This is a genomic window from Microcoleus sp. PH2017_24_DOB_U_A, from assembly GCF_020738205.1.
Taxonomy (GTDB): Bacteria; Cyanobacteriota; Cyanobacteriia; order Cyanobacteriales; family Microcoleaceae; genus Microcoleus.
The window spans coordinates 1-40,410 of the sequence record NZ_JAEQCT010000065.1 but is presented as its reverse complement, the minus strand read 5'-3'; the positions used below and the strand labels follow the sequence as shown (position 1 = coordinate 40,410).

Annotated in this window: 38 protein-coding genes; 19 read left to right on the top strand and 19 right to left on the bottom strand. The window is 45.5% G+C overall.

Annotated features, from left to right (window positions below; translation table 11 throughout):
- Positions 1 to 234 (top strand): transposase (locus JGK07_RS19080; RefSeq protein WP_293198113.1); only part of this gene is annotated, 234 nt, incomplete at its 5' end.
- 191 nt (positions 235 to 425) lie between these two features.
- On the opposite strand, the gene JGK07_RS19075 is transcribed toward JGK07_RS19080, so the two are convergent.
- From JGK07_RS19075 to JGK07_RS19065, 3 genes are all read right to left on the bottom strand, one after another.
- Positions 426 to 749 (bottom strand): DUF1825 family protein, encoded by a 324-nt coding sequence (locus JGK07_RS19075; RefSeq protein ID WP_293176096.1) that lies wholly within the window; start codon positions 747 to 749, stop codon positions 426 to 428.
- Between the two features lie 307 nt (positions 750 to 1,056).
- Complete coding sequence (gene lepB, locus JGK07_RS19070; protein ID WP_293176094.1) at positions 1,057 to 1,674, bottom strand: signal peptidase I; 618 nt, start codon at positions 1,672 to 1,674, stop codon at positions 1,057 to 1,059.
- A 151-nt stretch (positions 1,675 to 1,825) separates the two neighbouring features.
- Entirely contained in the window at positions 1,826 to 4,303 is a 2,478-nt protein-coding gene (locus tag JGK07_RS19065; protein ID WP_293176091.1) for an ATP-dependent Clp protease ATP-binding subunit, read from the bottom strand.
- A gap of 1,430 nt (positions 4,304 to 5,733) precedes the next feature.
- Between JGK07_RS19065 and JGK07_RS19060 the strand changes: the two genes are divergently transcribed.
- On the top strand, positions 5,734 to 7,881 hold the full coding sequence (locus tag JGK07_RS19060; protein WP_293176089.1) for an adenylate/guanylate cyclase domain-containing protein: 2,148 nt from the start codon (positions 5,734 to 5,736) through the stop codon (positions 7,879 to 7,881).
- Positions 7,882 to 8,050: 169 nt separating this feature from the next.
- A complete protein-coding gene (locus tag JGK07_RS19055; protein ID WP_293176087.1) occupies positions 8,051 to 9,352 on the top strand; it encodes a mechanosensitive ion channel family protein in 1,302 nt (433 codons plus the stop codon).
- A gap of 485 nt (positions 9,353 to 9,837) precedes the next feature.
- Here the strand turns inward: JGK07_RS19055 and JGK07_RS19050 are convergent, their stop codons facing one another.
- Both JGK07_RS19050 and JGK07_RS19045 read right to left on the bottom strand, forming a co-directional pair.
- Positions 9,838 to 10,671: an inositol monophosphatase family protein gene (locus JGK07_RS19050; RefSeq protein WP_293176085.1), complete on the bottom strand. Its 834-nt coding sequence runs from the start codon at positions 10,669 to 10,671 to the stop codon at positions 9,838 to 9,840.
- A 176-nt stretch (positions 10,672 to 10,847) separates the two neighbouring features.
- Positions 10,848 to 12,281, bottom strand: a complete 1,434-nt coding sequence (locus tag JGK07_RS19045) for a BCD family MFS transporter (protein ID WP_293176083.1) — start codon at positions 12,279 to 12,281, stop codon at positions 10,848 to 10,850.
- 271 nt (positions 12,282 to 12,552) lie between these two features.
- Here JGK07_RS19045 and JGK07_RS19040 point away from each other — a divergent pair, with 271 nt between their 5' ends.
- Complete coding sequence (locus tag JGK07_RS19040; protein WP_293176328.1) at positions 12,553 to 13,497, top strand: aldo/keto reductase; 945 nt, start codon at positions 12,553 to 12,555, stop codon at positions 13,495 to 13,497.
- A 220-nt stretch (positions 13,498 to 13,717) separates the two neighbouring features.
- The gene (locus JGK07_RS19035; RefSeq protein ID WP_293225234.1) at positions 13,718 to 14,236 is read left to right on the top strand and encodes an isoprenylcysteine carboxylmethyltransferase family protein; all 519 of its coding nucleotides are present in this window, start codon (positions 13,718 to 13,720) and stop codon (positions 14,234 to 14,236) included.
- On the opposite strand, the gene JGK07_RS19030 is transcribed toward JGK07_RS19035, so the two are convergent.
- On the bottom strand, positions 14,216 to 15,541 hold the full coding sequence (locus JGK07_RS19030) for an NB-ARC domain-containing protein (protein WP_293225232.1): 1,326 nt from the start codon (positions 15,539 to 15,541) through the stop codon (positions 14,216 to 14,218). The two genes, JGK07_RS19035 and JGK07_RS19030, sit on opposite strands and share 21 nt — an antisense overlap.
- Positions 15,542 to 15,831: 290 nt before the next feature.
- Here JGK07_RS19030 and JGK07_RS19025 point away from each other — a divergent pair, with 290 nt between their 5' ends.
- The 3 genes from JGK07_RS19025 (at position 15,832) to JGK07_RS19015 (ending at position 18,087) form a co-directional block, all read left to right on the top strand.
- Complete coding sequence (locus JGK07_RS19025; RefSeq protein ID WP_293210425.1) at positions 15,832 to 17,127, top strand: glycoside hydrolase family protein; 1,296 nt, start codon at positions 15,832 to 15,834, stop codon at positions 17,125 to 17,127.
- 502 nt (positions 17,128 to 17,629) lie between these two features.
- A complete protein-coding gene (locus JGK07_RS19020) occupies positions 17,630 to 17,830 on the top strand; it encodes a hypothetical protein (RefSeq protein ID WP_293210423.1) in 201 nt (66 codons plus the stop codon).
- On the top strand, positions 17,827 to 18,087 hold the full coding sequence (locus tag JGK07_RS19015; RefSeq protein WP_293210421.1) for a hypothetical protein: 261 nt from the start codon (positions 17,827 to 17,829) through the stop codon (positions 18,085 to 18,087). The genes JGK07_RS19020 and JGK07_RS19015 overlap by 4 nt, the downstream gene beginning before the upstream one ends.
- 272 nt (positions 18,088 to 18,359) lie before the next feature.
- On the opposite strand, the gene JGK07_RS19010 is transcribed toward JGK07_RS19015, so the two are convergent.
- Positions 18,360 to 18,962: a pentapeptide repeat-containing protein gene (locus JGK07_RS19010; RefSeq protein WP_293225230.1), complete on the bottom strand. Its 603-nt coding sequence runs from the start codon at positions 18,960 to 18,962 to the stop codon at positions 18,360 to 18,362.
- 107 nt (positions 18,963 to 19,069) lie between these two features.
- On the opposite strand from JGK07_RS19010, the gene JGK07_RS19005 reads away from it, so the two are divergent.
- From JGK07_RS19005 to JGK07_RS18980, 6 genes are all read left to right on the top strand, one after another.
- Entirely contained in the window at positions 19,070 to 20,506 is a 1,437-nt protein-coding gene (locus tag JGK07_RS19005; RefSeq protein WP_293225228.1) for a hypothetical protein, read from the top strand.
- A 714-nt stretch (positions 20,507 to 21,220) separates the two neighbouring features.
- Positions 21,221 to 22,804 carry a chloride channel protein gene (locus JGK07_RS19000; protein ID WP_293176070.1) on the top strand — a complete coding sequence of 528 codons (1,584 nt, stop codon included), beginning with the start codon at positions 21,221 to 21,223 and terminating at the stop codon, positions 22,802 to 22,804.
- Between the two features lie 62 nt (positions 22,805 to 22,866).
- Complete coding sequence (locus JGK07_RS18995) at positions 22,867 to 23,739, top strand: Rpn family recombination-promoting nuclease/putative transposase (RefSeq protein ID WP_293225226.1); 873 nt, start codon at positions 22,867 to 22,869, stop codon at positions 23,737 to 23,739.
- A gap of 54 nt (positions 23,740 to 23,793) precedes the next feature.
- Entirely contained in the window at positions 23,794 to 24,666 is an 873-nt protein-coding gene (locus JGK07_RS18990; protein WP_293192425.1) for an Rpn family recombination-promoting nuclease/putative transposase, read from the top strand.
- 483 nt (positions 24,667 to 25,149) lie between these two features.
- Positions 25,150 to 25,629 carry a J domain-containing protein gene (locus JGK07_RS18985; protein WP_293176066.1) on the top strand — a complete coding sequence of 160 codons (480 nt, stop codon included), beginning with the start codon at positions 25,150 to 25,152 and terminating at the stop codon, positions 25,627 to 25,629.
- 98 nt (positions 25,630 to 25,727) lie between these two features.
- On the top strand, positions 25,728 to 26,000 hold the full coding sequence (locus JGK07_RS18980; RefSeq protein WP_293176326.1) for a DUF3143 domain-containing protein: 273 nt from the start codon (positions 25,728 to 25,730) through the stop codon (positions 25,998 to 26,000).
- A 217-nt stretch (positions 26,001 to 26,217) separates the two neighbouring features.
- On the opposite strand, the gene JGK07_RS18975 is transcribed toward JGK07_RS18980, so the two are convergent.
- From JGK07_RS18975 to lysA, 3 genes are all read right to left on the bottom strand, one after another.
- Complete coding sequence (locus JGK07_RS18975) at positions 26,218 to 26,964, bottom strand: isoprenyl transferase (RefSeq protein WP_293176064.1); 747 nt, start codon at positions 26,962 to 26,964, stop codon at positions 26,218 to 26,220.
- 20 nt (positions 26,965 to 26,984) lie between these two features.
- Complete coding sequence (gene cdaA, locus JGK07_RS18970) at positions 26,985 to 27,878, bottom strand: diadenylate cyclase CdaA (protein ID WP_293176062.1); 894 nt, start codon at positions 27,876 to 27,878, stop codon at positions 26,985 to 26,987.
- Positions 27,879 to 28,054: 176 nt separating this feature from the next.
- A complete protein-coding gene (gene lysA / locus JGK07_RS18965; protein ID WP_293192422.1) occupies positions 28,055 to 29,479 on the bottom strand; it encodes a diaminopimelate decarboxylase in 1,425 nt (474 codons plus the stop codon).
- 111 nt (positions 29,480 to 29,590) lie between these two features.
- Between lysA and rimI the strand changes: the two genes are divergently transcribed.
- On the top strand, positions 29,591 to 30,244 hold the full coding sequence (gene rimI / locus JGK07_RS18960) for a ribosomal protein S18-alanine N-acetyltransferase (RefSeq protein ID WP_293176058.1): 654 nt from the start codon (positions 29,591 to 29,593) through the stop codon (positions 30,242 to 30,244).
- Positions 30,245 to 30,483: 239 nt separating this feature from the next.
- Here the strand turns inward: rimI and JGK07_RS18955 are convergent, their stop codons facing one another.
- The 4 genes from JGK07_RS18955 to JGK07_RS18940 form a co-directional block, all read right to left on the bottom strand.
- On the bottom strand, positions 30,484 to 30,867 hold the full coding sequence (locus JGK07_RS18955; RefSeq protein WP_293290992.1) for a hypothetical protein: 384 nt from the start codon (positions 30,865 to 30,867) through the stop codon (positions 30,484 to 30,486).
- A 32-nt stretch (positions 30,868 to 30,899) separates the two neighbouring features.
- On the bottom strand, positions 30,900 to 31,838 hold the full coding sequence (locus JGK07_RS18950; protein WP_293198094.1) for a hypothetical protein: 939 nt from the start codon (positions 31,836 to 31,838) through the stop codon (positions 30,900 to 30,902).
- A 1,230-nt stretch (positions 31,839 to 33,068) separates the two neighbouring features.
- Positions 33,069 to 33,638, bottom strand: a complete 570-nt coding sequence (locus tag JGK07_RS18945; protein WP_293176052.1) for a putative toxin-antitoxin system toxin component, PIN family — start codon at positions 33,636 to 33,638, stop codon at positions 33,069 to 33,071.
- A 3-nt stretch (positions 33,639 to 33,641) separates the two neighbouring features.
- Positions 33,642 to 34,112: an excisionase family DNA-binding protein gene (locus JGK07_RS18940; RefSeq protein WP_293176050.1), complete on the bottom strand. Its 471-nt coding sequence runs from the start codon at positions 34,110 to 34,112 to the stop codon at positions 33,642 to 33,644.
- Between the two features lie 90 nt (positions 34,113 to 34,202).
- Here JGK07_RS18940 and JGK07_RS18935 point away from each other — a divergent pair, with 90 nt between their 5' ends.
- Positions 34,203 to 34,826: a hypothetical protein gene (locus tag JGK07_RS18935; RefSeq protein ID WP_293176048.1), complete on the top strand. Its 624-nt coding sequence runs from the start codon at positions 34,203 to 34,205 to the stop codon at positions 34,824 to 34,826.
- A gap of 77 nt (positions 34,827 to 34,903) precedes the next feature.
- Here JGK07_RS18935 and JGK07_RS18930 read toward each other — a convergent pair whose 3' ends face one another.
- From JGK07_RS18930 to JGK07_RS18910, 5 genes are all read right to left on the bottom strand, one after another.
- On the bottom strand, positions 34,904 to 35,485 hold the full coding sequence (locus JGK07_RS18930) for an NAD(P)H-dependent oxidoreductase (protein WP_293176046.1): 582 nt from the start codon (positions 35,483 to 35,485) through the stop codon (positions 34,904 to 34,906).
- A gap of 37 nt (positions 35,486 to 35,522) precedes the next feature.
- Positions 35,523 to 36,404 carry a ChaN family lipoprotein gene (locus JGK07_RS18925; protein WP_293176044.1) on the bottom strand — a complete coding sequence of 294 codons (882 nt, stop codon included), beginning with the start codon at positions 36,402 to 36,404 and terminating at the stop codon, positions 35,523 to 35,525.
- 82 nt (positions 36,405 to 36,486) lie between these two features.
- Positions 36,487 to 36,624, bottom strand: coding sequence for a hypothetical protein (locus tag JGK07_RS18920; RefSeq protein ID WP_293176042.1), 138 nt, complete (start codon positions 36,622 to 36,624; stop codon positions 36,487 to 36,489).
- A 356-nt stretch (positions 36,625 to 36,980) separates the two neighbouring features.
- Positions 36,981 to 37,343: a cupin domain-containing protein gene (locus JGK07_RS18915; protein WP_293176040.1), complete on the bottom strand. Its 363-nt coding sequence runs from the start codon at positions 37,341 to 37,343 to the stop codon at positions 36,981 to 36,983.
- A gap of 95 nt (positions 37,344 to 37,438) precedes the next feature.
- Positions 37,439 to 37,714, bottom strand: a complete 276-nt coding sequence (locus JGK07_RS18910) for a hypothetical protein (protein ID WP_293176038.1) — start codon at positions 37,712 to 37,714, stop codon at positions 37,439 to 37,441.
- A 159-nt stretch (positions 37,715 to 37,873) separates the two neighbouring features.
- Here JGK07_RS18910 and JGK07_RS18905 point away from each other — a divergent pair, with 159 nt between their 5' ends.
- From JGK07_RS18905 to JGK07_RS18895, 3 genes are all read left to right on the top strand, one after another.
- Complete coding sequence (locus JGK07_RS18905) at positions 37,874 to 38,512, top strand: peroxiredoxin (RefSeq protein ID WP_293152832.1); 639 nt, start codon at positions 37,874 to 37,876, stop codon at positions 38,510 to 38,512.
- Positions 38,513 to 38,641: 129 nt separating this feature from the next.
- Positions 38,642 to 39,226: a Uma2 family endonuclease gene (locus tag JGK07_RS18900; RefSeq protein ID WP_293176036.1), complete on the top strand. Its 585-nt coding sequence runs from the start codon at positions 38,642 to 38,644 to the stop codon at positions 39,224 to 39,226.
- 63 nt (positions 39,227 to 39,289) lie between these two features.
- Positions 39,290 to 40,264, top strand: coding sequence for a cysteine synthase A (locus JGK07_RS18895; protein WP_293176034.1), 975 nt, complete (start codon positions 39,290 to 39,292; stop codon positions 40,262 to 40,264).
- Positions 40,265 to 40,410: the final 146 nt, after the last annotated feature.

Sequence of the window (40,410 nt, the reverse complement as noted above, 5' to 3'; positions counted from 1 at the left end):
ATGGCTATTCCTATGGAGTTTAATTCAAGGCGACTGAAGTCGCAGCCGCTTTCCTCCCCATGTCTAAAGCCAGGGGCTTCTCGCTCGTTTTTTGGTGAATTCCCTGAAAGGGTGAATGAGTTTTATCGTAAAGATGTTTTGTGGAGCAGTTCGTATTTTATTGCTTCTTGCCGAGGTGTTACCGTCTCCATACTTAGGAAGTATATTGAGAATCAAGACTCTCCCAAAGATTGATTTGCGGTAACTGAGTCTAATTGTCGGGCTGGTGTTCCTCCGACCGACGAGCCTTTCATCCCTACGGTAATTTAGTCGGGGTACGGAGCGTAGCAATTGAGATTCATCCCCTCTAAATACACCGAGGGACTTCCCGGCTGCTAGTTAATTATCAGTTGACAGTTGACAGTTGATAGTTGTCAATTGTCAACTTATGATTGCTTTTCCAGTTCAGATTTCATCCGCTCCAGCGTTGAGTTCATTTGCTCAAACATCTGCTGGGGCGTGATGCCAAATTGATTTAGCTGTGTTTTTAACTGCTCTACAGTCATCTGAGCCATGAAGTCTTCAGACAGCTCGAAGCGCTTCATAAAAATACGGTAGCGATCCATCATTGATTCCATCTGAGCGATGAACATCTTCTTGCCTTCGCGATCGAATTTGCCGTAATTCCCGCCTAGTGCGACGAGAGATTGATAGTCTTCAAACAACAGCTTGGCTTCTTGCTGAACAATTTCTGAATCAAAAAATCCCATAGCTTTCCTAATTTTTAATATTGAAGTGATTTTGATCTAGGCGGGAAATCCCGCTGCTTTTGGTACTATTTTATCAGTTGCCGGAGGAACTCTCTACCGCTCAAGGCGCAAAAATCAGTAGAAATTTCCGTACAGGATAAGGCATGGGCATCGGGAATTGGGAATTGGGAATTGCGAAGTCGAGGGATGGGGCATGGGGTCTTTATGGCATTGGGCTTGCAATAACAACTGACAACTGACAACTGACAACTGACAACTGACAACTGACAACTGACAACTGTCAACTGTCAACTGTCAACTGACTTCTTCAAACTTGTCCGATACGCTCAAGTGGCCAAAACCTCAATACAGCCCGGCCGATGATATTCTTTTTAGGTAAAAATCCCCACCTGCTAGAGTCGTTACTGTTGTTGCGGTTGTCTCCCATCACGAAGTATTGATTTTCCGGGACGACATAAGGCCCCCACTGGTATTTAGGAGGTTCGGCAATATATTTCTCAACGAGGGGTTTGTCGTTGAGGTAAACTAGACCTTTTTTCACAGCTACTGTTTGACCTGGTAAGCCAATTACCCGCTTGATAAATGCTTGGTCTGCGGTAAAGCCTTGTTCTTGCAACTGTTCCGGCGGCGCAAATACTACGATGTCACCAGTTTTTGGAGGTTCCAGGTAGTAGGATATTTTTTCGACTACGACGCGATCGCCCACGCGCAAAGTTGGTACCATAGAATCTGAGGGTATGAAGCGCGGTTCTGCCACCAACGCTCGAATCACTATTGCTAAAGCCAAAGCAATAATCACAATCTGAAGATTTTCTCGCTGCGATTTCCACGCTTTTTGCCACCACGGGCTTGTGCTGAGCGAAGTCGAAGTATCAGGTAGGTTTTCTGCTACTTCTGTACCAAAATTCTTTTCTTCAGATGTCATTTACTCCTCCTATAATTTTATTGACTCTTATTCATAAAAAAGGCAGAGAATTAAGATTCTCTACCTTTTTTATATGCTGATTTTGAGTTATTTACGATCGCGCAATTTGCGATCTTAAAACTTTACTCGCGATCGCACTTACTCAACGCACTTACTCAGCGCCTTGGGGCAGCAATTCCCGTTTTTGACCTTGCAGCACCTTGACAATTCCATCGTCGCCCACATCTACAACAGCGATATCGCCATCTTTGATGCGGCCAGAAAGGATTTCCTCAGCCAAGCTGTCTTCCAACAACCGCATGATCGCGCGGCGCAGGGGCCTGGCTCCGTAGCTGGGGTTATAGCCTTCTTCTACTAGCCGTTCCTTGAATTTTTCGGTCACTTCCAGAGTGATTCCCTGTTCTGTCAAGCGGCCGAACACTTCTTTGAGCATGATAACGGCAATTTCCTTGACTTCTTCCCTGTTCAACTGACGGAAGACGATAATTTCGTCAAGTCGGTTGAGGAATTCTGGGCGGAAGTAGTTCTTCAGTTCTTCGTTAACCAAGGAGCGAATGCGGTTGTAATTAGCATCAGCTTGGTTGTCGCCGAACTCGAAACCGAGGCCGCCGCCACCTTTTTCAATGACCTTAGAACCGATGTTGGAGGTCATGATCAGCAGCGTGTTTTTGAAGTCCACGGTACGACCTTTGGCATCTGTTAAGCGGCCGTCTTCCAATATTTGCAAGAGCATATTGAAGACATCGGGGTGGGCTTTTTCGATTTCGTCAAACAACACGACGGTGTAAGGACGACGACGAACTGCTTCTGTCAGTTGTCCGCCTTCGTTGTAGCCGACATAACCAGGAGGAGAACCGATAAGTTTGGAGACGGTGTGACGTTCCATGTATTCGGACATATCCAACCGAATCATGGCGTCTTCGGAACCGAAGAAGTAGCCGGCTAAGGCTTTCGTCAGTTCGGTTTTGCCGACGCCTGTGGGCCCGGAGAAGATGAAACTGGCGATCGGGCGATTGGGATTTTTCAAGCCAACGCGAGCGCGGCGGATGGCACGGGAAACGGCTTTCACTGCTTCTTCTTGACCGATCAAGCGCTGGTGCAAGGTATCTTCCATGTGCAGCAGTTTTTCGGATTCAGATTCAGTCAGTTTGTTGACCGGTACGCCCGTCCAGCTTGCGACGATTTGAGCGATATCTTCTTCGGTAACTACTGGCGAAGGGTCGGTTTCGCCGGTGCGGGCCGAGTCAGTTTTTTTGGCTTGGGAAATCGCGCGAATTTCGGCTTTGATCGTCATTTCTCGATCGCGCAATTCACCTGCTTTGTCAAAGTCTTGAGAACGCACCGCTTCGTCTTTATCTTTCAGGACTTGGCGGAGTTCTTTATCAAGTTCCTTAGCTGCGGGCGGCAGTTGGGAGTTGATCAGGCGGACTCTCGAACCAGCTTCGTCTACCAAGTCAATTGCTTTGTCTGGGAGGAAGCGGTCAGAAATATAGCGGTGAGACAGTTTGGCGGCAGCTTCCAGGGCTGTATCCAAAATTTTCAGCTTGTGGTGCTGTTCGTAGCGTTCCCGCAAACCGAACAGAATCTCGATCGTCTCGTCAACGGTGGGCTCGCCGACCATCACGGGCTGGAAGCGGCGTTCTAGGGCGGCATCGCGCTCGATGTGCTTGCGGTACTCGTCGAGGGTTGTAGCGCCGATACACTGGAGTTCGCCTCTTGCCAAAGCTGGCTTGAGAATGTTCGCTGCGTCGATCGCCCCTTCAGCCGCACCAGCACCGATCAAAGTGTGCACTTCGTCAATCACCAAAATCACGTTACCCGCCGTGCGGATTTCGTCCATGATTTTTTTGAGGCGTTCTTCAAATTCCCCCCGGTATTTCGTACCAGCTACGAGCAAGCCGATATCGAGGGTAACGACGCGCTTATCTTCGAGGATATCTGGGATATCGTTGTTAGCGATGCGCTGGGCCAGACCTTCGGCGATCGCAGTTTTGCCGACTCCAGGTTCGCCAATAAGTACCGGGTTATTTTTAGTACGGCGACCGAGGATTTGAATTACCCGTTCGATTTCTTTTTGCCGTCCGACTACGGGGTCAAGCTTACCATCAACCGCCATTTGAGTCAGGTTGGCACCAAATTCGTCCAATGTTGGGGTTTTAGTGCGAGCTCCGCCGCCGGTGGCTGCGACTTCTGCCGTTTCTCCCAGCATCCGAATCACTTGGGTGCGGACTTTCGACAAATCTACTCCCAGATTTTCCAGGACTCTGGCCGCTACTCCTTCACCTTCACGAATCAGGCCGAGCAGCAGGTGTTCTGTACCTATATAATTGTGTCCGAGTTGGCGAGCTTCTTCGAGGGACAGTTCTAGAACCCGCTTGGCGCGAGGGGTGAACGGAATTTCGACTGCTACGAAGCCCGAACCGCGCCCGATGATTTTTTCGACCTCAATCCGAGCATCTTTGAGGTTGACCCCCATTGATTTGAGGACTTTGGCTGCAACTCCGGTTCCTTCTCCAATCAGACCCAGGAGGATCTGTTCTGTCCCTACGAAGTTGTGACCCAGGCGGCGAGCTTCTTCCTGGGCCAACATGATTACTTTTATTGCTTTTTCTGTGAAGCGTTCAAACATGGTTTATTCCCACCTGCTATGTGCCCGTTTTGAGGTCACGCTCGCACAACGAGCGTTTTTGTTCGAGTGTTAACTCGTAATGCTAATTCTAGCGCGACACTCCCACCGCGAAAGCCGCACTCGGCTGCGGTTGCAGATTCCAGGCTCATGTTGCAGGGTGGCTTTCAACTGGGAAGACCCAAATGGTGGCTGACCTACAACCTCCCCTAGACTGCAAGAAGATTGCTCTTCTCGGCCTGTGCCCAACCTACGACTACGTATTGATGGATTCTAGCACAATGTTTTTGATATGAAGTCTATTAATCCAGTCGGATGCGCGATCTTTTGTTAACTTGAGCTTGCTTTAAACTCTGTTCTCATTTTCTCCCGAACAACTTTTAGACCGCTGCGCGATCGATCGCTATTGTCCAAACACAGACACGCTACATATAACGTCCCTGCGTAATTCCTGTTAGTTTTTGTTGCAAAGTAATGCGATCGGTTGATACAATATTTTCTATAATTGTCAACGCAGAGCGACTATTTTCGAGATAAATCTATCCCTAGTCACGAGCCCCAAAATTCACCCACGGCTGATGGGGTTTATCTGAAAAACCGAACTCTGTTAAAACAACAAGTAAAGACCGAGAATAGGTTAACCAAGGTAACTCAATATGCGACATATTGGCGAGCGAAAACTTTTTGATGATATTGCCTTAGTGGTGTTGAAGCAAAAGTAGGAGGGACTTTTTTATGTGCTGGTAGATTCTCCATTACTACTACCACGCTCACCCAGAGTTCCGGTACTAAAAATATTTGGATAAACACCTCACTAATCCTTGCTATCCATTGAGCAATTAATTATCATTAATCTCATATTATCTTGGGACTAATAGCACCGCTAATCGTGTTTTTTTTGCCGTGTATAAGTCTCCATAAACTTACTAATCTTATAGCAATATTGCCCTAAGTTACTCTTAAGATAATTAAAAAATTTTCACTACTATAATGCCAATGTGCATTTTTCAAAAGTTTAATTAGTCTTTGTTTTAGCTCTTGAGACAGATGGTTTATGGCTGGCATATATCTGGCGATCGCTTGCCTATGATATGTTGATATTCTACAATATAGATGCGCAGGGAGCATCTCAGTTTTGCATTTACAGTGCTGTCGGGAGTTCAAAAAAGGTTCGTAGTACGTCAGTAGAGTTCGCTCTTCAAAAAATGCTTATTGCAAAACTGAGATGCTCCCGATGCACAGCAGCTTAGAATCTGCTATCCAGGATTTCTCTTTTTGTGCTGTTGGGCAGTAGAGCGACTGTTGTGAGCCGATCGCCAAAAGATGTCAAATGGGTTCTATAAATGAAAAGCGATCGCTACCAATGGTGAAAGATTACTCTTTAACTTCTTAGAGATGAAAGAAATAATACCCAGACTCTCAGGAAAAATCCTATGCAATTAGTGAATCATTTAAGTATAAAAACAAAACTCATAGTCATGTTGCTGGTAGTCAGCCTTTGCGCTATGCTTGCGAGCACGTTTATATGCTCTAGCAGTGGGAAAGCTATTCTGACCGAAAAAGTCTTTAACCAATTAACCAGCCTTAGGGCTGTGAAAGCTTATCAAATCCAAGATTATTTTGAAAACCTTAAAAACCACACCCAAACCCTCAGCGAAGACTTGACAGTAGTCGCAGCCCTACAGGAATTTAAGACGGCTTACAGCGAACTTGAAAAGTCTAAAATTCCAGCGAATTTTGACGCAAAAATTGATACCTACTACCAGAAAGAATTTTTAACCAAACTAACGCGAACTAACGATGGTTCGCCTGTTCTGGCAGCATACAGGCCAAAAACACCCGCTGCTCGTTACCTACAGTACCACTACATCGCTGCTAATCCGAACCCCGTTGGCAAGAAACTTCTCCTTGATACTCCAGGCGACGCCAGCGCTTACAGCCGCGCTCACGCCCTCTACCACCCTATTTTTCGCAATATAGTTGAAAAATATGGTTACTACGATATGTTTTTGATCGATCGCGAAGGAACTGTTGTCTATACGGTTTTTAAAGAAGCCGACTTTACCACAAGCTTGATCGATGGCCCCTACAAAGAGAGTAACCTAGCAAACGCGATCGCCGCTGCACGACAGGCAAAGGGAAAGGGGTATGTGAAAATAGTAGATTTTAAGCCCTACAGCCCTTCCTACGGTGCGCCTGCGGCTTTTATCGCTGCTCCAATCTTTAACGGCTCGGAATTTATTGGTATTTTGGCGTTCCAGTTTCCCGTTGACAAAATTAACAATGTGATGACTGGTAACAAAAATTGGAAACAAAGTGGTCTGGGCGATTCAGGAGAAACTTATCTGGTTGGGTCGGATTATCTAATGCGCTCTGCATCTCGTTTCCAGATAGAAGACCCAGAAGGTCATGCAAAAATTCTAGCCTCTATCGGTACTGATGAAAAGACCATCAAGAAAATCAAAGAGTTCAATACTACAATCCTCCTACAGCAAGCGCAAACAACAGGAGTGAAGGAAGCGTTATTTGGGAAACAGGGCACCCAGGTGATCGACGATTATCGTCATATTCCTGTTTTGAGTTCTTATTCTCCACTAGATATTGATGGATTGAGGTGGGTGATATTGGCGGAGATGGATGTTTCGGAAGCCTATGCGTCAATTCACTCCTTTCAAAAAACAATTGTGATGGCAGCTACTGCAATCATCGCGATAATCACGGTTGTTGCCATGTGGCTGACCGCAATCTTTGTCAGACCCATCAAGAAGTTAATCGCTAGTGCCCGCCTGGTGGGGGCTGGAGAAGTTGACGCGGTGGTTAAATCTGGTTCAGAAGATGAATTTGGAGAGTTAGCTAAATCATTTAACCAAACGATAGGCCGCCTTCGTGCCGAAACTCAACTAATTCAACAGAAAAATCGCGAAAATGAAGCATTAGTCTTAAATATATTTAGTCCCGCAATAGCCAAACGCCTCAAACAGGGCGATCGAGCAATTGCCGATCAGATTTCTCATGTCTCGGTTTTGTTTTCCGACCTCCATCGATTTACTAAGCTCTCTCAAACCATGTCAGCTCCCGAAGTTATCGCTCTGCTTGATGAACTGGTAACAGCCTTTGATGAAATGACCGAAAAATACGGTTTGGAGAAGATTAAAACTATTGGTGATGGTTATATGGCTGTATGCGGGCTGAGTGTGCCACGTTTGGATCATGACAAACGCACGGTGGATTTTGCTTTGGAAATGCTGGCGTTTGTCCACCGATTTAATTATGAAAAAGGCTTGGATCTAGACGTAGAAATCGGTATCAATTCAGGAGATGTGGTTGCAGGTGTCATTGGCAAAAATAAATTGCTCTATGATGTTTGGGGTGAGAGCGTAAATATTGCCAATAGATTGAAGTCGGCTTGTCCCCCCGGCGCAATCTTTGTGTCTCAAGATATCTACGATCGCCTGCACGATCTCTACGATTTTGAGTTGGTTGGTGAAATTCAAGAATCTGGAAAAGAAAAGTTAGTAGCTTGGCAAATCACAAGTTATAAGCTTCCAGTAAATGTTGGATCGGAGGAAGTCCATGAATAATTTAAGCTCTTCAAACGACTGGGAGATGTGGGCAGTAATTGTCGGATTAGGGTTCCCACTCCTCGTCGTTTTACTAGGAGAGGTTATTTATCACCTACAAAGGCACGCTAGACCACTGGCGACTACCCTGCTGGTTATAAAAAACCTTGTCCTGCCGGTCTTAATGGTGATGATTTTAATCAGGAATGTCCTGAAGCTTGACGTTAATGGGAATTTTCCCAAGCTCGTAGCAACACTGTTCTGGATATCTGCCATCTACGCATCTCTCTCGCTGCTTAATGTGATTTTGTTTGAAGAAGCTGAGGCTAATACATGGCGGGCACGGATGCCCAAATTGCTGATCGATCTTTCTAAGTTTTTTTTGGTGCTTGTAGGAAGTGCGATCGTGCTAGCGGCAGTGTGGGGTGCTGATTTGGCCGGTCTTGCTACTGGATTGGGCGTTAGCTCAATTGTGATCGGTTTGGCGCTTCAGGACACACTAGGTAGCGTCATGTCTGGCATGGCGCTGCTTCTAGAACGTCCCTTTAGTGTTGGTGATTGGTTGCGGATTGGAGATATCGAAGGTGAGGTAGTTGATATCAATTGGCGATCGGTTCGCCTGCTCACTCTCCAGCGCCAGATGATAATCGTTCCTCATCAGTTCATTGGAAAAGGAATCATCCATAATTACAGCCAACCAGAACGCATTTATAACCAACGCCTCAATATTGGTTTTTCCTACGATAGCCCGCCTAATCTCGTGAAGCAGGTACTAACAAGTACAGCCTTGGCTACCCAAGGAGTATTAGCGGAACCGGAACCAAATATTAAAACCAAATCCTATGATGAGACTGCAATTATGTATGAGGTGGAGTTCTTTGTCAAAAACTTTGAGGATGTAGACCAGATAGTCGATCGATTTATGACGCGAATTTGGTACGCAGCGCAGCGAAACAACTTAACGTTATATCGTTACCGATACTCGTATCCTGTGGAACCTGCTGATAAGGCAGATAGCGCTTCAACTAAGTTAGCCCAAAGCCTGCACTCAATTCCCGGATTTATGCCTTTAGCTAGAGAACCCAAAAATTTGGATGACTTAGGTAAGGGAACTATTTTACAGAAGTTTGGTGCGGGAGAGAAAGTCATCCGGCAAGGCGAGCCTGGTAATGCTTTGTACATTATCATTGCGGGTCAGGCTAAGGTCACAGTCAGGAACCAGTTTGGCATGGAGTTGGAGGTAATGACTATCTTGCGTGGTGAGTTTTTTGGGGAAATGGCACTATTTAGTGGGGAACCGAGTCCGGTATCAATCGCCGCCGTTGACGATTTGCAAGTTCTTGTCATCTACTCAGATGCTGTAAATACAATGATTGAACGCCAACCAAGCTTGGGGCGCGAGATAGGTCAAATTATAGAGGCGCGAAGCAAAGCGGTAAGTATGGCCGCCCAGGCAGATGTTTCGTCAAGAGTTCAGGTTGATTCCCTATGAGGATTTTGAAGTAAATTGATATCGAGTAACCAATTAAGGGCTCGGGACTAATTTTCTGTTCGGCTTGTGACAATTTTACCATTCTTGGGGCTGGTGAAAAAGCACGGTCATAGACCGTGCAAAGCATAACGAATCACAACCGCCTATGCAAGACCCATTGGTGACAAGTTAAGGTGACTACTGGTGTGTAGATGCTTTGGTAGTAGGTGATCTTCTCCCAAGCTAGAAGCGAATGGACGGCAGAATCTGGCAGCAGCTTCTGGCAAGGTGAGGCAACACTCTGCAAAAATTGTTGGAGAGAGAATGGACGCACGATTTGGCATTGCCGGGAAAGAGATCTTTTGGTTTGTAAGGCAATTATCTATGTATATCTTGCCTTACAGATTTTTTTTGTCACTTTTTCAGTGCCATTTGACTAAAGTCCGCAAGAAAGAAGGACTGAAGTCCGAACGATCGAACCTATTGGGTTCGAGGCGACTTTAAGATTAGCCCATTTTTTTCTTCTTCCAAGCTTCAACAAACGGCAAAAACACCGACACTAATTCCTGGCGACTCATCACCAAAGTTGGAAAAGAAACCCTCGCATAATTCTTACCCACTTCCAGCGGAAAAATCGCTTGGGATTCCAGCGGTAGCCAAACCGCACCCGCAGCCTTGACAATTACCCAACTCCCAGCAATATCCCAAATTTTAGGAGTCGCTTCAACTCCTCCCATCGCCACACCGGAAGCCACCATTAAAAAATTGTAACTAGCCATCCCCAACATCCGAATTTTACTCGGAAGATGAGGCCCAATTCCCACACTCCGCGAACACAAATTAAAAATATGATTTCCACTCAGTTTATCATCACTCGGGCGAATCGGGCGATCGTTTAAAAATGCACCTTGAGGCATATTTGTCAATACAGGATCGTCCGCCAAATTCTCTGCATAAAAACCGTGGAAAGTTTGATTCAGGGGTGGCAAATGCACGCAGCCAAAAACTGGAGTTCCGCGATATAATAGACCTAAAGAAATCCCCCAAATTGGAATGCCCCGAGCAAAATTAGTGGTAGCATCGAGAGGATCGACAACCCAACACCATTCAGTATCGGGTAAAACGTGCTCTCCTTCTTCGCTCAAAATCCCGTGACTGGGAAACGCAAGTGCGATCGCATTTCTAATCTCTGCATCCGCCCAATTGTCAGACTGCGTAACCAAACTGCCATCAGATTTCTCATCCGCTTGTGCAGAACCGAAATCTTTCAAAAACTGCTGTCCGATTGTTTTGACAGTTGTCTGAGAAAAAGTTAGAATAGAGTTCCAAAAATCTTGCATTAGTTACTGGTTTGTAGGAGAAGACGGCGGTTGAAACCGCGCTGATAAAAACGAAGACGGCGGTTGAAACCGCGTCTACAAAAACGAAGTCCGCCTCCGCGGACTGAAGAGAACTTTCTTCAACCCGCGGAGGCGGGTTTGGTCTGTATAGACGCGGTTTCAACCGCCCGGTATTCTCAGTCTAATTCATTTTCAAGGATAGTTGCGATCGCACTTTTAGCATTATCCTGAAATTCTGCAACATCCACCAGACTCAACAGATACAAAGCGAAAATCATACCCACAGCCGGCACTGCAAAAACCAACCCGTAAGCCAACATCGGCACTCCAAACAAAGTCCTGCCAAAATCCAAAATAGCACCGCCGCTAACCGTAGCAAAACCCCGCGCCATCGCCTGCGACAAACCCCAAGCGCCAATAAAAGTCCCCGCAGTTTCCGCAGCCGTCAAATCCAACATCAAACTCAGTGCCCCCGTCGTTGTAATTCCCGAAGCTAACCCGAAACACATCAAAGCCGACTTAAACACAATGGGATTACCAGTAAATCCCGATAAAATAATCAAGCCAAAACAAGCCGCCACCGATAAACAACCCAATCTAATCGTATTTTGCTTGCCAATCCGCGGCACAATTAAAAAACCAGTTGCGCTCAAACCGATGAGAACACCAGTACCGTAAATAGCATTCAACCGCGTACTTTCCGAAATCGGCATCTTAAAAATTTCCCCGCCGTAGGGTTCCAAAACGGCATCCTGCATAAACAAACAAATTGTCATCACCAGCAGGAAAGTAAAAAACAAACCAGTTTGGCGGCTAGCAGTCAAAATCCGCAGCGCACTTCCTAAAGTAATCTTATCTTCTCGATTAACTGCGATCGATCGCGCCCCGTAACGCGAATACTTCTTCTCAACCCCAAAAGTTGCAATCCCCACCAACAGCAAAACCACCGCCGGCACCTTCACAAACAAACCATTAATCGAAGCCTGCAACACTTCCCGCGGCACATCCCCATCAATCTGCTTCAGCAAACCGCTGCTGACAATCGCCCCGATAATAATACCAACCATCAGCATCGACCACACCACACCCACCAACTTCGATCGATCTTCCTCATCGGAAACATCCACCAACAAAGCAGCAAAAGGAGTCGAGCTCGAACAAATCGCGATACCGTAAACTGCAAAAACCAAACCCAGCAAACCCACCCAGCCGTAAGTCGGAGTCGTCCACCCCACAGCGTCTAAACTAGCGCCCAAGCGCCACATCACCTGCACCGCCAAAAAAGCCGAAATCACAAACAACAGCCCTCCCATCCACACGTAACCCGTGCGGTGATGGCCAAACAAAGGCTTAGCATCCGACATTTGCCCGAACCATACCCTCGCTGGCGCCACAAACTGGTGCATCGCCAGGGTACCAGCCACCACAGTAGCCGGAATCGCCAACTCCTTAATCATCACGCGATTGAGTACCCCCAGGGTCAAAATCGACATCATGCCCAGCCCCATCTGAAACAAGCCCAGGCGGAACATCGTCGCGAGGTCAATTCTCTTTTGGGCAGCAGTCGTGGAATCTGTTAATGTAGAATCTGGCAAACGGTCGATCGGCATAACTTTTCAAATAAAGACAACATTTGAATTTATAGTAACTGAGATATTGCAATCGGCCGCCATTATACCCACAGCTAGAAGCTCAAATGACATTATTCATATAAAAATAAAGAGAATCAATATAGCAACCGCCACCTGAAAGCGCGGACATAAATAACCTCATGAATCGATCCCCGATCCCGCGATCGATAAACCGTTTGATTCCCGTACTATGTAACTGTCAACTGTCAACTGTCAACTGTCAACTGCTATAACTGTGGATTTACCAACCGTGACAACTATCACCCTAGGACAAAATGGCCCAGCCGTCATTCCCCTGTGCGTCGGAACTTGGGCTTGGGGCGACAAACTATTTTGGAACTACGGCAGCAACTACGGCGCCGCCGAAGTAGAAGCAGCATTCAACACATCCCTAGATGCCGGAATCAACTTTTTCGACACAGCCGAAGTCTACGGTAACGGCTTGTCAGAAGAATTGCTGGGACAGTTTATCAAAAAAACTAGCCAACCCGTGCAAATAGCCACCAAATTCGGCCCCGTACCTTGGCGGATTACCGGAAAATCAGTTTCCGAAGCCTTGAGTGCCAGCTTAAAACGGTTGCAAGTAGAACAAATAACCCTCTACCAAGTACACTGGCCTTTTAGTTTTTTACTGAGTCAAGAAACTCTGATGAATGCCTTAGCAGACGAAGTAAAACAAGGCAGAATTCAAGCAGTAGGAGTCAGCAACTATTCCGAAGAACAGATGCGCGAAGCTCACAAAATACTAGCAGCCAGAGGCGTCCCCCTAGCAACAAATCAAGTCCGTTACTCATTGCTATCGCGGCAAGTAGAAAAACAAGGAATTGTACGTGCAGCCTCGGAATTGGGAGTCACAATTTTAGCTTACAGCCCCTTAGCCCAAGGATTGCTCACCGACAAATACACAGCCCAAGAACCACCTACAGGAGCCCGCAAAATGGACTCCCGATTCGGCAAAGTGGGCCTTGAAAAAATCGAATTAGTCATGTCTACCTTGCGAAAAATGGGGAGAAAGCGCGATCGCACGCCCGCGCAAGTTGCCCTAAACTGGTTAATAGCCCAAAACGGAGTTATCCCAATTCCCGGCGCCAAAACCGCAAAACAAGCCGAAGAAAACGCAGGCGCCCTAGGCTGGACTTTAAGCCAAGATGAAGTCAACCAACTAGAACTAATGACACGTCCCTGGCGAGAATAAATCTCTAATAGGTATGTAGTTGCGCTTGAGCGCTCTATCCGAGGTACGTAGTTGCGCTTTAGCGCTCTATCCGAGGTATGTAGTTGCGCTTGAGCGCTTTATCCGAGGTACGTAGTTGCGCTTTAGCGCTCTTTAAACGCGATCGCACAACTACAAACAATCTACCAGATGCGCCCAAAAATGTCAGTTCCACAATCCCTAGCCGAACTTTCCTCTTCCTATGAAAAAACTATTAACTGACTGGGGTTTCACGCGCCAAGGCTGGAGCAACAACAGCCGGGGCGAATATTTAGTTTTTCTGCAATTAGTATTACTTGCAGCATTTACAATCTTACCAGTTTATCAACTGCCGGGATTCAAAAGTCAATCAACTCAATTAATTTATCTTACCTGGTTTTTAGCAAGTATTCTCAGCTCTATCGGATTAACTTTCATCATCAAAGGACTGATAGATTTGGGAAAAAACCTCACACCATTACCCTATCCCAGAGAAGACGGAGAATTAGTCCAAACAGGCATTTACGGAATAGTGCGGCATCCCTTGTACAGCGGCGGCATCTTCGCAGCCCTCGGCTGGACAATCTTTCAATTCAGTTTATCTCATTTAATAGCGACTGCAATTTTACTAATATTTTTTGACATCAAATCCAGACGCGAAGAAACTTGGTTGAGCGATAAATATCCCGACTATTCAGAATACCGCCAGCGAGTAAAAAAACTAATTCCGGGCATTTATTAAAAGTTCGATATTGCTCGAACGACAGTTTCGTTCGAGCAATCGTTCTCTGACATACTCGGCGATCGCAGGTTGTAGCATTAAACTGGTGGATGCGGTATAATTAAGCGATCGCTCATCGAAAATCAGCGATCGCTCGGCCAGCGCCTCCAATGCTTCCATCAGTTGCCGTCCCGAAACTTCGGGCAAAATTTCAGCTTTTAGCTTCGCAGGAGTCGCTGCTTCTTGGTTAATGGCTAACCAGTACATGATTTGTTGTTGCAGGGGAGACAGGCGATCGAATTGGCGATCGAGCAAATCCCACAAATCGCTAAAAACAGTATTTCCTTGCGCTAAAAATGCCTTTGTGTCACCGCCAAAAAGTGTTTGAATAGTCGTTGCAGCAAGTTTCAGGGCGAGGGGATTGCCACCAAAATAATTTACAATATCTCGACATTGCAATAGCGTTACCTTTAATCCTTTATCAGCGAGGATTTGCTGGCATACAGGTGGCGAAAGGCCGAAGAGTTTGAGCGATCGCACGGGCAAATTTTCACCCGATCGCACGGCAAACCCGCCGGGTTGTTCTCGTCCGGTTAAAATCAGACAACTTTGGTGTGGTTCGTCAGCAATGCGGGCAAATAACTGTCGGTAATCTTCATAACCTTGTTGATATTGTCCGCTGCGATTTCCTGCTTGCAAAATCGACTCCAGATTGTCGAAAATTAACAAACAGCGTTTTTGCCGCAACTGTTCCATGAGAGCATGAATAGAGTGATTGGTTTCGGCTGATGAATTAGTTAAAATTGGTAAAATATCGCTGAGGATAGCATCTAATGTCGGTGCTTGCTGCAAACTCCGCCAGATCGCGAATTCAAATTTAGATTGAATTTGCTGGGCGAGTTTGACAGACAGAGAAGTTTTGCCGATACCGCCAATTCCAAAAATACCGATCGCACGGGTAGAATCGCCGCTAATCCAAGTTTCTAATGTTTCTAATTCCTGCAAGCGGTTGTAAAAATAGGAAACATCGATCGCTTCTCCCCAATCTTGGATGCCCGCACTGCTCTGCTGGTAGTGGCGCAAGACTGCTTGCAGATTTTGTTTTGAGACTTTTTCGCCGATAATTTTAGATAGATTGCACCACAATTTCGCGCCGATGTGTTTAATAGAATCGTGTTCGTAATTTAAGCGATCGGCTATCTCTTGATAAGAGTGTCCTTCCCAAGTTTCCAGAAAGACGTGGGATTGAATGTCAGTGAGTTTTTGCTTTTTGTTAACGGATTGTAATATACGATCGACTATGGCGATCGCCTCTTGTGCTGTCATAGTTTGTTATTTTGCCCTGTTCAGCAAATTTACTGATTATTCTGGGTATTAGTCGCATTTCAGGAAATATAAACAAATTTACACAATTAATCGAAAGCAATTGGGTTACAAGCCTCCGGTACAGGCTGTGAGATAAATTCCATTATCTAAAATTTAACATCTAAAATCGATTGACTGCTAGCAGCCTTTAAGGGAATTTACGTAAGTTTACAAAAGCTTGTCACTTTTTCTCACCGGCAGGGCGATCGGATTTAGGTTTTGATTGAGAAAGTCAAGAAGAAGAAATACTTATGAATATGCAACCAAGTCAAGATTGCTTAAACCTTATCAAAGAGTCGGAAGGTCTACATCGCAAACTTCCTAACGGAACAATTGGAGCTTATGTCGATCCAGTCGGGGTATGGACGATTGGTTATGGATCAATTCATCACATTAATAAAAAAAGGGCTGTGAAACAAGGTGATGTGATTACCGAGGCTGATGCTTTAAATTGGTTAAATTTAGAAGTGGAACAGAAGGCAGCAGCAGTGAATAGCCTGTGTACAGTTCCTCTCAAACAAGGTATGTTTGATGCACTCGTTTCGTTCACGTTTAATTTTGGATCGGGAGCCTTAGAAAAATCAACACTTCTGCGTAAGCTCAACAAGCAAGACTACGAGGGAGCAGCCCGTGAATTCGATCGCTGGATTCATGGCGCTGGGAAAGTGCTACCAGGATTGGTGATTCGTCGCAATAAAGAAGAAGCCTTATTCCGACGGGATGGATGGCCAGGTGATGATGTCGAAATTGATGCATCCGATGCTGTTAACCCTCTGGACAAACCCTATCAGCAACAAGAACTTCCCCTAAAGATTACCCGTACCCTAAAGGAAGGATCTGTCGGCGAAGATTGCTACATCCTTAATTGTGCATTAGCAGAACGCGGTTTTCTCAAACTTGACAGTCAGCCGAATAGTTATACTGCTGTCACTAAAGAAGTTGTTGCACGGTTCCAAGGTGAAAATAATCTCAAGATTGATGGGCTTTTCGGTCCCAAAACAAAAGCAACACTTGCTGCTGCACTCGCTAAGTCACGCAAACGTTTGCCTGAACCAATGTTAGAACGGGTTTATTGCCGTCTGACTCGCACCCATCAGGTAAATTCCGACGGGCTGGAGTGGTTGTCACTAGAGTTTATCAGTTCTCAGCAGAACGTTCTTGACTCGCTTCTTGTTGTTTCAGGTATTAGTAGCACACAACAGGAGTTTAATCTTCCTGAAGATAGCGATGCAGGCAGTTTAGAGCCAATTCCTCAAGGACGCTATGTCATCGGCGATATTGATTGGGCGGGTGGTAAGAACAACTACGATGTTGCTCACTTTCATCAAAATGATGGGATTGGTCCAGTCTTTGTTCCTCTAATTAAACATTTCACCCAGATTGACGATCGTGATGCTTTTGGCTTTCATGTTGATTGGAACCAGAACCATTCACCAGGTAGTGCGGGATGCGTTTGCCCAACCACAATCAAGGATTTGAAAGAACTGGTCAGGCTTTTGCGTCTTTACGATCCTCGTGACCTTTTTGTGGACTGGGGACTGCTATAAGTGGACACTGCCCGTTAAAACTCTTAGGACTTACGCACGGGTGTCAGAAACCGGGTTTTTTTACGAAAATATGCGTTGCAACAGGCAAATTCGCTAAAAAACCCGGTTTCTTGGGTCGGAGTTCGTAAGTCCCGAATTTACCAACTTACAAACTTTTACAAAAGCCTGTCACTTTTTCTCATCGACAGGGCGATCGGAGTTGGTTATTCTTTGATTTAAGTCAGAGAACAAGTTGTTCAGACTGTTGAAATTTAAACCTCATTCAATCTGTTCTCAGCATAAGGTGCATCTACTTCAAATTGGTGCAAATTTAAAACTGAGCAGTACCATCGGCTGTAGTTGCAGTTGCCCTGGTTGAACTCGCGACGCTGGTATCCCACTCTTGGATCTGGTTCCTCCCATTGTGACAGGCTAGATGAGTATGTCTGTCAAGTTAAGTTGTGTTTGCCTCCTCAGAGTTATCATGAGAAGAGTAAGCCAGTTGTAACTTTCCTTCGATCTTATGAGCAATTTGCAAGAAATTGAACGTGCCGTCAGTCAATTATCGGCAAAAGAGCTTGCCGATTTCCGCGTCTGGTTTGCAGAATTCGATGCAGAAGTATGGGATCGGCAGTTTGAGGAAGATGTCGCAGCAGGTCGGCTTGACGATCTAGCTAAACGAGCAGTGCAACATTTACGTGAAGGGCGTTGTACCGACCTGTGAAATATCTTGCAACCCCTGATTTTTGGTATCACTATCGACAGTTACCCAACGAGATTCAAGAACTAGCCGATCGATGCTATGAATTGCTGAAACAGGATTCTCGGTATCCGTCACTACACTTCAAAAAAGTAGGTTCGTTTTGGTCGGTACGAATCGGAATACACTATCGCGCCTTGGCGGTAGAAGAAAATGATGATATTGCCTGGTTCTGGATTGGAACCCATGCAGAGTATGACAGATTATTGCGGGGTGGTTAACGCCAGCTAACAAGTCGTTACTGCAAGCTCGTGCTGCGGAAATTGAATACCCGATCGAAGCAGTCATTGAGATGGCAATCGCCAGTTTTCAAGGGCACAGAGGCATTAGGGTAGATTGCAAACCAGGAAGCGGGCAGTAAAATTGTAAAATCTTTGAGGATGTCGATCGCACCTCACACCTTCATATCCTCACAAAATAACGGGAAATGAAGGTTACAGGTGCGATCGCCCTCTCCCCTGACTAATGACTGATGTCAACTATCAACTGACTTTCATTCATGCCGCGTACCATCAGGCATCACCGCACCTTTTAAATTTGCCCCGGTCAAATTTGTCTCCAACAGCAAAGCATTCCTCAAATTAGCACCCTTCAAATTAGCACCTTCCAGATTCGCCATCCACAGATTTGCCCCCTCCAAATTCGCCCCCTCTAAGTCAGCATTAACCAGAAAAATACCTTTCATAAAAGCACCTGTTAAGTTAGCTTTTTTCAAGTTACTCTCTCCCAAATAAGCATCTTCTAAAAACGCCTTTTCTAAATTACTTACCTCCAAATTTGCCCCTACTAAATTGCTGCTTATCAGGTAAACACCAGCCAAATTTGCCTGTTTCAAGTTAGCATTTACCAAATGGACACTCCACAAATTGGCATCTTTGAGGTTAGCATTTTCTAAATTGACGCCTTCCAGAAAAACAGCACTCAAATTAGCCCCGGAAAGATTGCACCTGCGGCATTCTCTCGTTACAAGCAATTGTCGGACTTGATGCTTGACTGAGGAACCGTTGGCTGCGAAAATTATTAAACCTGTAATTGCTAAGCCGATCGCCCAAACAGTCGCCATCCCGATCGCACTTACAATCTTTCTTTGTGTCATGCCTCGAAAATCCGGGATTAGTATAAAAATATACCTATAAATTCTAGTGTTGGCGATGGCGTTCCGCCCCGCAAGCTACGAGTTTTTTGCTGCTCTTCCCTTCCCTCATGAAAAAACAGTTAAAACTTCAATTGCTAGCGATCGCCCTTATTTCCATCATAGCAACAATCGCTGTTGGGTGCGATCGCCTGCTCAAAAAACCCTTTCAACTCCCCCCATCAGCCAAACAAGAACCCTGGGCAGTGCAAATAGGCCTGCGAGTCGGCCTGATCCGATCCAACATCCCAACAGTCAACCGCATTGTTTTAGTCCCCGACGAAGCCACATTCTTAGCCGCAATCCAAAAGTGGAATTTCAAAGGACACTGGCCGATTCTCATCGAAGATCAAAAATATGCACCGATGTTTTTGCAGCGCTTCCAACCCGAAGAAATTGTCCGTTTACCCAGCATCAAACAGGAGATCCCAAAAGGTCAAAAACTCCAACAATTAATGCTGAAGGCAACAGCAGCAGCCTGGAATGCCACGGATACTCAAACCTTAAAAGCAAAATGGAGAGAACTCGGCTGGGAACCGCCAGGAGTAGTCATCACATCTGAAAATGACCCCGCACGTTTAGCAGCAGTTGCCTTAGCAGCAGCCCGTGGCCAACCCTTAGTATTTCTCGAAGGCAACTTCGGAAAACCGAACGATAACCTTAATACCGCACAGTGGAAAAATCTGCAAACAGCAGTTACAAAAGCTGTTGAATCAACCGGATATTTTTACTCGCAACTCGGAGATGCGATCGACACAATCACGATTGTACGCCAACTAGCAGTAAAATATCAATCCCCCCAAAAGCAAGACGAACAATGGGCTGTTACCGACGGTTTGGGACGGCATCCCAACGGTGAACGTTGGGCCGCGGCTGGCTGGATTTACGGATCCCAAGTGCGATCGATCTATCAAGCCATGTGCGCCATATTTCTCGACAGCCAAACAGCTATGCTGTATGACAGTTACCCAAAAGAAGGAAATTGGGGAAAATATGAAATGGAGTCAGCAGCTAGCGGACTAAAAAGCATAGGTTTGAATGTCGAATTAGTGCAAAAACCCCAGTCTACTCTCCAATTGTGGCGGAGTTTAGTAGCATCCAAACCGTGGACATTTGACTTAATATTAATGAATTCCAAAGGCTATCCCAAATCATTCCAAGTCGGTAACGGTGACGCCTTGGTTGAGGATATACCAAAACTGAAATTTCCCGCAGCAATCCACATGATTCACAGTTGGTCAGCATCAGATCCAGATGATGCAAATACCGTTGCTGGCAGGTGGTTGCAAAATGGTGCTTACGCCTATGTCGGCAGCGTCAACGAACCTTTGTTATCTGCATTTATTCCACCTAAAATAATGGTCGATCGCCTAAAACGAGGGGCACCTTTTTTAATCGCAGCCCGCCAGCTAGAATCCCCGCCCTGGAAGGTGGCCACCATCGGCGATCCGCTAATGTCGATCGCCAAACCCAAACCCAGAATTCCGGCCGCGCAACAACCGATATGATATACCAGTGGACAGTTGGCAGTGGACAGTTGACAGTTGCATAGTACGGGAATCAAACCATTTATGCTTGACGGGTATCGGCTATATTCATGAGGTTATTTATGTCCTCACCGCTGTGGCAATTGCTATATTTGCGATCGAACAGCCACCATCAAACAGGTTTGTAGTGAGGACTTTAGTCCTATTCCCTGAGGACTTCAGTCCTCACTACAAAATTTCGATTTGAGATATTTTATTCGACCTAAAATCTCAAATCAGAGCATTTAGTTCCAGTGATTTTACCAGAAAGAATTGGTTGAAAGCCTCTCCGTTTTAGGGATAAATTAAAATCAGACCATTCATTACTCCAATCCTCTTCCTTCTAGGTAGACATCGGTCTCAAACTGTCAACTGTCAACTGTCAACTGTCAACTGTTAAACAGACTGCTAGATGGCAGAGCCTCTAATGCGATCGCCAGAAACTATAAGACTGTAGATATAGTTAATTAGGATTATCGCTCAGTTTATCTAATTTTGAATGTCACTGAGCATACAATTATCAGCTAAAATTCACTCACCCTCAGAAGCGGTCATTCCATCCCAGCCGCCAGCCCCAAAAATCTGCCATAAAATACGCCTTAATTAACTTGTCAATTCCTCTGAAATCACTCAAAATGAAAATAAGAAATAAAATGTAATATTTATCTAACTTCTCACAGAAGAATGAACCGCTAAATGAAAGCCACCCATCCTGTGGAGCTGCTGCCGCCCGGCTCAACCGCAGAAACTCCGCATTCCTCCCGCCTCAGCCCGCTGTTCAGCCGCCTGCATCCGAACCCAGAAACCCTCCTGCTCGTCCTCTCCCTAGTGATCGGGGGAGTTACTGGCGCAGGCGTCGTCACATTTCACTACCTGATCCACTTGATCCACAGCCTGATGCTGGAAGACTTTATGGGGGCGATCGCCTCTTCGGGATCTTGGACTCTAGCGTGCATTCCCACCCTCGGCGGAGTCATCATCGGGCTGATGCGCTGGCGGTTTCGCGATTTTGGCCCCAATATGTCATCCTTAATTGCCGCCACCCGCGGGCTACAAGAACTCTCCCCCCTCAAACCCATCACCAAAATGGTGGCGGCCTCAGTATCCCTGGGCACCGGCGCCTCCCTCGGCCCGGAAGCCCCCAGCGTGGAAATCGGCGCCAACTTCGGAATGCTGCTAGCTCAAATCTTGCAGCTTTCCCCAGAACGGCAGCGCTTGCTCCTCGGCGCGGGAGCAGCAGCAGGCTTATCCGCCGGGTTTAACTCTCCCATCGCCGGAGTCTTTTTTGCCTTAGAAGTCGTACTCGGTAGCACCTTCGCCACTTCGTCAGTCAGCGTTGTCTTGCTCTCCGCCGTAGTTTCGGCGCTGATCGCTCAAATTTGTTTGGGAGCTCAGCCGGCCTTTGCTTTGCCAATCTACGATGTCCGCAGTCCTCTAGAACTGCCTCTTTACATGGGATTGGGACTTTTGGCAAGCTGTGTGTCCTTAGCTTATACAGAAGCAATTCAATTGGCCGATCGCTGTTTTCAAGGAAAAACCCGAGGATTTGCTTGGCTGGGACGACTGCCCCGGCCGCTTCATCCCGTCATCGGCGGTGCGATCGTCGGTTTAGTCGCCCTGCAATTGCCTCAAATTTTGGGTGTGGGCTACGAAACAGTCCAAGCAATGCTCCAAGATGTCAAATTTTCCTTGTCTTTGCTGCTGTTGCTGCTATTCGTCAAACTGGCGGTGACAGCTATCAGCCTCGGTAGCGGTTTAGTGGGTGGTATCTTCGCCCCGGCGATGTTTTTGGGAGCTTCGTTGGGTTCGGCTTATGGCATCTTTTTGGAAATGATCCCGGCATTGAGCGATCGAGTCGCAGGCCCTGCCGCCTACGCAATGGTGGGCATGGCCGCCGTCCTCGCAGGTAGCGCTAGAGCACCGCTGACAGCCATTCTATTGATGTTTGAATTAACCCGCGATTATCGGATTGTATTGCCTTTGATGGCCGCAGTGGGATTGAGTGTTTGGTTGGTGGAGTTTGTGAATCGTCGATCGACAGCCCACAGCCTCAACCTCCAACAAATGGGCGTAGATGTTGCTGTCAACGAGCCGATCAAAGCCAGGGAACAGTTGCAGGATTGGGAAGATGTTTTGGGCGATCGGATCGTCACAGAATTGATTTCTTGCCAACTGCCGATCGATGACGAACACAGGGACGATGAGCCCGTGCTGGCGATCGGCAACTCACATTTGCCAGAAAATGTCAAGCCATTACCTGAAACAAAATCTGCCGTTTGACCGCTCTCAAATCCTGTTGCTTCGCCACCAAACCGATAACCTTAAAACTAAATCTGACTACTATGATATTTATCAACCCGAAAACCGATTACGCCTTCAAAAAAATCTTCGGTTCCTCACAAAGCAAAGAGATTCTAATTAGCTTTCTCAACGCCTTAATTTATGAAGGAAATTCCACCATCGAAGACTTAGAAATTATTAACCCGAATCTGCCTCCCAAACTAGAAGGCTTAAAAGATAGTTATCTCGATGTGAAAGCCAAACTCAGCGACGGCACTTTAGTAATTATTGAAATGCAAGTGCTCAACGTCCAGTCTTTTGGCAAGCGGGTTTTTTACAATGCAGCTAAAACCTATGCTTTTCAATTGGAAGCAGCCCAAGGCTATCGACTATTGAAGCCAGTAATTGCTTTGACAATTACTGACTTTGAGATGTTTCCTGAGAATGCAGAATTTATTTCGAGATTTGTGTTAAAAGAAGTCAATAAAAACTTTACATATCCCGAAAATGAGCTAGATTTAGTATTTGTAGAATTGCCGAAATTTATCAAAGGAGAGGAGGAACTTGAAACTTTAGCAGATAAATGGATTTATTTCATGAAAAATGCGAGAAGTCTGACATCAGTCCCAGAAACAATGGATAGTATACCAGAAATACATGAAGCTTTTAATATTGCGAATCAAGCCAAGTTGAGCCGAGAGGAAGTGGCAGATTTAGACAAAAGAGAACAGTTTATTTATGACCAACAGGGAGCAATTATTAAGTCGCTTAACGAAGGCATAAAACAAGGCATAGAACAAGGCATAGAACAAGGAAAGCGAGAAGAAAAGTTGGCGATCGCCCGACAATTACTTTCACAGCTAGATAATGACAAAATCAGCCAAGTTACAGGGCTTACCGTTGAGGACGTGCAAAATTTGCGGGGCGATTCCTAAATATTCCAACAAACTACGCCTCACTGATTGAATCACTACTACAAAATTAAAGCCATGATATTTATCAACCCAAAAACCAAATACGCCTTCAAAAAAATCTTTGGCTCCTCAGAAAGCAAAGAGATTCTAATTAGCTTTCTTAACGCCTTAATTTATGAAGGAAATTCCACCATCGAAGACTTAGAAATAATCAACCCAAATCTGCCGAGGCAACTTGCAGATTTAAAAGATACTTACCTCGATGTCACAGCCAAACTAGACGATGGTACCTTAGTCATTATTGAAATTCTAGTTCTCAACGTTCAATATTCTGGCAATCGGGTATTGTACAATGCAGCCACAACCTACGCATTTCAATTGCAAAGAGGAGAAGGCTATCGAATGCTCAAGCCATTAATAGCTTTAACCATTACAGATTTTGAAATGTTTCGCAACAGCCCTAACTTAATTTCGAGATTTGTGTATAAAGAAGTTGAAAGCAATTTAAACTATCCCGAAGATGCCATGAATTTAGTGTTTATAGAATTACCTAAATTCCATAAAGAAGCAAGTCAACTAGAAACTTTGACAGATAAATGGATATATTTCATGAAATATGCCAGAATGCTCTCAGAAGTTCCCGAAACAATCGATAGCGTACCGGAAATCCACAAAGCATTCGATCTTGCCAATCAAGCCCGGTTAAGTCGGGAAGAAGTAGAAGTTTACGAACGCAAGGAACAGTTTATTCACGACCAACAGGGAGCAATTATTAAAGCTGTTGAAGAAGCAAGACAGGCAGGAATACAGGCAGCAAGAGAACAAAGAAAACGAGAAGAAACGCTAGCGATCGCCCAACAATTACTCTCACAGCTAGATAATGGCGCAATCGCCCAAGTTACCGGGATTAGCGTTGAGGATGTGCAGAATTTGCGGGTAGATTCATAGTTTAAATTAATTAGGCACAGGGAGTGGATTTGTAATGTCACTAGACTATCCTGAATATGAAGAACTACGCAAGCAAAGTTGGTTCTTGGGATTGCTTTGGCGTATAGGTGACTTGGGATACTATCTTGGGCTATTTGGCGCATTAGGATCGCCATTAATGATGATTTACAGTCAACTCACGCGAAAAGGTCATTTGCCCTGGCATACAGCCTTATTGGGTGGATTTCTGTGTACAGCATTCTGCGTTTGCATCTTTTTGGCTTCCGCACAGCTTAAAAGTTTTGCGTTCAAAAGAGGAGACGCTTTAAAGAATAAACGTTATCGATAAAGCGGACGGCACGAATATCTTGGTGCTGGGTTTGAGGTTACTTGCCACGATTTATCGCCCGCACTCAACCCATCGCTCTGGCAAACACTGGCGCTACACTCAACTCTGGGGTAAAATAATCAAATATTATCAACAATCGGCAGAGAGGGGCTTCGGTGGCAGGAAACGAGGCAACTGCGAAAAACAAAAGTCAGAAAAAACCCGGAAAAACCCCCTTGGGTTCCAGTCATTACGGCTTGTTAGGGCTGCATCCTTCAGCCTCCGCGATCGAAATTCGGCGATCGTACCGGGAACTGAGCAAACTCTACCATCCCGATACTACCGACTTGCCACCCGCAGTCGCCACCGCCAAATTTCAACAGCTCAATAACGCCTACGCCACCCTCAGCAACCCAGAACGCCGCCTCGCCTACGACCTCAAAATAGGTTATTCTCGCCTGAATGTGATTCAGTCGCCCCCGGGCTTCAACACTCCGGTTTCGGGATCGAGTAAAAAAACTTCTAACTCGGCTTACCTAGATCCCACGGATCGCCCTCTGTCCCCCGGCGAAATATTCGCTCTATTTATCATGGGGGCTACTTTAGTCGGATGCTTGGTACTGGCGATCGCGATCGGCTTAATTCGTGGCAATTGACAACTAAAAGTTCTAAATTAAAGATTAACTACAGTTTTCCCAATTCCCAATTCCCAATTCCCAATTCCCCATTCCCCATTCCCCATTCCCAATTGCTCATGACTCTTCCTTCCGCTGACACTCCTTTGTACAGCCATCCACTCCCAGAAATCGAACAGTGGCTAAAAAGCCGCGGCTGCGAGCAAGATCGGCGAGAACTCCACTGCTGGCAGATCGATCGACCAACCTGGAAAGCAGAACTCTCCCTCGATATCGATCAACTCACTATCCGCTATATTGACGCCGGAGCCGACGGCCAAGACATTCAGCGAGCCTTCAAATACTCGCTCTCGCGTCACGACATTGAAGATGCCGTTTTCTCAGGCCCCTAATTTGATTTTAGATTGGCGATTTTAGATTTTAGATTGAGGAATATACTTCAGAATCAATACCTAATTGGCAACTGAAAAATTAATCTAAAATCTAAAATCCAAAATCCAAAATCGTTTTTAGATTTTAGATTGAGGAATATACTTCAGAATCAATACCTAATTGGCAACTGAAAAATTAATCTAAAATCCAAAATCCAAAATCCAAAATCCAAAATCGTTACACTTTGCCAAATCGGCGGCTGCGCTGCTGATAATCAGACAAAGCGCGGTGAAACTCCGATCGATCGAAATCCGGCCACAGCGTCTCAGTAATGTAAATTTCCGAATAAGCCATTTGCCACAGCAGAAAATTGCTCAGCCGCATTTCCCCGCTCGTCCGAATCAGCAAATCCGGATCGCAAACATCAGCAGTATACAAATAGCGTTTAAATAAAACCTCATCAATCTCCTCTGGCTGCAACTTGCCCTCTTGTACCTGAGTGGCGATCGCCCGACAAGCCTGTACAATCTCCTGGCGGCCACCGTAATTCGTCGCCACCCGAAACAAAATCCCCCGATTGTGCTGAGTAGCCGTCACAGAGCGCTCGATTTCCGCCTGCAAAGACTTCGGCAAAGCCTGCAAATTCCCCATAAATTGAATTTGCACGTCCTCGTCCACCATCTCGCGCAATTCTTGCCGCAGCTTGCCCTCAAACAAACTCATCAAAAAATCCACCTCCCCGGCCGGCCGGCCCCAATTCTCCGTCGAAAAAGCATAGGCTGTTAAAGCTGGAATTCCCCAATCTTTGCAGCAGCGCAGCAGTTCTTTGAGAGCGCTAGCTCCTCGGCGGTGCCCCGCAATCCGTGGCAACCCCTTATTCTTAGCCCAGCGCCCGTTTCCGTCCATAATCACTGCTATGTGCTTAGGCAGTAGTTCTTGTTGTAGATCCGCAGGCAACTTTTCCAAGCAAATTCCTTGACTCATGGTTTCTCCCGATTACCCGACTAACGGCGCAGTATCCGTTTTAACAGTGTCACTCCCTTCAATCCTATCTGCCGTCCGAGATTGCCGATCGGAATTGGAGTCACCACTCTTTCTCCTTCCGACGGAAACAGCTTTGCTTCTAGCAATTCCTTAAGTTTGCTGCTAGTCAAAGGTCGATTTAAAGTTCCCATCTGCGCCAGAGAAATCGAACCGGTTTCCTCCGACACCACGACGCACACGCAAGCTTGCACCCGTTCCGTAATCCCCATCGCCGCCCGGTGGCGGGTTCCCAACTGCCGCGAGGCGCTGCGATCGGACAAAGGCAAAATTACCCCAGCCGACACGATCCGCGAAGCCCGAATCAAAACAGCCCCATCATGCAGCAAAGTTTGCGGTTGAAAGATAGTCTGCAACAATTCCTTAGAGACTTCCGCATTTAGCTTCACTCCCGGAACTGAAAAATCCCGATCGTCGATCGGAGAATCTGTTTCTACAATTAATAAAGCGCCCGTGCGGTTTTGCGAAAGTTCTTTTACTGCGTCCACAATTTCATCTATTACGCTGTCGGGTTCGGGAGTTGGTCGGCGATCGCGTCCAAATAATTGTATAATTTCCCCCCGACCCAATTGTTCCAGAAATCGGCGAAACTCCGACTGTAATATTACCGCCATTGCCACAGCAGAACCCGTTACCAAGCTGTTGAGCGCCACGTGCAACAGCCTCAATCCAGCCCAGTTACTCACCGCCGCCGCCAGCATCAAAATAATAAATCCCCTTACCATCCAAAGCGTCCGGCGCTCCCCGACAATGACGAGCACCAAATACGCAAGGGCAAATACCAGTCCAATATCGATCGCCTGAATCAATAAGGACTGAATGAGGCCAAAGTCATAGCCAGATTGTTGATTGTTCATGGTTCATCGAACCTTACCGCCTGTGAACCGCGAACTATGATGCACTCGAACCCGTGAACCATGAACAGTTGTTATTCCAATCGCGTGACTGAACAAGCCAAAAGTAAAAAGTTTAAAAACAATCATCAAGAAATCCCAATGAATCATCTTACTTTTTACTTTTTATGTTTTACTTCTTACTTTTTAGTTCCGAGTCTTTCAGGAAGGCGATCGAACCTCAGCAAATCCTCGTCAGTTTCCCGCTCTACGATCGTGTCAACTTTCCCATCTTTCACCAAAACCGCCGCCGGTCTGGGGACTCGGTTGTAGTTAGAAGCCATGCTGTAATTGTATGCCCCTGTAGCCGTAACGACGAGAATATCTCCCGACTGACACTCTGGCAACTTAGCATCTTTAATCAGAATATCGCCTGATTCGCAGTGTTTGCCAGCAACTGTCACTGTTTCCGTTAACTCAGCAGACATTTTGTTGGCTGCGAGGACTCGATAAACTGATTGGTAGGTAATTGGACGGGGATTGTCCGACATACCGCCATCTACCGATAAATACGTCCGGATTCCTGGAATGACTTTTTTAGCGCCCACCGTATAAGCGGTGACGCAGGCTGAACCCACGAGCGATCGACCCGGTTCGCAAAGCAATTTCGGTAATGGCAACTTCTCATTATTGTTGCAAGCTGCTACCATTGCGTCGCAGACTGTCTTAGCCCAATCATCTATGCTTGGAGGATCGTCGGATTCAGTATAGCGAATACCCAACCCACCGCCAATATTAATTTCTGTCGGCTTCAACCCGTGCCCAATTGCTGCTTTGAAAGCCTTAACGATCACATCTGCTAAATCGTGGTGGGGTTTCACTTCAAAAATCTGAGAGCCAATGTGAGCGTGTAATCCGACGCAGGATAAAGACGGCTGCTTGCTGAGGTAAATGAAAACATCCTTGAGGGAGTTGGGATCGAATCCAAATTTACTGTCGATTTGACCAGTTTTAATGTAGTCGTGAGTGTGACACTCAATTCCAGGCGTAAACCTGACCATAACTCGTATCCGCTCACCGGCTTTGTGACTGACACCCAATTTTGCCAACTCTGCGAGATTGTCTAAATCCCACAAATTATCTGCAATGATTGTGCAGCCACTGGTGACAGCTAGTTCGATTTCCTCGCGGGATTTGTTATTCCCGTGAAAGTAAATTTTTTCTGGATTCACGCCAGCTTTTAGTGCTGTCTTAATTTCTCCGGCAGATACCACATCTATGCCTAAGCCCTCGGAAGCCGCGATCGCGCAAACAGCCAAACAACTCCAAGCCTTAGAAGCATAGATCACTTGAGATTCGCCCGGATAGTACCGCTTAAAAGCCTCTCGGTACTGGCGGCTGGTCGCCCGCAGCGTTTCTTCATCTAAGATGTACAGTGGCGAGCCAAATTTCTCTACCAAGTCTGTTACGTCGCAGCCTCCTATTTCCAAATGATTCTTACTGTTGACGCTGGCTGTCAGCGGTAAAAGCTCTTGATTGGGCGATCGACTTTCCCTGGGTTCTTGAGACTTAGACAGATACTGAAGTCCAGATTCCACTTTTTCGATAGATTGAGTTAATACCATCGCGCAATAACTATCCTTACTGTGTTCTCCAGTGTACAATTGACGGCAAGCAATTGGGTCATCAGCGCCCAGATTGATGCTTTTGAGTAATTATTAAATCTAAAATCCCCTGTGCCTTTTCTCGGAATCAAACATCTCGCCGCCGAACACCTCAACAGTGCAGTAGAGCTCGATCGCCTCTGTTTTGGCGGACTTTGGACGATCGAAGGCTACAGGCGCGAGTTAGACAGTCCTAATAGCGATTTACTGGGTTTGTGGACATGGGAAACTGAGGGTTCTGAATCAGCTCACAACCAGGCGGGTACGCACCATCCACCGCTCCTACAGATTCGGGCCCGCACGCACCATCCACCGCCCCTACAAGTTCCCCCAATGCTCATCGGTATCGGTTGTCTGTGGGTAATTTTAGAAGAAGCTCACATTACCATTTTGGCGATCGATCCGCGCTTTCAAGGTCAGGGTTTGGGACAAGCTCTGCTTTGGACTTTGCTAAAATCGGCACACCGCAGACAGTTAGAAAGGGCAACTTTAGAAGTGCGAGCCTCTAATTTAGTCGCACTGTCTCTGTACCACAAATTTGGCTTTAAGGAAGCAGGACGGCGAAAGCGATACTACGCAGACACAGGAGAAGATGCTGCTATCCTGTGGCGCAGCGACATTGAAAAACCCGAATTTCAGCAATATTTGGCGAATCAAAAAGTGAAAATTTGCGATCGGCTCCAGCAGAAAAACTGGCAGGGGTCGATCGATAGTTTTGAATTGTGAGCGAACATCTAGTGTATCTGATGAGCGCTCAATTCAAAATAAGTGATTGAACGCTCAAAAGATGATCTGTTGCTGTGATATAGCCTTTCTCACATTGATTCGCGGACGAATCTTGATCTGAAAAGGTTGGTGGTGTAAGGGTTGTAGCATAACTTAGCATACATCATCTTTCGCTTGAAAGGCTATAGTTTCAGTTCAATTGTCATCTTCATCTCCCAAAAGACAGCAAGCTAACAGCATTACTCTTGCATACCTGCATACAGTAGTCGTACAAATAAGCGGACACCATCATCATTCTTCAAAGTTGCATATGATGGAGCTTCGCTGTTACCGATCGCACGCAAATCTGACAGCAATTCTGGATGGAACTGGCAAGTAAAAGAACGTCGAATTTTTTTGGCTTCAAAGTCTTTGTAGTTAATGCACGTAGCCGAACATTCTGTAACTATTTCGCCATTAGCTGCTGTCGAACAAAGAATTTCCACAGAATCAGGCAGTTGTATCAGCCATGACAGAGGACTTCCAGCTATCAAATGCCGATAAGGAATAATAAATAACTTAAGCAAATTTGTGGGATGGGCGTCCCGCCCGTGCAGAAAGGACGGGCGGGACGCCCATCCCACAACAATCATCGAGCGTGTAAGTTATTAAATTTTCATTCCTTAGCAAACAGTACAGCTTCTTCGTTGACTTCATCTGAGTGAAACATCGAAATTGATACTTCATGCTCGTATTGAATCGTCGTGTCAATGACACCTTCATGTGCATCTGCTGTTACAGAGTGGGCATGGATGAGTTCCCAAGGAATATCTAAGGCATCGCCGTCTGGAGACTGATAGGGTAACAACACGCGATCGCCAACTTCCTTCGATTCATTGCGCGTCACCGCAAAATGCCGATCGTTCCAGCCCTGGGCAACAACCCGCCCATCACGTTTTTTAACTTGAAGAGTCTTACCTATTGCTTCGATGCGCCCTGCAACCTCTTGCAACGATCTCAGAGCAATACCTGAGCGATCGCCATTCAAAGATGTCATCCCCAGGACTTCTTTGACTGCACGACGAATCAGTCCTATGTTACCTTCAGCAGCCAGTTGGTGGCCTACACAGATGAATATTGCCGGGGCACTCGTGGGCGATCGCGAAATCAGCAATTTTTCCACTAATGCAAACATATCCTCTCGCGGACAGGCTGGACTTGTCCAAGTCGATTCATCGTATGTCGATGGATCGCCTCCTTCCACTACTACGGCATAACCGCAGGTAATTGCCGGAACAATTATTTCTGGATCGATGATTCCCGTTGACCAAACTGGCAATAATACTGAGTCGATATCGGCAACTTTTTGAGCAATGTAGGCAACGTTTTTGGAAGCCCGAACATCTTCTCCGAGAGTGTTAACGCCTACGTGTTCCCACGGTTCAATAATGGTTATACAGTTCCGCAACAAATTAGGATTTTTGAGCAGAAACTCCACATCTTCCCGTGAATTTATGACTTTTTCTAGAGGCTGGGCGTGTCCCCATTCAAAAATGCCATCTTCAGCAAATAATTCTTTTTCTCCCGGTGGATTTAGAGGATTTCTATCTGCCAAGAAATACCCTAACAAAATATGTGCTGATTCAAAATCTAACCTACCTTCATGCAAGTAACCAGGAGTTAATCGCCAGTCCGCTATGGTGGTTTTATTTTTGCTAATTTTGACAGATTCTATTATGTTGATTTACCTCTGGTATTTGTTCATTAAACTGAAAATACATCGTCCATAATACCAATTTTACATGAAGTTGCATAGAATGAAGATACAATATTAAAAGGCATCCGATCTGATGGCACGTCAACTAATTTTGGCGATCGCCAAAAATACAGGCTCTATATTTCGATGTTTCATAGATCGTCGGAGCGATTGATAGAATCAGATCTAGTTGCTTTTTAGCCCCTGCAACCCGCCGCCCAGTATACCCGATGCTCGCCCAACTGACAATATAACCGAAGCCCGAAATGGAACTATTTCAGGAGAGGGGCTTGTGACCTTAGAAATTAACGAATCTCCTCCTACTCCCGTACCGGAGAACTCCTCCCCCTTCGCCTCATTTTTGACCTTTTTGGGATTGGGAGCAGTCCACTTGTGGAGAAAGTCGAGAAAGGGAAACAAATAATAACCTTTACCAACCTAACTTTAAGCGGGGCGTAAATAGAATTACTTAGACTTTTAAAATATTGAGTTATTTGGGCAAATAAATCTAGTAAATTTACGGGTTTACAATACCGCGAGCAAGCTTTAATTTGTATCTCAAGATGTTGTTTTCGTTAATTGCTGCTACAAACGAAAAAAAACTCACTGTTGCGGGAGAAGCCTTTCAAATCAGGAATATCTTAATGAACATAAAATATGGACTGACCGCTATCCTGGAACATATTAGACCTGTTGCAAAAAAAATCACGGAGTTACAATTAAAGGCTTTGAGTTTTAGACCTGAGAGCTAACTCATAATTTTAAAGTGCCGATCTAACCTGCAATCTGCTCCACTTAAGCCAAACCCTTCATTATAGCATAAAATTATTTTGCAATCTTGTCTAATATTAAATAAAACTGCATGGCAGGTGTGACGGAGGAGTCTCCCACGCCTGCCATACTGTTTGTGACAAGTATAACCGACCGATGACCGATGGTTAAATTATGCTTGTTCTAGCCTATGTGTGCCAATGTGCGATCGGGTGGTTTTCTTTTAGGTCGATCGGGTGATGCGGTACTGGTACAATTGGTGGTAGCGCTTTAAGTAGCTATTATCTCTGTTAAATAAATTTTTAGTAGGCGATCGGGCTAATCAGCATAACACAATTCTCGCATCCGAGTTGCTGACAGCGGCAGTCCCAATTCTACCAGCGTTTGCAAATACTCATCCGGCGTTTTTGGCGGATTTTTGAGCCTGATTCTTTGTTTTTCCGCTGCTTTGCATACACCTTGCCAATTGAAGTTGAGCAAGCGCAGGATAAACTGATCGGGGTGCAGCGGTTCAATATTATATTGTCTGAGTTTGTCAGCAGGAAAATCTCTGAGATTGAAAGTAACGATAAAATCCGCGCGAGAATGAATTGCTGCTGCTAGAACATGGCGATCGCCCGGATCGGGAAGTTCCAAATCTTGTATAATTGTCTCATAGTCTTGCACTAAACAATTTTTAATGCTGGCATTCATCATATTTTTGGTTCTGGTAAGTCGTTCTGATGTAAGATTTCGATTGTTCAGGAGCACGTTTCTTATCCATTCTTCGTGAATCTCTTCTGTCCACCTCGGTTCAAATACCTCACCAACTCCTAGTTCCATCAACAAATCGCGGAGTGCGGCTGAATATAACACATTAGCATCGCAGACAACTTTGACAATTTTCATGAGTTAGTCGTACAAACCGAGTGCTTCTGATTCTGCCACAAGTTCGTCAAGGATTTTACTTCTTTTGTCATAATCCTGCTTTTTATATTTCATGACATCTTCGTAACGTATCCGACGGCAGCTTTGTACCATTTTGTAAGGAATTTTGCCATCATCTAGTAACTGCCACACATACTCGCGGGACACATTCAGCAAACCCTCAACCTGCCAGATATCGAGTTCTTTAGTAATGGGAGCCAGCTTGACAGTATTGCCGCTACTTGTCTGTTGCAAAATCGCTAACAGCAGGGGTAATACTGCGGCTGGGATGTCAATTGTCTTCCCCTCTTTTTCATCTAATATCAATTTCAGGGATTCGCCAGATGGATGATTTTCTAAGTGCGATTGTAAGGCGCGGCTGCTGATTTTGGCAACCGCTGCTTCTGCGGCTGTTGGCAAAACAGGTGCTGAATTTGGATCTCCGGTGAATGTCATGTTAATTTGGGGGTGAGGATAACAGGCAATCAACTATGATTGTAGCAATTTGAGAATGCGATCGCCAAAATCGAGCAATGAGGTCAACCTGTGGCATACAGCGATTTTACAACTTTAGCGAAAGTTAGAGAATCTTTTAATTTAACCGTAGAAGAACCTTTAGATTTGTTTGGCGATATCCCGGAGGTACAGCCAAGTTCCTATTTGCAAACTACTTTAACTGAAAACCTGTCCTTAGCTACGGCAATTAATACCGAAAAGGCTCGCGCTGAGTTAATTATTGCCCCAATATTATTGGAAGTCAGGCGGCAATTTGATTTTCAAGTTGGTTTTTTCTCGGGTTCAGAATTCAATGTAGATTTAGAAGCAGGTTTGAACGGCTATTGCGATTATATTCTCACTGCATCAAAGGATTCCTATGAAATTCGCGCCCCCGTCATTACTCTCACAGAGGCTAAGAATGAAAGTATTAAATCTGGTTTGGGTCAGTGTATTGCAGAAATGGTAGCCGCCCAATTATTTAATCAGCGCAGCGGAGAGCAAATTGCCAGTATTTATGGGGCTGTGACTACAGGTACTGATTGGAAGTTTCTTAAGTTGAATGGCAGTACAATTTATATTGACAAGCGAGACTTTTTTGTTAATGAAATTAGTCGGATATTGGGAATTTTAATGATGCCATTTCAAGGGTTTTATTCTATGAATCTCACTTGATGCAGCCAGCAAAATCACAGATACTGAGATTGGGACACAACATTGTTGCGTCCCTACTGCAAAATTAATTAATCACCTCACGCGATTAATTTCGACAGCACATTAGACAACTTAGCACCGAGATTCTCCACAGACTCCTGCTGTTTGGGATCTTTCATCGTACCATCAGCATTAAATGCTTGAAAAGCTTGGGGAATGGCTTTCTGATCCGGGAGTACGAACACGTTAATATTACCCAGGATCGATCGCAAATGCACCAATCCCCGCATACCGCCAAATCCGCCAGGGGAAGCGCTCATAATTACCGCTACTTTGTCAGTAAATGCCACCAATCCTGGTTCTCCCGGGGCTGGGCGCGATACCCAGTCGATCGCATTTTTCAACAAAGCCGTAACCGAACTGTTATACTCCGGGGAAGCTATCAAAAACCCGTGATGTGCTACCATCAATTCCTTCAACTTCCGGGCATTTTCTGGTATTCCTTCTTTTGCTTCCAAATCTTCATCAAATAGTGGCATCGGCAAATCCCGCAAATCTACATAAGTAACTTCTGCGCCCGCCGCCCTAGCCCCAGCAGCCGCAACTTTTACCAGCAGTTTGTTGTAGGACGCTTCCCGGGTACTTCCGGCAAATGCAAGTATTTTTGGTGTGTTTGTCATTGACTGTTCCCGATTATTGCTTGCGAGTAAAATTGTACTATTCCAAGTGCTTCCAAACAAAGTCAGCCATGGGTTTGCTTGCAGACAAAGGAGTATCTGTAGCTGAACTGAATAAAACCGATCGCATTTTTACATTTCCGACTCCCAAGCGCCTCTCGACGCGGCTGGGAATTCCGTAACCGAACATAATATGCCCTTTCCCCGCCAACACCACAACTTGATAATCCGGGTTAGCTTTGACAAATTCAGCGATTTTTTCGGCCATAGTTTCATCCCACAAAACTTGAGCTTGCAAAAATCTTTCAAAGGCCGTACTATTTCCCTGTGCAGCCTTTTGGTGCTGTTGGAAAACTTCGAGCAGCATTTGCCTGTATTCGGCGTTGTCGGTGCGAATTTCGGAAATTGGCGGAATATATTTTTTGTCCTCTGCTGTGAGGCTTTCTAAGCCTTGAGAGGCAACTTTTCTCGTTACTTCCGATGGTGTATTTAAGGCTAGGACTGGTAGTTGTTTTTCTTTGGCAAACCGCAAAAATGGGGCGTAATATTCCCAGGGAAAACGCCATCTGCGATCGTACTCTGTTTGCTCGACTAATTGCTCTTCTGTCAGTTTACCAGCTAAGTAGTTGTCGATCGCACTTTGGAACGGACGCTGAAACATCTCCATCGCGATCGCAATTTTACGATTTTGCCGCTGCATTTCTCGAACAATCGCCCGTTGAGCTTGGTGGTCGGCAACGCTATCGTGGGTTTCTCCCAGATACACGACTTTCGCCTTCACCAACTGTTGCAGAATCTCTTGGTTAGTGTAAGTCTGCTGCGGTTGAGGCTTCGCAATCGGTTCCGCTGTCACGATACTGCTACACAGCAGAAAAATGCTCAGCGATAAAGCGCACAGTTTGATGAGTTTGGTTTTTTTCATACAAATATTATCTCTGTTTCTCGCAGTAGCAGCCACAGCCGAACTGTACTATTTTAGCCGCCCATTCAGAAAGCTCGATGCTTCATTTAACTTCATAATTCCTCCTCAATATCTCTACCCATAGAAGATTGTCTTCCGTCTTCCCTCTTCCGTCTTCCTTCTCCCCGACATCCGTTACATCCCGTACATTGCTCGTTGCCGAACTTCCGTCTTCCTTCATCTGTAAAGTTTAGTTGCAGGTGCTTGCACTTCTAGAAAAAGGTGGTAGATTAATAACATGAAGCAAACAAAAAGCTTTTCCGACAGATGCAACATCTAGATATCACAGCGAAGTTCAAAATAGAATCAAAGGAGTAAAACGCTGTTTAATCTCACATCTGTCTCATCAAAAATCAATAACAGCACCCACCAACAAAGCTGATACTTCCTCAACTAATTAGAGGGGAGCAATGCAAGTGAATCCTAGGATTTTTGCAACTCCGCATCGAAGTTGCAAAAAGAGGAAATCACTCGGTACATATGGCTGGGTGCTGTTATTGTTAAAGCTATTATTGTTAAAACAGATTTTTCGACACCTTACTGAAAAATTGTCTCGTCTTCCTTTCGCCACGCCGGATCGACGATACAAATAAATATTAGCGGTTCTGTGCCGCAATTGTAAATAAACTGTTTGGCGTTTGGCGGAATGTAAATCGCATCTCCGACTTCCACCAATTGAGTGTCATCGTCGATGTGCATTTCCCCAACGCCACTGATGATGTAGTAAACTTCAGAAGTGGTCAGGGAGTGCAGCGCGGAAGTTTCTCCCGGTGGCAAGGTGGCGTGGGCTAAACTGTAACGCAACTCGACAGCTTGTTTGTCTGGATGCAGCAATTCTCGCAGTTGAGTACCGTCACCCGCTATAAACTCGTCGCAACCGTTTAGCTTTTGAACTATCATTCTTTATACACTCCTGAAAATCTCTCGATCGCAACTTAAGTTTAATCGAAATAGCGAGAAATGTTAAGAAATATGTCAAGCGACGGCTGATTTTTTTAACCGTAAGTTCCCGAATGCGATCGATAATCACAACAGTCGATCGCATCTTCAGATAAAGCTATTGTAGGCTGAACGGGACACTTGAGGTGGTAGTCGCCAGTGAAAAACACGCAGTTAGCACAAGGAATTTGGTGCATCCGCTGAGCTCTGTGCATTGAGTCGCCGACAGCACGCCCGACACTCGAACACACCAAAAAAACTAAACCCCAGGCACAGACACAACACACGGGAACTAAAACAGGCTGTATTGTCTTCAGCAAAAAGTACAGCATAGCAACAAAATTTAGGGTAAAACTCTCATATATATTACAGTAATGGTATTGGTCGGCGATCGACCAAAAAGTTTAAAATCATTTACAGTGCGATCGAGAAACCGGGCACTTATGGGATGATAGAGAACCGTCGTTAAATAAAATTAGAGGAAACCAGTTATGTCACTGCGATTAGGCGATACAGTTCCCAACTTTACCCAAGCCTCGTCTGAAGGGGAAATCAACTTCTACGACTGGGCCGGCGATAGCTGGGTGGTATTGTTTTCCCACCCGAAAGACTATACTCCAGTGTGCACCACCGAACTCGGTGCAGTGGCCCGTCTCAAGTCTGAATTTGACAAGCGTGGCGTCAAAACCATTGCCCTCAGCGTCGATGATGTGGATTCTCACATGGGCTGGATTAAAGATATTGAGGAAACTCAAAAAGTTACTCTCAATTATCCAATTTTAGCAGATGGCGATCGTAAAGTTTCCGACATTTACGACATGATTCATCCTAACTCGCTGAACAACTTAACAATTCGCACAGTATTCGTGATTGACCCGGAGAAGAAATTGCGTTTGAGCATTACTTATCCAGCGAGCACTGGTCGGAATTTTGGCGAAATTTTGCGGGTAATTGATTCTCTGCAACTTACTGACAAATACAGCGTTGCGACTCCAGTTGACTGGAAAGACGGCGACGATTGCGTCATCGTACCTTCGATTACCGACCCGAAAGAGTTGGCAGAGAAATTTCCCAAAGGCTACACGCCAGTTAAGCCTTATTTGCGGATGACTCCTCAACCGAATAAATAAGTTAAATTTACCGACTGGTTCGTAGTGAGGACTAAAGTCCTCAATCCTCTTTTTTGAGGACTGAAGTCCTCACTACGAACCCAAAAATTATCCTATTGTCTGAACAATTGAAATTAGAGGAAACGCAAAATGCTGTCACCAACAATCGTGTTGCGAGTACCGCCAAAATTGCAAATGACAGAGGACGAGTTTTTCGAGTTCTGTCAAATCAATAGTGAATTACGGATTGAACGCAACAAATCGGGAGAACTGCTAATTATGCCGCCTACTGGTTCGGAGACGGGAAATCGAGAAGGCAATATATTTGGGCCGCTGTGGGTTTGGGCTGAACAAAATGGTACAGGCTTAGCATTTACTTCCAGTACAGGATTTACTTTGTCAACAGGTGCAGAAAAGTCGCCTGACGCTGCTTGGATTAAACTGGAAAGATGGAATGCTTTGTCACCCGAACAAAAGCAAAAATTTGCCCCGATTTGCCCAGATTTTGTAGTAGAACTCAGGTCTGCGTCTGACAATCTTAAGTCGCTACAAGAAAAGATGCAAGAATATATGAGGGAACCAGGAGTGCAGTTAGGCTGGCTGATTGACCGCAAAAATCGCAGAGTCTACATCTACCGTCCCAGTTTGCCAGAGGAATGCTTGGAGAATCCGGTGACAGTCAGTGGCGACCCAGTTTTGCCGGGATTTGTGCTAAATATGAGCAAAATTTGGTAAACTGCTAGCACGAAATATCAAAGTTATTGTCAGAATTATATAGTATAGAAACAATCAAAAAATATGGATATCAAAAACGGCTTTGTAGGCACAATCGGTAACACACCACTAATTCGATTAAACAGCTTCAGCGATGAAACCGGCTGCGAAATTCTCGGCAAAGCAGAGTTTCTCAATCCCGGCGGTTCCGTCAAAGACCGGGCTGCTTTGTACATCATCAAAGACGCTGAAGAAAAAGGCTTGCTGAAACCGGGGGGAACTGTTGTTGAAGGCACTGCCGGCAATACGGGCATCGGTTTAGCACACATTTGCAACGCTAAAGGTTACAAGTGTTTGATTGTGATTCCTGATACCCAATCACAAGAAAAAATCGATGCTTTGAAAACCTTGGGCGCCGAAGTTCGGACTGTTCCTGCTGTTCCTTACAAAGACCCGAATAATTATGTCAAACTGTCGGGAAGATTGGCTGCGGAAATGGAGAATGCCGTCTGGGCAAATCAGTTTGACAATTTAGCCAATCGCCAAGCTCATTTCGAGACAACCGGTCCGGAAATTTGGGAACAAACCGACGGAAAAATTGATGCTTGGGTAGCTGCGACGGGTACGGGCGGCACTTTTGCGGGTATATCAATGTTTTTGAAATTAAAAAATCCCGCGATAAAAGCTGTTTTGGCAGACCCGATGGGTAGCGGGCTTTACAGTTATTTCAAAACAGGAGAAATTAAGACTGAAGGTAGTTCGATTACTGAGGGAATTGGTACGAGTCGCGTTACTGGAAATATGGAGAATGTCTCCGTAGATGATGCTATCCAAATTGATGATGCTGAAGCTGTCCGCGTGGTTTACCAATTGCTGAGGAAAGAAGGCTTATTTATGGGGGGTTCTGTGGGGATTAATGTGGGGGCTGCTGTGGCTTTGGCTAAGCAAATGGGGCCTGGACATAGGATTGTGACGGTACTCTGCGACGGTGGAGCTCGGTATCAGTCGCGTTTGTTCGATCGCCAATGGTTGGCATCAAAAGGTTTATCATCAGATTAGTAGGCACGTTGCACACGTGTATCGAAATCAGTCTGGCAGAGTCCAAAAATCCCGAAAACGCTTGTAGGGCAAATAAGATTGTCAAACTCACCAATTATCTGGAAATTATCTGCGTCTATCAGTGTTTATCTCAAAAGTATCTGCGG

Coding starts and splice junctions, on each gene's coding strand:
- JGK07_RS19075 (WP_293176096.1), bottom strand. CDS start 749: ATGGGATTTTTTGATTCAGAAATTGTTCAGCAAGAAGCCAAGCTGTTG.
- lepB (WP_293176094.1), bottom strand. CDS start 1,674: ATGACATCTGAAGAAAAGAATTTTGGTACAGAAGTAGCAGAAAACCTA.
- JGK07_RS19065 (WP_293176091.1), bottom strand. CDS start 4,303: ATGTTTGAACGCTTCACAGAAAAAGCAATAAAAGTAATCATGTTGGCC.
- JGK07_RS19060 (WP_293176089.1), top strand. CDS start 5,734: ATGCAATTAGTGAATCATTTAAGTATAAAAACAAAACTCATAGTCATG.
- JGK07_RS19055 (WP_293176087.1), top strand. CDS start 8,051: ATGATTTTAATCAGGAATGTCCTGAAGCTTGACGTTAATGGGAATTTT.
- JGK07_RS19050 (WP_293176085.1), bottom strand. CDS start 10,671: ATGCAAGATTTTTGGAACTCTATTCTAACTTTTTCTCAGACAACTGTC.
- JGK07_RS19045 (WP_293176083.1), bottom strand. CDS start 12,281: ATGCCGATCGACCGTTTGCCAGATTCTACATTAACAGATTCCACGACT.
- JGK07_RS19035 (WP_293225234.1), top strand. CDS start 13,718: ATGAAAAAACTATTAACTGACTGGGGTTTCACGCGCCAAGGCTGGAGC.
- JGK07_RS19030 (WP_293225232.1), bottom strand. CDS start 15,541: ATGACAGCACAAGAGGCGATCGCCATAGTCGATCGTATATTACAATCC.
- JGK07_RS19025 (WP_293210425.1), top strand. CDS start 15,832: ATGAATATGCAACCAAGTCAAGATTGCTTAAACCTTATCAAAGAGTCG.
- JGK07_RS19020 (WP_293210423.1), top strand. CDS start 17,630: ATGAGCAATTTGCAAGAAATTGAACGTGCCGTCAGTCAATTATCGGCA.
- JGK07_RS19010 (WP_293225230.1), bottom strand. CDS start 18,962: ATGACACAAAGAAAGATTGTAAGTGCGATCGGGATGGCGACTGTTTGG.
- JGK07_RS19005 (WP_293225228.1), top strand. CDS start 19,070: ATGAAAAAACAGTTAAAACTTCAATTGCTAGCGATCGCCCTTATTTCC.
- JGK07_RS19000 (WP_293176070.1), top strand. CDS start 21,221: ATGAAAGCCACCCATCCTGTGGAGCTGCTGCCGCCCGGCTCAACCGCA.
- JGK07_RS18995 (WP_293225226.1), top strand. CDS start 22,867: ATGATATTTATCAACCCGAAAACCGATTACGCCTTCAAAAAAATCTTC.
- JGK07_RS18990 (WP_293192425.1), top strand. CDS start 23,794: ATGATATTTATCAACCCAAAAACCAAATACGCCTTCAAAAAAATCTTT.
- JGK07_RS18980 (WP_293176326.1), top strand. CDS start 25,728: ATGACTCTTCCTTCCGCTGACACTCCTTTGTACAGCCATCCACTCCCA.
- JGK07_RS18975 (WP_293176064.1), bottom strand. CDS start 26,964: ATGAGTCAAGGAATTTGCTTGGAAAAGTTGCCTGCGGATCTACAACAA.
- cdaA (WP_293176062.1), bottom strand. CDS start 27,878: ATGAACAATCAACAATCTGGCTATGACTTTGGCCTCATTCAGTCCTTA.
- lysA (WP_293192422.1), bottom strand. CDS start 29,479: ATGGTATTAACTCAATCTATCGAAAAAGTGGAATCTGGACTTCAGTAT.
- JGK07_RS18945 (WP_293176052.1), bottom strand. CDS start 33,638: ATGAAAATTGTCAAAGTTGTCTGCGATGCTAATGTGTTATATTCAGCC.
- JGK07_RS18940 (WP_293176050.1), bottom strand. CDS start 34,112: ATGACATTCACCGGAGATCCAAATTCAGCACCTGTTTTGCCAACAGCC.
- JGK07_RS18930 (WP_293176046.1), bottom strand. CDS start 35,485: ATGACAAACACACCAAAAATACTTGCATTTGCCGGAAGTACCCGGGAA.
- JGK07_RS18925 (WP_293176044.1), bottom strand. CDS start 36,404: ATGAAAAAAACCAAACTCATCAAACTGTGCGCTTTATCGCTGAGCATT.
- JGK07_RS18920 (WP_293176042.1), bottom strand. CDS start 36,624: ATGAAGGAAGACGGAAGTTCGGCAACGAGCAATGTACGGGATGTAACG.
- JGK07_RS18915 (WP_293176040.1), bottom strand. CDS start 37,343: ATGATAGTTCAAAAGCTAAACGGTTGCGACGAGTTTATAGCGGGTGAC.
- JGK07_RS18910 (WP_293176038.1), bottom strand. CDS start 37,714: ATGCTGTACTTTTTGCTGAAGACAATACAGCCTGTTTTAGTTCCCGTG.
- JGK07_RS18905 (WP_293152832.1), top strand. CDS start 37,874: ATGTCACTGCGATTAGGCGATACAGTTCCCAACTTTACCCAAGCCTCG.
- JGK07_RS18900 (WP_293176036.1), top strand. CDS start 38,642: ATGCTGTCACCAACAATCGTGTTGCGAGTACCGCCAAAATTGCAAATG.
- JGK07_RS18895 (WP_293176034.1), top strand. CDS start 39,290: ATGGATATCAAAAACGGCTTTGTAGGCACAATCGGTAACACACCACTA.